At 63.2% G+C, this 57,671-nt stretch carries 47 protein-coding genes (1 of these 47 running past the window's edge); 20 read left to right on the top strand and 27 right to left on the bottom strand.

Annotated elements, in window-relative coordinates:
* On the bottom strand, positions 1-48 hold the 5' end (the start) of the coding sequence (locus OJ996_RS21520) for a PH domain-containing protein (RefSeq protein ID WP_264515752.1). It extends 477 nt beyond the left edge of the window; 48 of the gene's 525 nt are visible here — the first part of the coding sequence; the start codon lies at positions 46-48; its stop codon lies beyond the left edge, outside the window.
* A 91-nt stretch (positions 49-139) separates the two neighbouring features.
* Between OJ996_RS21520 and OJ996_RS21515 the strand changes: the two genes are divergently transcribed.
* Positions 140-643: a DUF4240 domain-containing protein gene (locus OJ996_RS21515; RefSeq protein WP_264515751.1), complete on the top strand. Its 504-nt coding sequence runs from the start codon at positions 140-142 to the stop codon at positions 641-643.
* Between the two features lie 163 nt (positions 644-806).
* Here the strand turns inward: OJ996_RS21515 and OJ996_RS21510 are convergent, their stop codons facing one another.
* The 3 genes from OJ996_RS21510 to OJ996_RS21500 form a co-directional block, all read right to left on the bottom strand.
* Positions 807-1,889 (bottom strand): alpha/beta fold hydrolase, encoded by a 1,083-nt coding sequence (locus OJ996_RS21510; protein ID WP_264515750.1) that lies wholly within the window; start codon positions 1,887-1,889, stop codon positions 807-809.
* Between the two features lie 4 nt (positions 1,890-1,893).
* Positions 1,894-2,388 (bottom strand): peptide-methionine (R)-S-oxide reductase MsrB, encoded by a 495-nt coding sequence (gene msrB, locus OJ996_RS21505; RefSeq protein ID WP_345783801.1) that lies wholly within the window; start codon positions 2,386-2,388, stop codon positions 1,894-1,896.
* Positions 2,389-2,522: 134 nt separating this feature from the next.
* Positions 2,523-2,687: a hypothetical protein gene (locus OJ996_RS21500; RefSeq protein WP_264515748.1), complete on the bottom strand. Its 165-nt coding sequence runs from the start codon at positions 2,685-2,687 to the stop codon at positions 2,523-2,525.
* Between the two features lie 219 nt (positions 2,688-2,906).
* Here OJ996_RS21500 and OJ996_RS21495 point away from each other — a divergent pair, with 219 nt between their 5' ends.
* Entirely contained in the window at positions 2,907-3,257 is a 351-nt protein-coding gene (locus tag OJ996_RS21495; RefSeq protein ID WP_264515747.1) for a nucleotide pyrophosphohydrolase, read from the top strand.
* A 71-nt stretch (positions 3,258-3,328) separates the two neighbouring features.
* Positions 3,329-3,814, top strand: coding sequence for a BamJ family beta-barrel-assembly machinery protein (bamJ, locus tag OJ996_RS21490; RefSeq protein WP_264515746.1), 486 nt, complete (start codon positions 3,329-3,331; stop codon positions 3,812-3,814).
* 436 nt (positions 3,815-4,250) lie between these two features.
* Here bamJ and OJ996_RS21485 read toward each other — a convergent pair whose 3' ends face one another.
* A complete protein-coding gene (locus OJ996_RS21485; protein ID WP_264515745.1) occupies positions 4,251-7,961 on the bottom strand; it encodes a phosphoribosylformylglycinamidine synthase in 3,711 nt (1,236 codons plus the stop codon).
* A gap of 81 nt (positions 7,962-8,042) precedes the next feature.
* Between OJ996_RS21485 and OJ996_RS21480 the strand changes: the two genes are divergently transcribed.
* The 8 genes from OJ996_RS21480 to OJ996_RS21445 all read left to right on the top strand — a co-directional run bounded on the left by OJ996_RS21480 (position 8,043) and on the right by OJ996_RS21445 (position 13,242).
* The gene (locus OJ996_RS21480; RefSeq protein WP_264515744.1) at positions 8,043-8,765 is read left to right on the top strand and encodes a hypothetical protein; all 723 of its coding nucleotides are present in this window, start codon (positions 8,043-8,045) and stop codon (positions 8,763-8,765) included.
* Positions 8,766-8,769: 4 nt separating this feature from the next.
* Positions 8,770-9,216: a hypothetical protein gene (locus OJ996_RS21475; RefSeq protein ID WP_264515743.1), complete on the top strand. Its 447-nt coding sequence runs from the start codon at positions 8,770-8,772 to the stop codon at positions 9,214-9,216.
* Between the two features lie 377 nt (positions 9,217-9,593).
* Positions 9,594-10,268, top strand: coding sequence for an RNA polymerase sigma factor (locus OJ996_RS21470; protein WP_264515742.1), 675 nt, complete (start codon positions 9,594-9,596; stop codon positions 10,266-10,268).
* A complete protein-coding gene (locus OJ996_RS21465; protein WP_264515741.1) occupies positions 10,249-10,824 on the top strand; it encodes an anti-sigma factor family protein in 576 nt (191 codons plus the stop codon). Before OJ996_RS21470 ends, OJ996_RS21465 begins: the two co-directional genes overlap by 20 nt.
* Complete coding sequence (locus tag OJ996_RS21460) at positions 10,821-11,333, top strand: hypothetical protein (RefSeq protein WP_264515740.1); 513 nt, start codon at positions 10,821-10,823, stop codon at positions 11,331-11,333. Before OJ996_RS21465 ends, OJ996_RS21460 begins: the two co-directional genes overlap by 4 nt.
* Before the next feature lie 5 nt (positions 11,334-11,338).
* Positions 11,339-12,013 (top strand): DUF1573 domain-containing protein, encoded by a 675-nt coding sequence (locus OJ996_RS21455; protein WP_264515739.1) that lies wholly within the window; start codon positions 11,339-11,341, stop codon positions 12,011-12,013.
* Positions 12,014-12,085: 72 nt separating this feature from the next.
* Entirely contained in the window at positions 12,086-12,781 is a 696-nt protein-coding gene (locus tag OJ996_RS21450) for a DUF1573 domain-containing protein (RefSeq protein WP_264515738.1), read from the top strand.
* Positions 12,778-13,242: a rhodanese-like domain-containing protein gene (locus OJ996_RS21445; RefSeq protein WP_264515737.1), complete on the top strand. Its 465-nt coding sequence runs from the start codon at positions 12,778-12,780 to the stop codon at positions 13,240-13,242. The genes OJ996_RS21450 and OJ996_RS21445 overlap by 4 nt, the downstream gene beginning before the upstream one ends.
* On the opposite strand, the gene OJ996_RS21440 is transcribed toward OJ996_RS21445, so the two are convergent.
* A complete protein-coding gene (locus OJ996_RS21440; RefSeq protein WP_264515736.1) occupies positions 13,217-14,413 on the bottom strand; it encodes a hypothetical protein in 1,197 nt (398 codons plus the stop codon). The two genes, OJ996_RS21445 and OJ996_RS21440, sit on opposite strands and share 26 nt — an antisense overlap.
* Between OJ996_RS21440 and OJ996_RS21435 the strand changes: the two genes are divergently transcribed.
* Positions 14,412-14,684 (top strand): hypothetical protein, encoded by a 273-nt coding sequence (locus OJ996_RS21435; protein ID WP_264515735.1) that lies wholly within the window; start codon positions 14,412-14,414, stop codon positions 14,682-14,684. The two genes, OJ996_RS21440 and OJ996_RS21435, sit on opposite strands and share 2 nt — an antisense overlap.
* A 176-nt stretch (positions 14,685-14,860) precedes the next feature.
* Here OJ996_RS21435 and OJ996_RS21430 read toward each other — a convergent pair whose 3' ends face one another.
* The 6 genes from OJ996_RS21430 to OJ996_RS21405 form a co-directional block, all read right to left on the bottom strand.
* Positions 14,861-15,970, bottom strand: a complete 1,110-nt coding sequence (locus OJ996_RS21430) for a type IV pilus twitching motility protein PilT (protein ID WP_264515734.1) — start codon at positions 15,968-15,970, stop codon at positions 14,861-14,863.
* 13 nt (positions 15,971-15,983) lie between these two features.
* Positions 15,984-17,066: a type IV pilus twitching motility protein PilT gene (locus OJ996_RS21425; protein WP_264515733.1), complete on the bottom strand. Its 1,083-nt coding sequence runs from the start codon at positions 17,064-17,066 to the stop codon at positions 15,984-15,986.
* Between the two features lie 59 nt (positions 17,067-17,125).
* A complete protein-coding gene (locus tag OJ996_RS21420) occupies positions 17,126-17,497 on the bottom strand; it encodes a hypothetical protein (RefSeq protein WP_264515732.1) in 372 nt (123 codons plus the stop codon).
* Complete coding sequence (locus OJ996_RS21415) at positions 17,461-17,853, bottom strand: phage holin family protein (protein ID WP_264515731.1); 393 nt, start codon at positions 17,851-17,853, stop codon at positions 17,461-17,463. The genes OJ996_RS21420 and OJ996_RS21415 overlap by 37 nt, the downstream gene beginning before the upstream one ends.
* Before the next feature lie 66 nt (positions 17,854-17,919).
* The gene (locus OJ996_RS21410; protein WP_264515730.1) at positions 17,920-18,396 is read right to left on the bottom strand and encodes an ElaB/YgaM/YqjD family protein; all 477 of its coding nucleotides are present in this window, start codon (positions 18,394-18,396) and stop codon (positions 17,920-17,922) included.
* A 145-nt stretch (positions 18,397-18,541) separates the two neighbouring features.
* Positions 18,542-21,043 (bottom strand): AsmA-like C-terminal region-containing protein, encoded by a 2,502-nt coding sequence (locus OJ996_RS21405; RefSeq protein WP_264515729.1) that lies wholly within the window; start codon positions 21,041-21,043, stop codon positions 18,542-18,544.
* A 141-nt stretch (positions 21,044-21,184) separates the two neighbouring features.
* Between OJ996_RS21405 and OJ996_RS21400 the strand changes: the two genes are divergently transcribed.
* From OJ996_RS21400 to OJ996_RS21385, 4 genes are all read left to right on the top strand, one after another.
* A complete protein-coding gene (locus tag OJ996_RS21400; RefSeq protein WP_264515728.1) occupies positions 21,185-21,940 on the top strand; it encodes an MBL fold metallo-hydrolase in 756 nt (251 codons plus the stop codon).
* A gap of 4 nt (positions 21,941-21,944) precedes the next feature.
* Complete coding sequence (locus OJ996_RS21395) at positions 21,945-22,715, top strand: SMI1/KNR4 family protein (RefSeq protein ID WP_264515727.1); 771 nt, start codon at positions 21,945-21,947, stop codon at positions 22,713-22,715.
* A 90-nt stretch (positions 22,716-22,805) separates the two neighbouring features.
* Complete coding sequence (locus OJ996_RS21390; protein WP_264515726.1) at positions 22,806-23,564, top strand: hypothetical protein; 759 nt, start codon at positions 22,806-22,808, stop codon at positions 23,562-23,564.
* 66 nt (positions 23,565-23,630) lie between these two features.
* Positions 23,631-25,067: a sulfatase family protein gene (locus OJ996_RS21385; protein ID WP_264515725.1), complete on the top strand. Its 1,437-nt coding sequence runs from the start codon at positions 23,631-23,633 to the stop codon at positions 25,065-25,067.
* 43 nt (positions 25,068-25,110) lie between these two features.
* On the opposite strand, the gene OJ996_RS21380 is transcribed toward OJ996_RS21385, so the two are convergent.
* Together OJ996_RS21380 and OJ996_RS21375 are read right to left on the bottom strand one after the other, a co-directional pair.
* The gene (locus OJ996_RS21380) at positions 25,111-25,524 is read right to left on the bottom strand and encodes a zinc-ribbon domain containing protein (RefSeq protein ID WP_264515724.1); all 414 of its coding nucleotides are present in this window, start codon (positions 25,522-25,524) and stop codon (positions 25,111-25,113) included.
* A gap of 1 nt (position 25,525) precedes the next feature.
* Positions 25,526-26,695, bottom strand: a complete 1,170-nt coding sequence (locus OJ996_RS21375) for a serine hydrolase domain-containing protein (protein WP_264515723.1) — start codon at positions 26,693-26,695, stop codon at positions 25,526-25,528.
* A gap of 122 nt (positions 26,696-26,817) precedes the next feature.
* Here OJ996_RS21375 and OJ996_RS21370 point away from each other — a divergent pair, with 122 nt between their 5' ends.
* Positions 26,818-27,393: a 3-keto-disaccharide hydrolase gene (locus OJ996_RS21370; protein ID WP_264515722.1), complete on the top strand. Its 576-nt coding sequence runs from the start codon at positions 26,818-26,820 to the stop codon at positions 27,391-27,393.
* A gap of 60 nt (positions 27,394-27,453) precedes the next feature.
* Here OJ996_RS21370 and OJ996_RS21365 read toward each other — a convergent pair whose 3' ends face one another.
* The 7 genes from OJ996_RS21365 to OJ996_RS21335 all read right to left on the bottom strand — a co-directional run bounded on the left by OJ996_RS21365 (position 27,454) and on the right by OJ996_RS21335 (position 37,395).
* Positions 27,454-29,673: an FG-GAP repeat protein gene (locus OJ996_RS21365; RefSeq protein ID WP_264515721.1), complete on the bottom strand. Its 2,220-nt coding sequence runs from the start codon at positions 29,671-29,673 to the stop codon at positions 27,454-27,456.
* 231 nt (positions 29,674-29,904) lie between these two features.
* A complete protein-coding gene (gene tpiA, locus OJ996_RS21360; RefSeq protein WP_264515720.1) occupies positions 29,905-30,675 on the bottom strand; it encodes a triose-phosphate isomerase in 771 nt (256 codons plus the stop codon).
* 45 nt (positions 30,676-30,720) lie between these two features.
* Positions 30,721-31,917 (bottom strand): phosphoglycerate kinase, encoded by a 1,197-nt coding sequence (locus OJ996_RS21355; protein ID WP_264515719.1) that lies wholly within the window; start codon positions 31,915-31,917, stop codon positions 30,721-30,723.
* A gap of 31 nt (positions 31,918-31,948) precedes the next feature.
* Entirely contained in the window at positions 31,949-34,084 is a 2,136-nt protein-coding gene (locus OJ996_RS21350) for a SpoIIE family protein phosphatase (RefSeq protein ID WP_264515718.1), read from the bottom strand.
* A 66-nt stretch (positions 34,085-34,150) separates the two neighbouring features.
* Positions 34,151-34,666: a hypothetical protein gene (locus OJ996_RS21345; protein ID WP_264515717.1), complete on the bottom strand. Its 516-nt coding sequence runs from the start codon at positions 34,664-34,666 to the stop codon at positions 34,151-34,153.
* The gene (locus tag OJ996_RS21340; protein WP_264515716.1) at positions 34,630-34,773 is read right to left on the bottom strand and encodes a hypothetical protein; all 144 of its coding nucleotides are present in this window, start codon (positions 34,771-34,773) and stop codon (positions 34,630-34,632) included. The genes OJ996_RS21345 and OJ996_RS21340 overlap by 37 nt, the downstream gene beginning before the upstream one ends.
* Before the next feature lie 84 nt (positions 34,774-34,857).
* Complete coding sequence (locus tag OJ996_RS21335; RefSeq protein ID WP_264515715.1) at positions 34,858-37,395, bottom strand: DEAD/DEAH box helicase; 2,538 nt, start codon at positions 37,393-37,395, stop codon at positions 34,858-34,860.
* Between the two features lie 129 nt (positions 37,396-37,524).
* On the opposite strand from OJ996_RS21335, the gene OJ996_RS21330 reads away from it, so the two are divergent.
* Complete coding sequence (locus OJ996_RS21330) at positions 37,525-39,426, top strand: Ig-like domain-containing protein (RefSeq protein WP_264515714.1); 1,902 nt, start codon at positions 37,525-37,527, stop codon at positions 39,424-39,426.
* A gap of 199 nt (positions 39,427-39,625) precedes the next feature.
* Positions 39,626-41,185, top strand: coding sequence for an RNA polymerase sigma factor (locus OJ996_RS21325; protein WP_264515713.1), 1,560 nt, complete (start codon positions 39,626-39,628; stop codon positions 41,183-41,185).
* A gap of 69 nt (positions 41,186-41,254) precedes the next feature.
* On the opposite strand, the gene OJ996_RS21320 is transcribed toward OJ996_RS21325, so the two are convergent.
* Together OJ996_RS21320 and OJ996_RS21315 are read right to left on the bottom strand one after the other, a co-directional pair.
* Complete coding sequence (locus OJ996_RS21320) at positions 41,255-41,917, bottom strand: TFIIB-type zinc ribbon-containing protein (RefSeq protein WP_264515712.1); 663 nt, start codon at positions 41,915-41,917, stop codon at positions 41,255-41,257.
* Positions 41,918-42,078: 161 nt separating this feature from the next.
* The gene (locus OJ996_RS21315) at positions 42,079-46,680 is read right to left on the bottom strand and encodes a GDSL-type esterase/lipase family protein (protein ID WP_264515711.1); all 4,602 of its coding nucleotides are present in this window, start codon (positions 46,678-46,680) and stop codon (positions 42,079-42,081) included.
* Between the two features lie 313 nt (positions 46,681-46,993).
* Between OJ996_RS21315 and OJ996_RS21310 the strand changes: the two genes are divergently transcribed.
* Positions 46,994-48,112, top strand: a complete 1,119-nt coding sequence (locus OJ996_RS21310; RefSeq protein ID WP_264515710.1) for an acyltransferase family protein — start codon at positions 46,994-46,996, stop codon at positions 48,110-48,112.
* A gap of 43 nt (positions 48,113-48,155) precedes the next feature.
* Here OJ996_RS21310 and OJ996_RS21305 read toward each other — a convergent pair whose 3' ends face one another.
* From OJ996_RS21305 to OJ996_RS21290, 4 genes are all read right to left on the bottom strand, one after another.
* Positions 48,156-48,440: an Imm31 family immunity protein gene (locus OJ996_RS21305; protein WP_264515709.1), complete on the bottom strand. Its 285-nt coding sequence runs from the start codon at positions 48,438-48,440 to the stop codon at positions 48,156-48,158.
* Positions 48,441-48,466: 26 nt separating this feature from the next.
* On the bottom strand, positions 48,467-48,997 hold the full coding sequence (locus OJ996_RS21300; RefSeq protein ID WP_264515708.1) for a DUF4304 domain-containing protein: 531 nt from the start codon (positions 48,995-48,997) through the stop codon (positions 48,467-48,469).
* 150 nt (positions 48,998-49,147) lie between these two features.
* Positions 49,148-50,194, bottom strand: a complete 1,047-nt coding sequence (gene gap, locus OJ996_RS21295) for a type I glyceraldehyde-3-phosphate dehydrogenase (RefSeq protein WP_264515707.1) — start codon at positions 50,192-50,194, stop codon at positions 49,148-49,150.
* A gap of 284 nt (positions 50,195-50,478) precedes the next feature.
* On the bottom strand, positions 50,479-57,471 hold the full coding sequence (locus OJ996_RS21290) for a hypothetical protein (protein ID WP_264515706.1): 6,993 nt from the start codon (positions 57,469-57,471) through the stop codon (positions 50,479-50,481).
* Between the last annotated feature and the right edge of the window lie 200 nt (positions 57,472-57,671).

The raw sequence follows: 57,671 nt of genomic DNA, 5'->3' as shown, positions 1-57,671 counted from the left end.
ATTCAGCACCTGCGAGGGGCTGCCTTTCCAGAGAACTTCTTCGCTCACGTTTGCAGACTGAGGGATAAGCCCGGGGTTCAACAAGTGGAGAAATGGACAGGATTTGGAGCGCTTGCTTGAAAGAACAATCCCCGCGCCCATGTCTAGGCTCCCGATGACGATCACTCGCTTCTGGGAAATCATCGGGGACGTTCACGAGGCCTCCGGAGGAGATATGGATGTGAAGTGCGATCTCCTGCGCGAACGCTTGGAGACCCTCGACCCGGATGAGATGAAATCCTTCCGCCGTCATTTCGATGCCTGCGATGCGAAGGCCTACACCTGGGGTCTCTGGGGTGCCGCCTATGTCATCGACGGCGGCTGCTCGGATGACGGCTTCGACGACTTCCGCTCGACGCTGATCTCCCAAGGCCGCGCGGTCTTCGAGAGCGCCGTGAAGGACCCCGACAGCCTGGCCGAACAACCCTATCTCGACGGCGAGCCCTGCTACGAAGGCTTCGCCTATGCCGTCACCGATGCGGAAGAGCAGGTCGTCGGAGAGGCCGGAATTCGCTCCGATTTCCCTACGACCCCATCCGGAGACGATTGGGATGAAGAGGACCTGCCCCGGCTCTATCCGAAGCTCAGCCGCAGGTTTCCCTGATATCCCCCAGAGCGAGCCTCGTCCCGGGACCAGCTCCACCCGCCGCACGCAACTCCAGCCGTTGATCCGCTCCCAATATCATCTTAGGGACTCGGAGCTCGGCCTAGGGGATTGCATTGGGATCCCGACCGAAAATCTTCCTTACCAAGAGTCGTAGAGAATCTCACCTCACCGCGATCGGCTCGTCGGAAATCGTTCCCGGGAGACCTCGCAGATGCTTGTCCAGGAAGGTCCGGATGCGCCGGTTCAGCTCGGCATTCGCGAAGCCGTGCCCGGCCCCTTGCATCACGATCAGATGACTCTCCACCTTCGCCGATTCCAGCGCGGCATGGATCTTCTCCGCCTGATCCAGCGGCACCAGGTTATCCTCCGTGCCGTGAGCGGTCAGGAAGGGCGCATCGTCCTTCGTCACCCAGGTCACCGCGGAAGCCTGGCGCGCGTTCTCCTTCAACTCCGGGTCGCTCTTCTTACCGAGGAACTGCGAGATCATGTTCGCCCCTCTCAAGCGGGCCGCCGTGGTATCCTTCCCGAAGAAGGTAAGGAAATCCGTAGGCCCGAAGAAATTCACCACGCACTGCACCCGGCTGCTGACCTTGGCGAAGCCACCGAGGCTTCCCTCCAGCACCGGCTCGTCGTTGCCCGTGCCAAGCACCGAGACCAACTGCCCGCCCGCCGAAAGGCCCATCACGCCGATGCGCTCGGGATCGATGCCATACTTCTCCGCATTGCCGCGGAGGAAGCGGATCGCCGCCTTGCAATCGTGGATCTGTGCCGGCCACGCCGCTTCCTGGGTGAGCCGATAGTTGATCGTCGCGGCCACATAGTCGCCGGTGGATGCCAGCAAACGCACGAGATCACCGACATCTTCCTTCCGGCCCGAGAGCCAGCCGCCGCCGTGGATCAGGACCACCAGCGGACGCTTCGCGGCACCGGCCCGCTTGGGCACCACCAGATCCAACTTCTGCCGCGGATTGTTAGACCCGACGTAGTCGATATCCTTCAGGTGCGAGAGCTCGATTGCCTTGCCCGCTTCGCCGCCCGTCTGACCGGAAGCCGCCGCGAGGAATTCCTCGCGGGTAACGGCACCGTCGCCATTGCCATCGAAGCCCTTGAACTGCCCGCGGGCGATGTCCGGGACCTCGTTGATCGTGATCTTGCCGTCCTTGTTCGCGTCCAGCGCGGAGAAGGGATCGGCTTGGGCGAAGGCGGCGGGAGCCAGCAGCAGGAGGAGGGCGAGGGCGCGCATCGGCTTACTTCTTCTCCTCGGCTTTCGGCTCCTCCTTCTTGGCCTCTTCCTTCTTCTCCGCCTTGGCGGGGACGAACTTCAGCGCCACGCCGTTGATGCAGTAGCGCTGGTCGGTCGGGGTATTGAAACCCTCTCCCTTGAAAACGTGCCCGAGATGGCCGCCGCACTTCGCGCAGTTCACTTCCGTGCGGACCATGCCGCCGGAGAAGTCGTCGCGCGTGGTGACGTTCTTGGCCTTCGAGGGGTCGTAGAAGGAGGGCCAGCCGCAGTGGCTGTCGAACTTCTCCTTCGCGGTGAAAAGCTCCGCACCGCAGCCGGCGCAGTAGTAGGTGCCCTCACCCTGTTGGTTGAATTGCTTGTAGACCTCGCCGTTCGGCCGCTCGGTACCGGCTTGGCGGAGGATGCGGTATTGCTCCGGCGTGAGGATCTTCTTCCACTCCTCGTCGGACTTCTCGACCTTGCCGGTCGGTTGCTCGGGCGCTGTGCTGGCGGTTTCCATGACCTTGTCGTTCTTTTCCTCGGCCGTGCAGGCGCACAGGGTGAGCGCGGCGGCAAGCATGAGGGCGGATTTCATCGAAACAGATTTACGCACGGCAGCAAGAGGATGCAAGAGGGCGGGCTATTCCCGCCCGCTCAGGAGCTGCGCACCCATACGTCGCCACCCAGCGCGGGATTTCGCTTGAGTTCAAATCCCCAGGGAGTCGCCGGATTCACCGGACCGGCACCCTGCATGCGCCGTTTCACGAAACCGCCGACCAGATACCAGTAAACGCCGCGGCGGCGGTTCCAATCGGCCACAACCGGAGCTGAAGCGGGGATCCAATCCCCGACGTGGCATTTCAAAGGGTCTGTCTGAGCAGCAGGGGGTGTATTAGCATTCATCACATGTCATTTCGTCCAACTATGAGCACTACGCAAGCCACCCTCGCCGGTTTCACTTGATTTTCATATTCCCGCTGTTCGAAACACCCCTACCCCGCCCTTGGCCTCCTCCGCCCTTTCGTCCATAAAACGCGCATGTCCGACTCCATCTCCGAGCTCACCGGCCGCATCCGCGCCTTCGTCGCCGCACGGGAGTGGCAGCAGTATCACAACCCGAAGGACATGGCCGTGGCCATCGCCGCGGAGGCCGGGGAACTGCTCCAACATTTCGTCTGGCAGCAGCCGGATCAGGTCGAGCGCCGCGCCGCGGAGAAGCGCGACGAGATCGCCTCGGAGATCGCGGACGTGGGCATCCTGCTCTTCGAGATGGCGTATCTGCTCGGGATGAACCTGGGCGAGGTGATGGAGGCGAAGATCGCGCGCAACGAGCATCGCTACCCGCAGGACAAGGCCCGCGGGAACAATCTCAAATACAACGAGCTTTAGGCCCCTGGACCTCCCGGCTTGACCCGCGGCCACACAACGCCGATTCCTCAGGGGCGATCCAACGATCATCCATGAAATCCACCACTCTTTTCTTTGCGGCCCTCGCCGCCCTTTCGCTTGCCGCTTGCAACAAGCCGGCTCCCACGACCACGGAACCCGCTGCCCCCAAAGCGGACGCCCCGGCCGATGCCGCCGCTCCGGCAGCCGCTCCCACGGACGAAGAGAAGACCACGGCCAGCGGCCTGAAATACAAGGTCCTCAAGAGCGGCACCGGCACCGTCCACCCGAAAGCCACCGATACCGTGACCGTGCACTACCACGGCACCCTGCTGAACGGGAAGGTCTTCGACAGCTCCGTGCAGCGCGGCACCCCGGCCAGCTTCCCGCTGAACCAGGTGATCAAAGGTTGGACCGAAGGCGTGCAACTGATGAAGGTGGGTGACAAGTTCAAGTTCACCATCCCGGCGGAACTGGCCTACGGCGCGAACAGCCCGAGCCCCGACATCCCGCCGAACAGCCCGCTCGTCTTCGAGGTGGAGCTGCTCGGCATCCGCTAAGCTTCGATCTCCGGAAAAGAAAAACCCGCTGCGGCGTGAGAAGCGCTCCAGCGGGTAATTCTTTGGGGGTGTGTGCTCTGGGGATCGGGGGGATCTCGTTTTTCGGGGGGCTGCAAGCGGACCTACGGGGGATTGGCGTCGCTCACGCGGGAGATCATGGCCGATTTTGGGACACTTGCTATCACGCAGTCGCGCACAGGGATTCCACGTACGTCCTAACAGCCGTGGAAAACGGCCAAAGAAAAACCCGCTAGCAGCGTGGGGGACGCGGTCAGCGGGTGTTCCTTTTCGGGGGGTGTGTTAGTGTGTGTTGTCTTGAACAGCAGGCGGGCAGGCGGGGGGATCGGCGTCGCTTACGTGGGAGAGCATGTCCGTTTTTGGGACACTTGCTATCACGCAATCGCGCGCAGGGTTTTCACGTATGTCTCCCTACGCATCATGCGAACCACTTCACGCCGGCCGCGAAGATCGGCTGGCGCTTCTCGCCCGGGATGTTCTTGCCGACCAAGCTGCCGCTCCGCTCCGTGTGAGCCATCTTGCCGAAGACCCGGCCGCAGGGGCTGGTAATGCCTTCGATCGCAAAAAGCGAGCCGTTCGGATTGGTGTCGATCTCCATCGAGTAAACACCCTCGGTATCCACATACTGTGTGGCGATCTGGCCCTTTGCCGCCAACTCGGCGATCACGCCCGGGCTGGCGAGGAACTTGCCTTCGCCGTGCGAGACCGGAACGCTGTGCAGCTCGCCCGTTTCCATTCCTGCAAGCCACGGCGAAAGCGTGCTGGCAATGCGGGTAGTGACGTAACAGGAGACGTGGCGGCCGATGTCGTTGAAGGTGAGCGTGGGCGCCTCCGCCTGCGGATCGCGGATTTCGCCGTAGGGCACCAAGCCCGTCTTGATCAGCGCTTGGAAGCCATTGCAGACACCCAGCACCAGGCCGTCGCGGTTCTTGATCAGATCCATGATCGCATCCGCCACGCGCGGATTGCGGATCACCGTGGCAATGAACTTGGCCGAGCCGTCCGGCTCGTCGCCCGCGCTGAAACCACCTGGGAACATCAGGATCTGCGACTTGCGGATCTGAGCGGCGAAGGCTTCCAACGACTCTTCGATGTGGCGGGCTGTTAGATTGCGGAAGACTTGGATCTCCGACTCTCCTCCCGCTTCGTTGAAGGCCTTAGCGGAGTCGTATTCGCTGTTCGTGCCGGGAAAGGCCGGGATCAGAACCTTCGGCTTAGAGTGCTTCGTCGCCGCACCGCGGTGCATGGTGTTTGCGAAGGAAGCGGCCAAAGTCAGATGCGGCGTCTCGGCCACCTTGGTGTCTTCCTTGGTCGGATAGATTGGCTCCAAGGTGCCCAGCCATGCGGCCTGTAGCTCGGCGAGGTTGTGCGATTCCGCCGGGAACTCAAGCCGCGACGCGGCGATCGTCTCGCCGATCTTCTCCGCACCCAAGGCTTCCGGCAGCTCCGCCGTGTGCTCGATCAGGAAGCCGAAGTAACGCTCTGCATACGCATTCAGATCCGAAGAGATCTTCGCGCCGATGCCATTGCCGAAAGCGCTGGTGGCGACGCCGTGCATCAGGCCGCCGGCACCCAAGGCCTTCACGGAAACCAGCTTGCCCTCCGCATTCAGCTGGTGGAGCTGCTCCGCCACTTCCTTCAGGCGCTCGTAGTCGGGCAGGTTGTTGTCGTCGCGGGAAACTTCCACCAGCGAGAGCGTGTTGCCCGCCTGCTTGAACTCCGGCGAGAGCGCGCGGCTCGCGAGGCCCGGGGCCAGCGCAAAGGATACCAAGGTCGGCGGGACATCGAGATCATTGAAGGAGCCGGACATCGAGTCCTTGCCACCGATCGCAGCGAGGCGCAGGCCGTGCTGGGCATGATAGGCACCGAGCAGCGCGGCGAAGGGCAGACCCCAGCGCGCGGCATCGCCGCCGAGCTTCGGGAAATACTCCTGCAGCGTGAGACGGATATCGCTCAGGCGACCGCCCGCGGCCACCACCTTGCACACGGATTCCGTGACTGCATAGACTGCACCGTGGAAGGGCGACCAAGAGGAGATCTGTGGATTGAAGCCCCAGCTCATGTAGGTGCACACATCGGTATCACCTTCTAACAAAGGCAGCTTCGCCACCATCGCATCCGGCGGCGTGAGCTGGTGCTTGCCACCGAAGGGCCACAGCACCGTGCCCGCACCCACGGAGGAGTCGAAGCGTTCGCCCAGCCCTTTCTGCGAGCAGTAGTTCAGCTCGGACAGCAGCGCCGTCGCCGACTGCGGATTCACGATCGCGGATTGGAAGAGATCCTGGGGCGCGCCCACGCTCACCTTGGCAAGCTGCTGCACGCCGTTCGTATCGAGGAAGGCGCGGCTGAGATCCACGATCACCTTGCCGCGCCACTTCATCCGCAGGCGGCCGGTATCGGTGACATCCGCCACCTTCACGCACTCCAAGTTCTCCTTGTCGCACTCGGCGATGAAGTAGGCCGCATCCGCGGGATCGATGCACACGGCCATGCGCTCCTGCGATTCGGAGATCGCGAGCTCGGTGCCATCGAGACCTTCGTACTTCTTCGGCACGGCATCGAGGTCGATCTCCAGCGAGGGCGCGATCTCACCGATCGCCACCGAAACGCCGCCGGCCCCGAAGTCATTGCAGATCTTGATCTTCTTCGTCAGCTCCGGGTTACGGAAGAGGCGCTGGATCTTGCGCTCGGTCGGGGCATCGCCCTTCTGCACTTCCGCGGAGTTTTCCAGCGCGGTATCCGTGTGCTCCTTGGAGGAGCCCGTCGCTCCGCCCACGCCATCGCGACCGGTGCGGCCGCCGGTGAGAAGGATCACATCCCCCGCTGCCGGGGTACCGCGGAAAACCTGCGAACGCGGAGCCGCCGCGACCACCGCGCCGATCTCCATCCGCTTTGCCACATAGCCGGGGTGATAGACCTCCGAGACCTGACCGGTCGCAAGACCGATCTGGTTGCCATAGGAGGAGTAGCCGTGCGCCGCGATCTGGCAGATCTTCTTCTGCGGCAGCTTGCCCGGCAGTGTCTCGGCAAAGGGCGTGAGAGGATTACCCGCGCCAGTCACGCGCATGGCTTGGTAAACATAAGAGCGCCCGGAAAGCGGATCGCGGATGCAGCCGCCCAGGCAGGTCGCCGCGCCACCGAAGGGCTCGATCTCCGTCGGGTGGTTGTGCGTCTCGTTCTTGAACATCACCAGCCACTCCTCCTCCGGGCGGCCGCTGATGCTCACCGGCACCACGATCGACGCGGCATTCACTTCCTCGGAAACTTCCAGGTTATCCAGCTCGCCGCTGGCCTTCAGCTCGCGCATGCCGATCAGCGCGATGTCCATCAGCGTAACCGGCTTGTCCTCGCGGCCGAGTTTCTGGCGCGTGGCCAAGTAGCTTTCCCATGCCGCCTTCACCGGCTCCGCGCCAGGCTCGAAGTTCACCTCGTCGATCTTCGTGAGGAAGGTCGTGTGGCGGCAGTGGTCGGACCAGTAGGTGTCCAGCATCCGGATCTCCGTGATGCTCGGGTCGCGCTTCTCCTCGTCACGGAAATAGTTCTGGCAGAAGACCAGATCGGCATCGGACATCGCTAGGCCCAACTCCTTGCGCAGCGCGGCGAGATCGGCGGCGGGCTTGCCCGTGAAGCCTGCCAGCACTGCCACGTCCGCAGGCACACCGATCTTCGGCTGCAGGGTCTCCGGCAGGTCCATGCGGGCCTCGTGGGAATCCACCGCATTGATCACGTAGCCCTTCACCTTCGCCACCTCGTCGGCGGAAAGTCCGCCCTTCAGCACCATCACCTTGGCGGAGGAAACGAGCGGCCGCTCCTTCCCCGTCAGGATCTGCACACACTGCGCCGCGGAATCTGCCCGCTGGTCGAATTGCCCCGGCAGGTACTCCACTGCGAAGGCGTTTTCATCCCCGGCCAAAGCCAGGTCCGCCGAAGTGATATCCACCTGCGGCTCGGAAAGGATCAGGCCCACCGCCTGCGAGAATTCTTCCCCGGACAGCCCGTCGACGTCGTAGCGCTGGATCACCCGCACTCCCTTCAGTCCCTCCAGCCCCAGCGACTCCTTCAGATCGTGCAGGAGATGCCGGGCCTCGGCGTTGAATTCGGGCTTCTTTTCGACGAAAATGCGGTTCATGGGGCGGCGGAAAGCTGCGGAGGCGCTGGATGCTAGTCACCACCCCCGCGAGAGCAAGCCGCGTGTCCCCTGAATCCCGCCATGTCCCGACGGAAACCGTCCGGCCGCCGCAACCTTTTCATTTTGAAGCCCTCCCCACCGAACGCGTTCGTCCTTGGCGCCCTGCTCATTTACCCGGGCTTGGCTGTTCACACCGTCACTTCGATGACGACCGGAGACCTCCTGAAAATTGGCCTCTGGTGGCCGCTGATCCTCTCGGCCTGCCTTGTACCAGCAGCGATTTTCCCGGTCCTGATCCTCAGAGCGATCGTTACATCCCTCTCCCGTCGCGGGCGCTGGCCCCTTTGGCTTGGATCCAAAACCATTCTAGGTGTCGCCTCGGCAATCTCGCTCGCGCTTGCAGGCGCAGGTCTCTACTCGGCAACTCCCCGGCAACGCTACCTCAAGCTGGTCGGGAACGGCGACAACGACGGGGCTTCGGAAATCAAAGCCAGCGGCTTCAATTCCTTTCTCGCGACCCGCTGGCTCGTCACCTTCAAGATCGACCAGCAAGGCGCAGAAAGGATCCGGACCCGTTGGGAGCTTGAGGAAACCAAGCCATTCTCCCTGAAGGAAAGGATCGCGCGCGACCCGGTTTTTTCCTCATCCGGTTCGGCCTTGCTCGCCGAACCACCCGGTGCTCAAGGAGTGAAATGCTTCATCAAGAAAAGCGACAGCACCAAAACGAGCACCAAGACTTGGATCACCTTCGCAGTGAGAGATTCCGACGGGCAGGCTTGGTTTTTCAGGGGCTATCAAAATTGAAGCAATGAAGGGTCTACAAATCAGCCTCTGCGCCACTGCCATCATTCTCGGCTCGGCAATTGTCGCTCTCTCGATATCCGGCTCGATTCGCTACTTCGACAGCTTCAAGATCCCCTACGATCCCCGCGGACACGCCACCCTTTTGGTGCGCTTGCTGGCAGGTTCCGCAGTCAGCATTCCGGTCTCGGTGGTCATGCTGGTTCTGCTCCTTCGCGAAATGCAGATCCCCCGTTGGTTTGTTCTCATTGGGGCTCTGTCAGCGGTGTTCTCGTTCAATCTCCCGGTCGGAATCGGGCACGACTTCAGTCACGCGGTTTTCGAGGAATGTTCGAGCAAGTATGGGAGAGTCGTTTCTTTCTTGGGAACTCTCCAAGCCCTCCTTCTCCCTGTCGTCTATCTGCTCAGCCGGAGAACGGCCGCTGTTACTACCGAGACCAATTCACCCGCCTAACCCGGTACAAGAAAAACCCGCTATCGCCGTTGGGGGAACGAAGGCAGCGGGTTTTCCCTTTTGGGTCGTCCGCCTTCGGGGGGATGGGCGGGTCTGTTCGGGGGGAATTCCAAACCGTTTCGGCGGGGGGACCGGTCAGGCTTACGGGGGTCATCATGGCCGATTTTGCCCCGGCTCCAAGTACGCAATCGTGGAGGTAGCCGAAAGTTCCATTTCGGGGCGGAAACGAAAGATTTCAGCCCCCCGCAACGGGGTGGGCAGGCTTGAATGAAGTTGCCAGCATTCAAACAGGTGCTCATCTTCCGGCGCATCCGCCCGGTTTCCTTTACCGGCGGCGATTCTTCCTCCGTCCCCGCGCGCAAGGTTTTCCGAGTACGATGAATATTTTCCAGCGCCTCGCGTCGAATCCCGTGATGGGCCCAGCAGGGTCCGGCGGGGCGGCTTCCGGGATGCCGGAGGAGCCCGAAGCCGGCCCGGACGACGAGGCACTGGTCCTCCGCGCAAAAGCGGGCGACCTGAAAGCCTACGACGAACTGGTCACCCGTCACCGGGGAAGAATCTACGCTATGATCCGCAACATGGTCAAAAACGACACCGACGCCTGGGACCTCTCGCAAGAGGCCTTCATCAAGGCGTGGCAGGCCCTGCCTCGTTTCGAGGCCAAGGCCCGTTTTACCACCTGGCTCTACCGGATCGCCCACAACTGCGTCTACGACTTCACCCGCCGCCGCCGCCCCGAGGGTGGCGACGAAATCAACGACGAGCTTTTGAACCGCGACCGGATCGACCCCGCCGCGGTGGCCACCCCGGCCGAGTCCCGCAGCCCGGACGAAGCCCTGGCCGGAGACGAACTCCGCGCGAAAATCGAATCCGCCCTCTCCAAACTCTCCCCTGAACACCGCGAAGCCGTGATCTTGAAAGACGTCCAAGGTTTGGCGTATAAGGAGATCGCCGACGTGATGAGCTGCTCGATCGGCACGGTGATGAGCCGTCTTTTCTACGCCCGTCAGAAACTCCAATCCCTCCTGCAGGATGAATACGATGCCCGATGAAGAACTGCTGGCCCTCTGGGTGGAAGACGAGCTCGATAGCGCGTCGGCCGCCGGGGTCGAAGCGTGGGCCGCGACCCAGCCCGAGTGGTTGGCCCGCCGGGAGGACGCGCGCCAGTTGAAGGCCCTCTTCCGCCGTGCCAACATGCCGTCGGCCGAGGAGCCGCCCTATGCCGATTTCTTCAATTCCCGGATCTCCCGGGAAATCGCCCGCGAGGCGGCTGCAGCAGCCCCTGCCGCTCCCGCCCCTGCCCGCGAACGCAATTTCTTCCGCTGGCTGCTACCAGCTACCGCGGTAGCCGGCATGGCGCTCTGCTTCTGGGCTGGCACCCGATTGGTTCCTTCCGCCCCCGCTCCGGTGACGGTCGAAGCACCGCCGGTGCTCTATACCCCGGAGAAGGGTGTGAATGCCGAATACTTTGCGTCCAGCTCCGCGGATGCCGAGGTGATCGTCCTCGATGGCGTGGCCGCCATCCCGGATACCTTCGAGCTGCCGGAAACCGCTTCCACCGATCGAGGTCCGGCCGCCACGGCCGATATCGATATCGAGCCCCGATGAACCGCCGTCTGCTGCTCGCCCTGCTGATCCCGGCCTGCTTCGGCTTTGCCCGCAGTGCCGGGGAGGAGGCCGATCCCGAGAAGGAAGTCATCGGCTCGGTGAAAGTCACCGTCTACCTCGGCACCAATGGTGATGCTTCAGCGGTCGGCCCCCGGGCGAAAGAAGTTCCGGCCGAAATCGCCGCCCGCCTGAGCGGCGAACAGAAGCTCAAATTCTCAAAATACCTGGAGCTGGCCCGCGACCAGCGGATGCTCTACCGGATCTACCAGAACTGGTCCGAGCCCTTCGAGCCGAGCAACGAGGTGATGCTGCGCTTCGAGCCCCAGAGCAATCTGGACAAGGACACGATGCGCCTGGACCTGGAACTCTGGCTAAGCCGGAAGAAGATCCTCAAGACCGACGCCGCGATGACCTTCGGCAAGCCGCTGCTCGTGCTCGGTCCCGATTGGAAAGGTGGACGACTCATCCTGGCCGTGGAACTGTCCCCGGAGAAATCCGGCAAACCTTGAGATCCATGGGAAAATTCCTCGCTTTGCTCCTCGTCGCGGCCAGCCCGCTCGCGGCAGGTCCCCTCACCTTCGACAAAACCGCGAAGGAAGTGGATGTCCCCTTTGAAGCCACCTCCACCTTCGTGGACTTCAGCTTCAAGAACACCGGCAGCGAGACGGTCGTCATCGATCGCGCCCAGAGCGACTGCCCCTGCATCTCCAGCGCCATCAAGGGCGGACTGGTCATCGCCCCCGGCGGTGAAGGCACGATCCGCGCGACCATGGACACGAAGGCGCTTACCGGCGTGGTGGATAAGACCATTGGCGTCTGGCTGAAGGGCGACAGTCTCCAGCCCTCCCAGCTGCTGAAGATGAAGGCGAAGATTCCCGATCTCGTCACCGTCGAGCCCAAGGCCGTGATCTGGGAGATCGGCGACGCTCCGGAGCCGAAAAAGGTGACCGTGACCATGAATCCTGCCACGATGCCGATCCACGTGACTTCGCTGACCGGTGCGGACGGTTCCTTCAAACACGAGTGGAAGGAGATCGAAAAAGGCCGGAAATACGAGATCACGATCACCCCGGTTTCAACCGATGGCCATCGCAACGGCGTGTTGCATCTGGATACCGACTGCACCTACCAGCGCCACCGCTCGCACGGAATCTTCGCGGTGGTGAAGGGCAAGGTGAAGAAGCCCTGAGCGGGATTCCACGGTCACCCGCCCCTTTGCGGCACTTGCACAAGCGCCCATGCTGCGGCATTACTTGCGTCCATGCGCTCGATACTTCTCGCCGCCCTCGCTCTCTGTGCGCCCCTCGCCGCGGCGGAACTGAAGTTCGAAACCAAGCTGCGCGAGTTGAACATCACGGCCGACGAGGCCAAGGCGGTCACCGAGTTTCCCTTCAAGAACGAGTCCTCGGAGGATGTGGAGATCGTGGAATACACCTCCGGCTGCTCCTGCCTGAGCGCCTCCATCAGCCCTTCCGGCAAGCTGATCTACAAACCCGGCGAAAGCGGAATCATCCGCTCTGAGTTCGAGCTCAGCGCCTTGGCCGGCACGGTGGACAAGGCGGTGGCCATCCGGCTGAAGGGCGATCCGAAGGACGAGCCCTCCATCGTCCTCAATACCCGCATCCACATCCCGGTGCTGGTCGAGATGGAGCCCAAGACCCTCTTCTGGAATGTCGGGGAAGACGCCAAACCGAAGAGCGTGACCCTGACGATGAAGCACAGCGAGCCGATCAAGGTGGTCAAGATTTCCGGTGCCGACAGCCGCTTCACGCAGGAGCTGAAGACGATCGAGGAAGGCAAGAAATACGAGATCGTCGTGACTCCGGCCAAGACCGCCGAGGTGGCAATGGGAGTGATCCACATCGAGACCGACTGCAAGCTCCAGCGGCACCGCTCCCAGCGGGTCTTCATGGTGGTGCGCAAGGCCCCGGCAACCGCCACCGCCGCCAAACCATGAAAGTCGTCACGGAGCTGGCATTGGTGGTGATCCTCGCTTCCGCAGGCGCGCTCGCCACGTGGAAGATCGCCGGACCGCCGGATCGGGCCATCGCCTGCGATCCTGCCAAAATGAGCGAGGAGGAGATTTGCCTCGCCACCGTGACAGCCGAATGGCCGGACGCCCTCTGGATCGACGCCCGCTCCGAGGAAGCATGGAAAAAGGACGGGCTTCCCGGCTCCATCCACATCACCACCATGGGTCAGGTCAGCTTCGACGAACAGCTCGCCGCCGTCTTCGACAAGCTAGCGGGCGCCCAACGCGCGGTGGTGTATTGCGACGGGCTGAACTGCAATCTCAGCAAGGAAGTGGTCCGGCAGATCAAGGTCTACGGGCTGCCACTGGAGGCGAAGGCCCTCTACGGCGGCGTGGAAGCGCTCAAGGCCGCGGGAATGATCAAGGCCCCCACCCCAGCGAGTTGATGTCGATCAACTCGAGGTAGGGCTTCTCCGGATCCTCCCTGAGATTCCACTGGATGGTCACCGTGGCGCGGATCCTCACGCCCCAGCGCAGGGAGGAAGCGGGATCCTCCACCATCTTCTTGAAGCGGGAGCCGGTGGAGACATAAGCCCGCGAGGTCTCCTTGCCGATCGAGCTCGGAAGCAAGCGCAGCGTGAACTTGCGATCGGGATTCGGAATCCCTGCTTCATGACAGCCGGGTACCGGCTCGATCACGGCATGGAAGGTTCCCGGGTCGAGGGCATTCGGTTCCCGGGTGAAGGAGTGCAGGCGGCCGCCCGCGAGATCGAGGAATGCCGGCAGGAAAACCTTCGGCGCCTGGGTGCCACGCTGCCGCACCAGCATCGAGAAATCCACGCTCTTCCGGTTCGGGATGAAGAAGGTGACCCGGTAGGGGTAGTCGGTCACCTGCTCGTCCGGATGATGCTGGGGCAGCTCCGTGGAGATCCGCTCTACCTCCCAGAGAGGACCGTTCATCAGCGGCATCGCTTCCAGTTCAGAGATGCTAGCCGCCTCCGGCTCCACCATGCCATAGCGCGTTCGCGCATCCTTCGCGCGCAGGAAAGCCTCAAGCAGCTCGTTCGCGATCATCGCCGGGGACAAGCCGTCGTCCGCCGGAGCGGAAGGCGCAGGGGCGGGAGCAGGTGCTTGCACGGCCTCCGGGCTCGCAGGCATTTCGGCGGGCTGGACCGGAGCAGGTGCGGGTGCTGGTGGCGGGGTGTCCGCCTGAGCTGGAGATACCGGAGCCATGACGATCTCCGGCGTAGGCGGTGGCGGGACCACCAGGGGCGCAGTGGCCTCCTTCAGACGTTTGCCGGGACCGCTCGGCAGATAGAAATACAAGAGCAGGTAGCTGACCGTGGTGGCTGCCGCGCAAAAGACCGCGGGGACCAAGGCCTGCATCAAGCGCGTGGAACCGCGGCGACGCACCGTCTGGATCGGCTCCAGCCGCTTCATGTGCTCGTCGTTCGTGCTGTGGCGAGCTTGAATCGGACCGGCTACGGCACGCTCCTTCATCAGCCGGGGCTCGGGCCGGATCTTGCTGCCGTCCGCAGCGGCTGTTTCCTCCCCCGCTTCCTCCAAGGGTGGTTCCGGCGTCTTGGCGACGGGAACCGGCACCGGGTAATCCGGCATGGCAGGAGCCTTTTCTTCCTCCACCACCGGAGCGTGTGGCGGCGGTAGCGGCAGCTCGGGACCAGGGGAAACCGTGGCCGCCTCGGGCTCGGCCGGAACCCCGGCGGAGGGCAAGGGCGGGGTGACGGCGGCTGGTGCGGAGGCTTCGAAGGGCGACGGGCCCTCGTCAGGAACCGGCGCGGTGATGCTCATCCGGCAGCTCGGGCACGGCCCCTTCACCCCCGCGAATTTCGCCGGCACCGTGAGCCGGATGTTGCAGTGCGGGCAGTGAAAAGTGAGCGTATCCGTCGCCATCAACCAGGGGGTGGGAGTTTGAACACGGGGAAGCTACCGGATCGATCCGGAGGCGTCAACGGTGCGGCGGGACAAGCCATGTCTTCCCACCACCACGAAAAAGGCCGCCGGAATCTCCCGGCGGCCTTCCTTACAAATCCTTGAGGCAGACGATCAATGCTCCATCGGGCTCTCGCCGGAAGCATCGCCCAGATGCGACGAGCGGTCCGGCAGGAACTTCTTGAAGCGCGTCTTGTCGATCGCCTTCATGTAGGCTTCTTCCGGAGAGATCTTGCCGGCTTGGAGCTGGTTCCAGATCGACTCGTCCATGAACTGCATGCCCTCGCCCTTACCGCCCGTAATGACGTCGTAGAGCTTCTGGGTGGCGCCTTCACGGATAATGGCCGAGACGGCAGGCGTCGCGAACATGATCTCGTGCACGGCCACGCGGCCCGGCTTGTCGCTGCGCTTGCAGAGAAGCTGGGCGAGCACGCCGCGGAGCGAGGCCGCGAGCATGGTGCGCACCTGCGACTGCTGGTCGGCGGGGAACACGTCGATGATACGGTCGACCGTCTTACGGGCGTTGTTGGTGTGCAGGGTACCGAACACCAGCAGGCCGGTTTCCGCCGCCGTCAGGGCGAGCGAGATGGTTTCAAGGTCGCGCATCTCACCCACCAGCACGATATCCGCGTCTTCACGCAGGGCGGCGCGCAGGCCATCGGAGAAGGAAGGCGTCTGGATCGGCACCTCGCGCTGGGTGATGATCGAGCGCTTGTTGCGGTGCACGAACTCGATCGGCTCCTCGATCGTGATGATGTGCCGGTTGTAGTTCGTATTGATGTAGTCGAGGAGCGCCGCCAGCGTGGTGGACTTGCCCGAACCGGTCGGACCGGTGACCAGCACCAGACCGGAGCGGATGTGCCCGAACTGCTTCACGACCTCCGGCACGCCCAGGGATTCCAAGGACATGATCTCGGTCGGGATCAAGCGGAATACCGCGCCGAGGCCGTGGTTTTGCTTGAGGTAGTTGCAGCGGAAGCGCGACTCCTCGTCCATCGAGTAGGCGAAGTCGAGATCACCGCCTTCAAGGTATTTCTCGAAAGCTTTCGGATCACAGATCTCCGCGAGCATCGCCTTGAAGCTCTCCCCTTGCAGGACAGGCTGGTCGGGGATGGCTACCACGGAGCCGTGCTTGCGGATCTTCGGCGGCTGACCTTCCGAAAGGTGGAGGTCCGACCCCTTGTTCGCGACGAGGTACTGGAAATAAGCGTCGATGACGGCCATGGGATCGAAAGGGTCAGGAAGTGAAGAAATTGCGCATCTGGTTCTTATCCTCGCTGCGGAAGAGCGCTTCTTCCTGCGTGATCAAACCCTTGATGTAGAGGCGGCGCAGCGACTCATCCATGGTGATCATGCCGACGTTCTTACCGGTCTGCATGATGCCGGGCAGCATGAAGGTCTTGCCATCGCGGATGGTGGCCGAGACAGCGGCGGTATTCACCAGAAGCTCCAGCGCCATCACCCGGCCCTGCCCGTCCGCACGCGGTACGAGCTGCTGGGACAAGACACCGCGCAGCGATTCGGAGACCATGATGCGGATCTGCTCGCGCTGATCGACCGGGAACACGTCGAGCACGCGGTCCAGGGTTCGCGGGGCATTGCCGGTGTGGAGGGTGCCGAGCACCAAGTGACCGGTTTCCGCGGCGGTGAGCGCCAGCGAGATGGTCTCAAGGTCGCGCATTTCACCGACCATGATCACGTCCGGGTCTTCCCGCAGGGCGCCGCGCAGGGCCTTCGCGAAGGACTCGGTGTGCGTGTGGACCTCGCGCTGGTTGACCTGGCAGCCCTTCGATTCGAAGACATACTCGATGGGGTCTTCCAGCGTGAGGATGTGGTCCTCACGGTCCGCATTGATGAAATCGACGAGCGCGGCCAGCGTGGTGGACTTGCCGGAACCCACGGCTCCCGTCACCAGGATCAGCCCGTTGTGATAACGGGTCAGCGGGGTCAAGTGCTCCACCGGAAGATTGATCTCTTCCATCGAGCGGATCACCCCGGTGATGATCCGGAAAACCATGTCGTAGCCGAGACGCTGCTTCACCACCGAGGCGCGATAGCGGCCGTCGCCATTTGAATAAGCGAAGTCAACGTCGCCATTCTCCTGAAGACGGGTCCATTCGCGTTCACTAAGAAAGGAGCGGGCGAGCCGTTCCGTATCCTCGGCCGTGAGCGGAGGATGATCGTTCCAGATGGGCGAAAGTTGGCCATGACGACGCCATGCCGGGGGATAAGCCGTCGGCAAATGGATGTCGGAACATTCATACTCGCGGCCGAGTCTGAGATATTCGTCAACGTGGTCGAGTACGCGGTGCTCGGACATGTGGGCGTGCTTTAGAGCGGGAAGATTTCGGGTTGGGAAGTGCGAATTGCGACTTTGTCTCAGGGGTGTTTATCCTGTGAGTACCTAGGCTGTGCGAAGCGTGACTGAAACTCGCGCAAGGCCCATGACTGTAGGGCCGGACGGGCCAAAGTGAACAAGCCGCCGAGCAAAACCGTCCACAGGCTTTTCTTCACCACCTCCTCGGTTTTCGCCGGGCGAAGCCGGCGCCTCTTCAGCACCATGCTGGTCAGGAATCCAGCCCCGAGCGAGCCACCCAGCCAAGCCAGCGGCTTGGACAGGACGGACTCCTTCACGCGGGACTTCACATCGAGCCGGCGGCGCAGGTGCGCGATGTCCCGCGCCACCTCCCCGCGGGAGCGGGCGATCCGGGAGATCAGCGCTTCGAGATCTCGTTCTTGTGAAGAAGCCATTCGCGGTCTTTTAGAAGTTCAGCCTTGGAATGCGGGAATGCCGGCGGGGCCGGACGGCGCAGAATCAGGACTGCCACCACGGCAAGCAGCACGTGGAAGCCGGCAGCACCGAGGGCGACGAAATACCACGAGCCGGTGCCGGAAGCAATCCAGCCGATCAAGCCCGCCACCGCGACCAGCCACGCCACCAGCAGGCAGCAGATGGCGAAGACGATCAGCGCGACCTTGATCGCGGCAAGCTTTCCGGCCTCCTTGGCCTCCAAGGACAACAACTCCACCCGCGCGGAAACGAATTCCACCGCGGATTCCCGCCAGGACGAGTGCTCGGGCATTTCCGGTTCAGGGCCTTGGGTCATGGTATCAAATGCCCGTGAACGCGGCCGCGCGGACTGCGTTTCACGGGCGATTCGGGGTAGCCGCTCTTAGCGGCGGGCAAGCAGGCCGATCACGAATCCGAGGCCCAAAGCGCCGACCACGCAACGCGTAGGATGCTGGCGGATGTAGTCCTCGGTGGTGATGTGAATCTCCTTCGCCTTCTCGCGGGTTTCACGCCACTGCTCGTCGGCGGCGCTGCGGAACTGCTTGGCGCGATCGCCCGCCACTTCCTTGAGGTGGGAAGCCTTTTCGGTCGCAGCGCTCTTGAAGGCCTGGGCCTTCTCGCTCGCCACTTCCTTCAGATGGGAGGCCTTTTCGGTGGCCACTTCCTTGAAGTGCTGCACGGATTCCACCGCGCGCTCCTTCAGGGCCCGGGCCTGCTCGCTGGCTTGGCCGGCCACATCCTTGACCTTCTCTCCCGCGGCGGTGCGGAGGTCATTGGCGGCTTGGCCGACGGACGGACCATTGGAGAAACCGGCTTCGGGATCGAGGGAACCGGCGTTGCTGGCGAAAGTGTCGGACATGACTTGGAATGGTTGGAAATGAAGGACGGAGCCACTTGTCGCTCCTGCTCAAAATGCTCGCACGGATCGATTGGCCGCGCAAGGAGGGATGTGCCGCTACAGAATCCTGAAACCATTCGTGTTCCGGAAAGGCCGGGGCTCTTTCCTAGCGCCGGTTCACCGGGCCGCGTGCCGGTCTCGCCTTCGGCGCTTCCAGCAGCTTCTCCTCCGCCTCTTCCGGCGGCGAGGTGAACATCACATTGTCCCACTTCGGCTCCTTCAGGGGGCCGGTACCGCGGAACTGGAAAAGCCCGTAGAAGGGCTTGAGCGGCAGCGTGATGACACCCAGCAATCCGCGCGCGTTCATGCGGATGGTCATGTCCATCGTCTTGCGGTTGAGGTTCGCGGTGCCATCGCCGGTGAAAACCAGCGAGGAGGTATCCGTGTAGAAATCGCGGGTGCTCAGCACGCCTTCGGTCACCTTGAAACTACAAAAGGCCTCGGTTGCCTGCTGGAAACCCGTCTTGCGATCGAGCACCGCACTGAGCAGCGGCGAGAGCGGCCCGAAGATCGGCACGGAGAAGAGTTCACCCTCTTCCAAGGCGATGTGTCCTTCGCCGTTCAGGCCCGCGGCGTCCCGGCCCTTGTGATCGAAGTCCATGCGGCCGGTCACATAGCCCTTCGCGGCCTTTTCAAAGCCGCAGGCCTTCGAGAGCTCCGGCAGGCTCAGGCGGGTCCAGTCGATGTCACCCTTCACCTGCTTGCCGCGATCGTCCGGGATGATGTCGAACTGCCCGCGCATCTTGCCATCGAAGAGATCGAAGGAGAGATCCCGCACCTCGGTGCGGTCCGGCTTCACGCGCACCACGGTATCCAGCCCGTTGAGCAGCAGATCCGTACCCGCGAAGCGATAGGAGACCAAGCCGGGTGTCACCCCCTTGATCCGGAAGTCCGTCTTCGGAATGCCGCTGAAGAGCCCGATGGTGCCCGCGGCACTCAGCTCCGGAGTACGATGGAAGCCGTACTCCTCCAGATGATCCGCCACGGACGGCAGGAACATCCGCAGCACCGGGGCAGGCCAGAAGCTCCCTCTGATCCCTTCCAGCGTCAGAGTCGAGGGCACGCGATTGTAGCGCACCCGGTCCACCTTCGCCTCCCCCGTCATGGGACCGCCGTGGGCCTTGCGCAGGGAGTAGTCCGAGTAATCGAACTCCACCGTGCCCTCGGTGAAATCCAAGAACTCGTGGTCGAGCTTCATCTTCACCTTGGCCCGGTTGAAGGGCGTGCCGCGATAGGCCATGTGAGTGGCACTCGCTTCACCCCATGCCGACCAGTCGTGGGGATTCCCGCGACCGAAGCGACCCTCGACCCGAGCGGCCACCTTGGTCTGTTTGCTCTCGCTGAAATCGTGGAGAACTTTACCCAGCGGCACGCTGTCGAAGAAGCTGCGCCACACCGTCGGCTTCAGATCGGTGGAGGCCTCGTAGCGCACCTGATCGGCCTGCACCAGGACCCGCGCCTTCATCGAGCCGTCCGGCCGAGTCGCTTCCAGATTGTCGAGGAAGAGGTTCTTGCCATCCCACGAGACATCGCTCTCCAAGCGGCTGGCCGTGTGCTTGGCGAAGCGGACGTTATCCGCCTTCAGATGGCCCATGATGTGGAAGCTCGGCTTCGCGTCTTCCGGCCATTCCAGCTTGCCGCGGGCGGTCAGCTCCGGCCGGGACTCGAAGCTCACGTCGCGCAGCAGGCCTTCCGCATCCAGCTCTTGCAGGATCGGCGGCAGATCGAGATTCGAGCGCATCTCGAAGCGGCCGCTGCGGGTCGCCAGATCGAACTCCATGCGACCTTTCAGGTCGCCGCCACCGTCCTTGATCGTCAGGGATTCCAGCACCAGGAGACGACCGCGCATCTCGCCGCGGGCCTCGATGCTGTTGATCGAAAGGTTGCCATGGTTCATCGCCCCGCTGGTCAGGTGCAGGTCCGCACGCACCGTCTTCGGGTCATCCAGATCGCCCTCCACGCGCATGCGGATGACTGGCGGCTTGCCCTCCTCAAAGGCCCAGGGCTCAAGCAGCTCGATAACCCGCGAAAGCAGGCGCCGCCGGTAAAGCTGCGCCTCCAGATCCTCCGGCTTTTCCGTGAGCCGCTTCTTGTAGCCGAGCACCAGGGCCTCGAACTCCAGCGCGACACCGCTCACCTCACCGCGGGCGTTCTTCACCTCCAAGCGACGCCCGCCGGGCATGAGCACACGGCCGCTGGCGTTCTTCACCTCCAGCACCTTGGACTTCGGATCGTCCGGGTCCACGGGTAGGGTCAGCGAGCCACCGCGGAGGTCGAGCCGTTCCACGCGCACATCGCCGCGGGCCAACTTGGTGCGATCCACATCCACCACCACCTCGTGCGCCTTCGCGATCACGCGCTCGCGGCTGGCATCCGCGTAGACGATCACCTCGTCCGCTTCGATCCCCTGCAGCGGCCAATAGCGCAGGCGGCCGATATCCGCGTGCAAGCCCTGCGCGGCCAAGCCGTTCTCGATCTGGGCCCGCCAGGTCTCCGGCAGGCCGGTCTGATTCGCCCACCACAGGCCGCCCCCCGCCGCCAGCAGCGCCGCAAACACCAGCAGCGCCAACAGCGTGCGGAGCTTGTGGATGATACGGAGGTGCCGCACGGGGGGAACTTGGAACCCCAAACCCTAAATTCCAAGATTCAAAAAATGCACCCGCGTGGGGCTCGGGCCGCAGCCTTGGGCATTTCTTGGAAATTATAGTTTGGGATTTGGATTTTCGCCGCAGCGCGGCAGTGTCGGCCCGTGCGGTTCATCGTCCTAGGCAGCGGCAGCGGAGGGAATGCGGCGGTCGTGGAGGCCGGCGGCATCCGGCTGCTCGTGGATGCAGGACTCTCGGCCAAGCAACTCGTGACTCGCATGATGGCCAGCGGGATCAATCCGGCGACGCTGAATGCGGTGTTGCTGACCCACGAACACGGCGATCACATCAAGGGCCTGCGCGTGATGATGAAGCAACTCGCGGTACCGATCTATGCCACGCCCGCCACCTCGATGGTGGTGCGCGACGGCGGGGTCGGCGGGTCGTGGAAGATCTTCGAGTCCGGCGCGGGCTTCCGCATGAACGGGCTGGAGATCCAGTCCTTCGCCGTGCCGCACGATGCGGTGGAGCCGGTAGGCTTCACGTTCCGTCATGAGGACAAGTCCTTCGGCCTGCTGAGCGATACCGGGCACGTGACCAAGCTGATCCTCGATCGCCTGCGCGGGGTGAACGCGCTCTTCGTGGAGGCGAACTACGATGACGAGCTGTTAGAGGCCGACATGAAGCGCCCTTGGTCGACCAAGCAGCGCATCTCTTCCCGCCACGGTCATCTTTCGAATGCCCAGACCGCGGCACTGGTGGCGGAACTGATTCCGGCCGGACTGCGCCGCGTGGTGCTCGGCCATCTCAGCCGCGATTGCAACTGCCCGGTGAAAGCGGCAGCCGCCGTGCGCGCCGCCTTTATGGAGGTGGAAGTGTGTTGCGCCGGTCAGGATAACACCTGCGGCTGGTGGGAGTGAATTCATGCGATACCCCCTCGAGCATCTTGAAGACAGCGGTCCCGATCTCGATGAGGAGGACCTGAAGGCTCTCGAAGAACAGCTCAAGCTCAAGCTGCCACCCTCCCTGCGGGGATTACTGCTGGAGGTCAACGGCGGCGACTTCGAAGGACTCGCGAGCTTCAAAACCGGGAACAAGTCACCGGACGTGCGGGCCTTCTGCCGGATCGAAGAGGACCACGACGACGACATTCTCCATCTCTGCGAGTTAGTCGAATACTTCGACTTCCGCAAGCATCTACCGCTGGCGAGCACTTGGGGCGGCGACTTCTGGGTGATCGGTGTGAAGGATCACGCGATCTACTACTGGGATCACGAAGGCGGTCCCTTGCGGAAGATCTGCGATTCGCTGGACGAGTTTCTGGCGGGGATCGAGGTCGAACCGGCCGAGTCGGAGTTTGTGATCAAGTGCAAGACCGCGTCGCTCACCGAGATGAAGGCATGGCACGGCTTCGAAGAACATCGCGGGAAGATCTGCCAAGAGGCCGCGAAGCACGACAATCTCGTGCTGGTAAAGGGATGCCTGGAGGACGGCCTGCCGCCCGGCATGGTGATGCGCTGCGCGGCCATGAACGGCAGTTGGTCCGTGCTCGATCACCTGATCTCGCAAGGATGGGACATCAACAAGCTTGAGCCGGATGGTAGGACGATCCGGGATTGGACCGACTACAACCCCGCGCGTGCGGTGGAAGTGGAGAAGCGCGGTGGCCTTCGTTCAAAGGACTTGCCAGCCTAGACGGCTCTGCTCCTCCGAACAGCTTGCGGGCGAACACCACGCGCGATTGGAGCTTTTCCACGAACCCATAACTGGCTAACAAGGCGCTTCATGTCGCCCAACGGAGCCTCTTTGTGGAAGCGTCCGCGTTATCAAGCCGGGGGAGGATCCTCCTTCCTGTGCTTCGTCGTGTACGGAAATGTCGATCTCTCCACCACCCTGCCTGCGGCGAAGTACCGCGTGCAGGGGATGTCGGAGGAACTGGAGATCATCCAATATGATTCCCCGGAGTATGCCGCCGAGGTGGAATCCTTCCGCAAGGGCCAGGCATGGGAAGATCTGAAGATCCGCGACTCAGCCTTCGCCGCAAACATCGCTGCGCAGACCTCCTGCACCGTGCTGCGCGGCGAGCTGGGTGATCAGAGGGAACTCTACTATCTCCGGGACGCCGTGGGCATCGCGAGTTGGATGGTCGATCAGGGTGGCATCTGCGTTTACGATCCCCAGATGTTCCGCTGGTGGACGCCGGAGGAATGGTGGCGCAAGGCCTTCGAGCCGGTGGAGCCCGCGCTGCGCAGCCAGTGCGTGATCCTGACTTCTCCGGAGGGCGAGGGCAGCGAGTGGGTGCATACCCGCGGCATGCGGAAATTCGGCCGGCCGGACATCAGCATCCGCGGCGTGAAACCGGAGTGGAGGAGCGCGGCGATCGGGCTCTGCGACCGCTTCATCGAGTTCCAAGCGCTTGGCGGCCTTGTCGGGGAAGGCCTGGAGGTGAACTCTCCCGGCTTTCCCGAGGGCTTCACCTGCTGCGGAGGCGGGAAACTTGAGGACCCGGAGTTCGGCAACGCCCTCATCGAGATCCGCCAATAGGCCGAAAGGTCCTACCCAAACGGGTTTTTATGATGGTTTCATGGCGGATTTCCGTATTCTTGCGCCATGAAATCCATCGGCCTGCTGGCTCTTCTTCCTTTCGCCCTGATTGCCGCGGAAAGGCCGAACATCGTCCTGATCTATGCCGATGACCTAGGCTACGGTGACATCTCCTGCAACGGTGCCAGCGCCGTGCAGACGCCGGGCATCGACCGCTTGGCGAAGGAAGGAATCAATTTCAGCGCGGGCTACGCCACCTCGGCCACCTGCACGCCCTCGCGCTTTTCCATGCTCACGGGGAAGTATGCCTGGCGCCAACAGGGCACCGGCATCTTGCCGGGAGATGCGGCACTGATCATCGATCCAGCCCAACCAACGCTGCAAGGCATGCTGCAGAAAGCGGGCTACCGCACCGGGGTGGTGGGCAAGTGGCACCTGGGCCTCGGCGGCAAGGAGGGCGTGAACTGGAATCAGCCGATCAAACCCTCGCCGAATGAGGTCGGCTTCGACTTCTCCCACATCATGGCCGCCACGGGCGACCGCGTGCCCTGCGTGTATGTGGAGGATGGCAAGGTGGTGAATCTGGATCCCGCCGACCCGATCGAGGTTTCCTACAAGCAGCCCTTCCCCGGTCTGCCCACCGGCACCACGGACCGCTCCACGCTGAAGCTCGACTGGAGCCACGGCCACAACATGGCGATCGTGAACGGCATCGGCCGCATCGGCTTCATGAAGGGCGGCAGCAAGGCGCTGTGGAAGGACGAGGACATGGCGGACCACTTCACCGCGCAGGCGCTGCGCTTCATCCGCGAATCGAAGGAGCAGCCTTTCTTCCTCTACTTCGCGCTGCACGATATCCACGTGCCACGGGTCCCCCACCCTCGCTTCGTCGGCAAGACGAGCATGGGCTCGCGCGGCGATGCCATCGTGCAGGCGGACTGGCAGGTCGGCGAAGTGCTGCGCCTGCTCGATGAACTCAAGCTGGCGGAGAACACGATCGTGGTCTTCTCCAGCGACAACGGCCCGGTGATCGACGACGGCTACAAGGACGAAGCCGAGGCGAAGCTGGGCGGCCACAAACCGGCGGGCCCCTGGCGCGGGGGAAAGTATAGTATGCATGAAGGCGGCACCCGCGTGCCCTTCCTGCTGCGCTGGCCGGCCCGTGTAAGGCCCGGGAAGCAGAGCCCCGCGATGGTGAGCCAGATCGACTTTGCTACGAGCTTCGCCGTACTTACCGGGCAGGATTCGAAGTTCCCCGATAGCGAGAACATGCTTCGTGCCCTCACCGGCGATTCGGACAAAGGTCGCGACCACATCATCGAGCACGCCGGCCAACTCGCCATTCGCTCGGGCGACTGGAAATTCGTTCCCGGCAAGAACAAGCAACCCGGCCAGCTCTACGATCTCTCGAAGGATCCCGGCGAGAGCAAGAACCTCGCTCCGGAGAATGCGAAGAAGATCGCGGAGCTCAAGAGCCTGCTGGAGAAGGTGAGAGCCAGATAGCGCACCCTTACTCGTTCAAAAGGGAGCACATCACCCTAGTCACTCACTTCCCCCGCTTCTTCCGCTCCAAGCCTTCGAGATGCACCCGGCGCGCTTCGTCCCTGCAGCGCTTCTCCTTCTGCCTGCAACTGCGGCAACGCACCGCAGTCTGCTCCACCTCGCCGCGCGCCACTTCATACCACCACTTCTGTTGGCGACCGGTCCAGACCTCGACCTTCCCGCAATCCTTACAGGTGAATTCGTAGTCCAGATAGAAGCAGCCGTGGAAGGTGGACTGGAGGAAGGACCCGAAAACGCTGCGCGAATGCAGCTTCTCACGGTTGATCGGCGCGAGACCAAGCTCTCTGGCTCGCTTTGATACCTTCCGCGCTTCTTCCTCCTTTGGATCTGGCTGCTCCTTCTTACGCTTTCCATCCCCCTTCGGACGCAGCCGATTCCGTTGACGCCGCTGTTTCATCTCAGAGTCCGGCCGCGGCGTCTTGGAAGGCCTTCCGAACCTCGGACCCATCGGAGTTCGGGAAGTTCGCGCGCTGCACCAGCATCACATAGGCGCGGCCCTTCACCGGATCGATCCACGCCTGCGTGCCGTAGGCTCCGCCATGACCGAAGGTGCCCGGGGAAACGGCAGCGGTGACGCCCTGCGGCTCCCGCACCACGCACCAACCGAGACCCCAGCCATTGCCCGGGGTGAAGCCGGTTTTCAAATCGCCGCTCTGGACCGTCGTCATCTGCTTCACCGCTGTCTCGGAGAGGTAGCGCTTTCCGTCGAGCTCACCGCCATTGAGGATCATGCGGGCGAACTTAGCATAGTCCTCCGCCGTGGAGAAGAGCCCGCCGTTTGCACGCGGATAGCGTTCCTTGCTGGTGATCGGCTTGTTGCCGAGGAACATCAGCCCGGCCTTCTCCAACTCGCCCGCATCCGTCCGCTTGTAAGAGGTGGCGATCCGCGAGGCCTGCTTCTCATCGGGGTAAAAGGTCGTGTCCTTCATGCCCAGCGGGCCGAAGAGATGCTTCTCCAGGAACTCCGGGAAGGACTCGCCGGACACCACCTCCACCACACGCGCCGCGGTGTTGATGCTGGTCTGGCAATATTGCCATTGGCTACCGGGCTCGAACATCACGGGCTTCGCCACGATCAAGGGCATGAGCGCTTCCAAGCTGGCGATATCGCCGGATTCCTCCGGGGACACCTCGCTGAGGCCGGAGCTGTGGGTCAGGCACTGCTTGATCGTAACCGTCACCGGCTTGCCGTCCTTGTCCTTGAGATCCTTGAAGGCGGGAATGTATTTCGAGACCGGGTCGTCCACGGAGAGCTTCCCGGCATCCTGCATCATCATCACCGCCGTGCCGGTGACGGGCTTCGTCATGGAGGCGATCCAGAACATCGCATCCTTCGCCATCGGGGTCTTCTTCTCCAGATCGGAGAACCCGTTGGTAGAGGAGAAGATCACCCCCTCCTTGCCCGCAACCAAGGTCACGGACCCGGCGATCTCCTTGTCCGCGATCGCTTTGTCCATCGCTGCCACCGCCAGCGTGGCGGACTTCGCCCTGGCATCTTGCGCGGCAAGCGGGAGGACCGAAAAACCGGACAACGCGGAGACAAAGACAAGCCGGGAAAAGGGTTTCATCGATCCCACCCTAGGAAGCCCCTGCGACCGGGCACAAGGGGCAAAGATGACAAGTTTTTCCCCGCCCGTCTATAACCCGATCTTTCAAGAAAGAGTTTCATGACCTAGGCGTAGTCCCCTCAATGAAAGCTCACTTGTTGCTCGCATCCCTGCTGTTCCCGACCATCGCCATCGCCGCACCGGAGAAAGTCTTCAACGGGACCGGACTCGAAGGCTGGAAAGTCCAGGGCGCCGACTACTGGACCGTGGCCGAGGGTGTGCTGAAGGGCGAGAGCGATGACAAGAAGCAGAACTCCGTGCTGTGGTCGGAGAAGAGCTTCAAGGACTTCACGGTCGAGCTCGACTTCAAGTTCTCCGGCGACGTGGACTCCGGCATCTTCCTACGCCACGAGAACGAGCAGATCCAGATCGGCACCTCCCGTTCGCTCAAGCGCGACCTGACCGCCTCGCCCTACATCGGCTCGAAGCGCGGCTACCCGCAGGAAGCCGCCGGGGTGAAGGAACTCCTGAAGGCGGACGACTGGAACCACATGAAGATCGTGGCGAAGGGCAAGACCTACACCGTCTCCCTGAATGGCGAGCAGGTCATCGAATACGTCTCCGACACCGCCAAGGAATCCGGCCCGATCGGCCTGCAGATCCACCCCGGCGTGAAGATGAAGATCGAGTTCAAGAACCTCACCGTGGACTCGCTGTAATCTGGAATGGGCCTGCGCCATGCCCCTGAAGGCACAGCGCAGGCCACCCCCCTTGTTTTCTCACGGGCTCTCCACCCGGTAGAATCGCTTGGTCCCCGGGGTCGGGGCTCCGGCGTTCCAAGTCAGACTGGCATTCGCCGCGCCGACCTGTGCCGCGCCTTGATTGGACCAGGTGCTGAGGTTGGTGCTGGTCCGCAGCTGATAGTTGCCCGCGGCCACGGGCGTGAAGCTCACCACGCCTTGCGGGCTGAAGGTGATCGGACCCAGCGTGGCCGGTGCCAGGGTGCCGCTCAGGTTCACGATGCTGAGCGAAGAGTTCCCCGTGGAGGGATTGGTCGAGAACGCGAGGTGCCCCGGCGAGAGGAAGACCGGGCTGTTCACCTTCACGATGTTCGAGACGTTATCGATCGAGAACTTCCCACCGGACACGGCACCGAAGTTGTTAGGCCCGCCGAGATTCCGCTCGAAGAGGTAGACCGAGCCGGCGTTGTTCGTGCCGGCTACATCATCGCCGGATGCCCGCACCGCGAGCACATCCCCGAGAAGCTCGACGAAGGCTCCGAAGCCGTCCCCAGCCGCCGCATCCGCCGCCGTGATCCGTCCGGGAAGGAAGCCCCATGCACCAGTGCCGCCTTGATTGCGGGAAAGGCGGTAAACCGCTCCCGCATCCGCTTGGGACGCGGAGAGATCCACGCTATCCGCACCGACCGCGATGATATCGCCCGAGATCGACACGGAGCGCCCGAAGAGGTCTCCGAACAGGCCGTCCGCCGCATAGCGCCTGCCATTGGGCAGCAGTCCCCATTGGTTCGTGCCGCCTTGGTTCCGGCCATAGAGGTAGATTGCACCCTGAAACTGGACGATCGGCGAACTGGAGCTCGCTTGATAGTTCTCCGCGGAGGAACCCACCACCAAAAGGTCGCCTTCCAAGTCGAAGGTATGCCCGTAGGTGAAGCCGCTGGCGAAGCCGAGGCTCTCAACCCGCACGTTGGGCACCTGGCCCCAGTTATCGATGCCACCGCGGTCCTTCTCGAAGAGGTAGATCGACTTCATCGCGGTATCGTAGGAGCCCGCATCGGGAATGGCATTCGCTGCAAGCGTGGTCCCGTTGCACACCATCACGGTTCCGAGACGGTCGGCCAGTTTCCCGTTCGGCAAGAGCGGATCGGTGATCGTGAACTGCTTGATCAAACCCCAACTGTTGTCCCCGCCGACGTTCCGGCCGAAGACGAAGATGGCTCCCTGATTATCATTCGTGCCGCCCGAGGAAGTAGGAGCGTCATAGGTGATATCCGAGACTATGATCGTGTTGAGATCGGGCATCAGCACCTTCGTGCCAAAAGCGCCGCCGTTGCTCGCGGTGGAGACGAGGAAGTTCTTGCGGCTGAAGATTTCCCAAGTCCCCGCGTTTTTCTCGTAGAGATACACCCGGCTCAAGCTGGGTGATCCCACTGCCATGAAGTTGCCGACGATCGCAATGGAGTCGCCGAAGCTGCCGTTCGACAAGGTCGGCGGTAGCAAGGTCTGCGAGAAGGTGGCGATGATCGGATCAATGGTGATCGGATACTCGAAGCCCTGGTGATCCACGCGCCACGAGATCGTCGATCGATCCTCGTTCCATGCCAGCGCGGTGGGAATGTCGCGCCCCTTCGCATCGAAGGCGAAGAGCTGCTCGTAGCGCAGCGTCGGCACACCGGCGTCGTTGCTGAAGACCAAGTGATTGCTTCCCGCTTGCTCGCCCTTCAGCGAGGAGTCTACGGCGAACTCGATGATTAACGGCTCATCCTGCGAGGAGATCGCTGTGGCGAGTGTCATGCCATGTTCAACGCCCTTGGTGGAATTGACGAACCACTCCTCCTGATGAGGCCCGTGCTGATAGGCCACCCTGCCATTCTCGGCAGTGAGCATCGACTGACCTGCCTGCGGCTTGGCCAAGCTGAACGACCATGCGGGAGCGAGGGCATGATCGCCGGAAGGTGTGATGGTGATGCCATCCTGATGGCACTTCACATCCATCTGATAGGCGAAGTTCTCCGCGGCGAAGGCCTGGCCGCCTTGCTCTTCGCGGAACCCGTAGGCGGGCCCATCGGGCTGGCTTTCCGTCAAGATTCCTTCACCTCGAGCCTTTGTTTGATGGGGAATCGTGGAATCGTGGACACGCGGAGAATCACCGGAGGATCTCTGCGGGTGGGAGTGGAGACGCTGCTTCACCGGGATGAATGCCGCGAGGGAAGCCCCGAGGCAAAGGGTGATGGCGAGCAGACGGGACCTCGAAGTCATAAGGGTACAGGAGATGTTGGAGCTTGGCGACAGGAGCTCCCCGCGGATCGGGGGAGGCCGGGCGGAACAATCCGCTCGACACAAGTTCGACGCACCGGCCCGGTGCTTCTTGGTACTTTCCCGGATTTCCTTCCTCCCGCTCACCCGCGGATCCCGGATGACAAGCACAACAAATGAAAAGGGGCGCGAGATGCGCCCCTTTCCAAGAATCAATCTGGCTTATCGCAGCGCTTAGGCCGGAGCACCCTTCTCGATGATATCGAGGAAGCTCTGCGGCTCCAGCGAGGCACCACCGATCAGTGCGCCGTCGATGTCCGGGCAGGCCATAAGTTCGGCCGCGTTGCTGGGCTTCACCGAGCCACCGTACTGGATCCGGATCTTCGCCGCGCTGTCCGCGCCGAACTGCTCCGCCACCAGCGAACGGACGAAAGCGTGTGCCTCCTGAGCCTGCGCTGCCGAGGCGGTCACGCCGGTGCCGATCGCCCAGACCGGCTCGTAAGCGATCACCGTATCGAGCAGGTCGCGCTCGGAGAGACCCTGCAGACCGGCGCTGACCTGGGTGCGCAGCACCTTCTCCAGCTTGCCGGCCTCGCGCTCCTCGAGCGTTTCGCCGATGCAGAAGATCGGCTTCATGTTCAACTCGCGGGCCTTGCGGACCTTCGCGTTGATCACTTCATCCGTCTCACCGTAGATCGCGCGGCGCTCGCTGTGACCGAGGATCACGTAGTGCACGAAGAATTCCTTCAGCATCATCGCGCTGATCTCACCGGTGTAGGCACCGGAATCGAACTGCGAGCAATTCTGGGCGGCGAGCGCGATGCTCGAGACATTCCCCAGGATCTCCGCCGCCTTCGACAGCGAAACGAAGGGAGGCGCGATCACGATATCGCAGGGGAAAGTGCGGTTCTGAACCTTGGAAAGGAAACTACGGGCGAAGTCCTCCGTTTCGGAGGGCCCCTTGTTCATCTTCCAGTTGGCGGCAAAGATGGGCTTGCGGAACATGGCAAATCAGTTGGGTGCGGGATCAACAGCGGGAATCGGGCCAAGTCAAGCTTCGGAGAGCGCCGCCACACCGGGAAGCACCTTTCCTTCAAGCAATTCCAGCGACGCGCCGCCGCCGGTGGAGATGAAGGTCATCTCATCGTCCAGACCGTATTTGTTCACAGCGGTGACGGAATCGCCACCGCCCACGATGGTCACGGCATCGCTCTTGGCCATGGCCTCGGCGATCGCCTTGGTGCCCTTGCCGAAGCTGTCGATCTCGAACACGCCCATCGGGCCGTTCCAGATGATCGTTTTGGCCTTGGCCACTTCCTTCACGAATTCATCGATGGCGATATCGCCGATGTCGATGCCTTCCCAGCCGTCCGGCGTTTCGCCGCCCTGCTCGTAGGCACCGGTGCCCTTGGTCTCGGCACCTTCCTTGAATTCCTGGGTGATGCGGGTATCGGCGGGCAGCAGGAAGCCCACGCCCTTGTCCTTCGCGGTCGCCAGCAGGTCGAGCGCGAGGTCCAGCTTGTCGGCTTCCACGCGGCTGTTGCCGGTCTTGTAGCCCTGAGCCTTGCGGAAGGTATTGGCCATCGCGCCGCCGATCAGGAAGGCATCCGCCTTCTCCATCAGCTTGGAGATCACTTGGATCTTATCGGAAACCTTGGAGCCGCCCATGATCACGAGGAAGGGGCGCTCGGGATTCTGCAGCTTGCCGTCGAGATACTCGAGCTCGCGCTCCATCAGGAAGCCCATGGCGCTCTTCGGGATGAAGTGGGTCACGCCTTCCGTGGAAGCGTGGGCGCGGTGCGCGGTGCCGAAGGCGTCGTTCACGTAGATCTCGGCGGAGCCGGCGAGAGCCTTCGCGTAATCGGACTCGTTCGCTTCTTCCGCGGGGTAGAAGCGGGTGTTCTCCAGCAGCAGCACCTGGCCGGGCTGCAGTGCGGCGCGCAGGGCGGCGGTCTCCTCGCCGATGCTGTCCGGAGCAAGCTTCACGTCCTGGCCGAGGATCTCACCGAGGCGGACCGCAGCGGGAGCCAGCGAGAACTTCGCTTCCGGGCCACCCTTCGGGCGACCGAGGTGGGAGGCCAGCACCAGCTTGGCACCACCAGCCAGCAAATGCTTGATGGAAGGCACCGCTGCCTGGATGCGGGTATCGTCGGTGATCGCGCCGTCTTCGAGCGGGACGTTGAAGTCCACACGCATGAGGACTTCTTTACCATTCACATCGAGGTCGCGGATCGAAAGCTTGGCCATGGGGCGGGGTTGCCGCAGGACGCCTTGCAAGTCAAGCACCGCGTGGGACCGATCCTGCCAGCATCCCCGGACCCGTCACCGGTTCCGACACTGCCCCGGGGCTCACCTCCACCGCCACCACGCACACGTCGTCGTCGTGGTGACGCCGCTTCTGGAAGGCCGCCACCTCGCAAATCACCTTGGCCGGCATGGCGGCCAGCGGGCCGTCGAGGGCCTCGTCGAAGGTCGCGACCAGCCGTTGGATGCCGAAATCCTTCCCGGAGGGATTCTCCGCCTCCACCACCCCGTCCGTGTAGAGCAGGAAGACATCCCCCGCCCGGATCGAGGAATTCGCCGTCTGGTAGGCCGTGGCGGGCATCAGGCCCAGCGCAGGCTGCCGCTGCGCGCCGCTCCACAGTAGTTGGGGCGGATTGCCGGTGCTGCGCCGCGCCCGCAGGGGGGCAGGGTGCCCTGCCACCGCCCAGCTCGCCTTCGCCTCCTTGGTATCCAGCACCAGGAAGAAGGCGGTCACAAACAGGGTCTGGTGGCTGCGCTCGATCACCTCGAAGAGCTCGCGGTTCAGGATCCCGAGGAACGCCCCCGGATCGTGAGCGGAGGCCACGTGATTCCGCACCAGCGCCCGCAGGATCGCCGTGACCAGCGCCGAGCGGGCCCCGTGCCCCATCACATCCGCGATCAGCACGCCGGTGCGGTGCTCATCCAGCTCCAGCAGATCGAAGAAATCCCCGCCCACTGTCGAGGCCGGCTGGTAGAAGTGCGCGAAGCCCAGCCGCAGCGGGTCCTTCGCCAGATGCGCGGGCGTCTCCGGGAAACTCGTCGGCATGAGCGCGGTCTGGAACTCGCGCGCCATCTCCAGTTCCTCCCGGATCAGGGAGGTCTTGGCATCCACCTCCGCCTCCAGCTCCCGGTGATAGCGCATCACCCGGTCGGTCATCGCGCCGAAGTCCTCCGCCAGTTCCTGCACCTCGTCGCCCGTTTGGATCGAGCGGATCCGGTGCAGATCCTCTTCCGCCGTCTTCCGCAGCGCGAAGGCCTCCGTCTCGGACATGCCGACATCGGTGCGCAGATGGGCGGTGGCGGCCACCGAGCGGGCCGCCTGCCCCAGCGCCGAGATCGGCTTGAGGATCTTCCGGTTCACCAAGGCGTAGCCGCCCAGCAAACACACCCCGGTGGCCAGTCCCGCGGCCAGACCGATCAGGACAACCTGCCGCCGCAGAGGGGCGACCACCTCGTCCTTCGGTGAAGAAAAGAGCACGTAGCCATCCGGCTCCGAGCGCCGCCGGTCCGATCCCCGCGATTCGATCGAGGCGAACCCACTCATCCGCTCCTCCGGGCTGTTCCCCGGATGATTCAGGGTCCAGCCATTCCGGGCCGCGCGGATGACCAGCATCGCATCAGGGTCCAGCGTGGTCCCCTGCGCCTCATAGCCGGTCGCACCGGAGCGGGCCAGCACCCGGCTGTCCGGCAGCAGGATCTCCAGTTGCCCGCCGCTGTCGTCGCGTGAGGTCCGGAGTTGCGAGAACAGCGGGGTGACATCCAGCACCAGCTTCGCCACCCCCTTCAGCTCGCCCTTGCGGTGAATCGGCAGCACCAGATCCAGCGAGAATACCCCGGCGCTCTCGTCGAAGTGCAGCGAGTCCGTCCACATCCCGCTTTCCGGCAGGGTGCGACCCACGCTCCACCACGCCTCGTCCGATTGATCGTAGTCGCTGGCCTTTTGCGAAGCCGCCACCAAACGCCCGGTGGTATCCGCCACCAGCACCTCCGCCACCGTTTTGTGCGAGGTCGCGAATCGCAGCAGGCTGTTGGTTCCCGGGTTCCCCAGAATCTCGCGCAGCACCGGGTCATCCTCCGACATCTCCTTCCACCTCGCCTCGGTGGCCTTCATGTCCGGTTCAGCCCCGGTCACCAGCCCGGAGAGATAATCGAGCAGGGCCGGATCCGCCGCCACCCAGCTCCAGAAATTGCCCGCCTGGAACTCCACCGAGCGCTCCAGCGACCGTGCGGTCGCCCGCGCCTCCGCCTCGTGCAAGCGCCCCTTGGTGGCCAGCAAATGCCGGAACCCGAAGGTTTCCAGAACCACCAGCCCTACCAGAAACGGAATCAGGGCTGCGATCGCCAGTGCCAGGGCGAACTTTCCGCGCAGTCCCATATTGCTCAATTTCACCACTCGCACACTAAGGCCTCTAAGCGGCGATTTGCCAGCAGCTTTTCGGTCACGGGGAACACCCGCTCAGAGGCCTAGTCCGGAAGCCCAAGTGTCCCACCGCTCGGTCAGTCCATGCTTAGATAAGACCTCTCCGAAACGACTCCGGTCAAACTCCGGGAGGGAGACCAGATACACCAACCTTGCCCGATCCTTGGGTCGCCCCAGTTTCAAAGCAATCGCAGCCAAATGCTCCGGGGTCATCACCCGGATCACATGGGTATCGAATTGAATCACCAAGGCTTCGGTCACAGCCTCAGTTTCTAGCCCGGGAGTTGCGGAGAGAAACTGGACCGGAAAGCCGTTGATCAGAATACCTTCTTCGTCGAAGTCTCGAAAGCCCATCTGGGACAAGCGCTCGAAAAGCGGGGACAGCGAGACCAAGAGTGACCCGGGGGATGCCTCTAAGAAAACGAAGACATCGATATCCCGCGTGGCCAAGGGCTCCCCATGAAAGCCTGCGGCAGTTGCACCTCCGATGGCATACGCGCTAAGGGAGCCTTGCTTCAGTAATTCTTCGAGGACATCGCAGACTGCTTCCATGCCTTCTTGATCACTTCGAGCTTCCGGGTTTCCAAGATCACCTGCCCCAGCAGGGCCACCTTCTCCCCTACCGGCATTTTCCGCTGCTTCTCGCGCCAGCGCGGCATGCCTCGTTCTGGAAAGGTCTGGGATGGGTCGGCCACACCGGACCCTAGCATTCGTTCAAGCGTGTGGAAATATGAAACCATCATTCACGCGATCGTCTCCATCCCCTCCAACACCAGCACCGGCCTTTCCTCCGCGTCACTCCGGTCCAGATCCACCGTCAGCTTTAGCATCCAGTCGTTGTGCTCGTCCGGGTCCACCAGAATCTGCTCGACCTTCCAGCGCCGCGGCTCTTCGTCGTCGATCCGCGAGTGCTTGGCCGCCCGCGCTTCCGGGTCCAGACGGATCCTGAGGTGCTCCGCGAAGTAGGCATCCAACAAGCCCTCCACCCGCCCCGCATTCCACGCGGTCCCATCGCCGTCCGCCGGTTCCACCTGGGCCAGCACCGCCGCGGTATTCTCCTCGGCGAACGCCTTGACCAAGGTGAACACCGCATTCCGCAGCGCCCGCGTGAAGGCCGGGCGATTCCGCGTGAAGGCGACATGCTTCCGCTGCTCCGGCGGCTTCTCCTCCTCCGGGACATAGTCGGGATTCTTCAGTTTCTCCCACTCGTCGAGCAGGCTCGAATCCACCCCGCGCAGGATCTCGAAAAAGTATTCCTCCGCCTCGACCAGTTCCTCGGTCTTCGCCATCGGCGGCACGGTCTGCGAGAGCACCTTGTAGACCTCCGAGAGATGCCGTAGCAGCACCGCTTCGCTCTTCTCCAGCCCGTAGGTTTTCACATAGTCCTCGAAGGACTGCCAGTGCTCGAACATCTCCCGGGCAATCGACTTCGGCCGCACCGCCGCCTCCTTCATCCACGGCCGCTCGGCCACGAAGGCGTTGTAGGTGTCGTAAATGAAATCCTTCCCGGGCTTCGGCCACTCGACCTCTTCGAGCCGGGCCATCCGCTCTTCATACTCCACGCCCTCGTTCTTCAACTGGCCGATCAACTCGCCCTTCAGCAAGTCCACCTGCCGCCGCAGGATCACTTCCGGATTCTCCAGGATCGCCTCGACGAGCGAGATCACGTTCAGCGCATAGTCCGGCGATTCCCGGTCGAGCTGCGGCACTGCATCAAGCAGATACAGCCCGAGCGCTTGGTTCATCGAGAAATCCTCTTGCAGCTCCACGTTCAGCGCGACCTTCACCGGGCCCTTGCGCTCGGCCGGCGGGATGATCCGCAGGATGTTTCCCTCCACCAACCCGCGGAAGATCTGAAAGGCCCGCTTCTTGTGCGCCTTCTTCTTCGCCGCCGTCTCGTGGCTGTTCCGGATGATCTTCCGCAGGGCGTCGCAGCCGTCCTCATGCTCGCGGCTTAGCACGTTCAGCAGCATCGAGTGCCGCACCTGAAAGCTCGATACCAGCTTCTCCGGCGGTGCATCGATCAGCCGTCGGTAAGCCTTCTCGTCCCAGTTCACGAAGCCCTTCTCCGGCGGCTTTCGTTTCACGAAGCTTTTCTTGCCCGAAGAGGACGCCTTCTTCTCCAGCCGCAGGTTCTCGATCACGTGCTCCGGTGCCTGGCAGACCACGTAGCCGATGTGGTCGAAGCCCCTCCGCCCGGCACGCCCGCAGATCTGCTTGAAGTCCCGCACCGCCAGCGTCTTCGTACTACTTCCGTCGTACTTGAATAGCTGCGTGAAGAGCACCGTGCGGATCGGCACGTTCACCCCCACCCCCAGCGTGTCCGTCCCGCAGATCACCTTCAGCAGGCCGCGTTGCGCCAGCTTCTCGACCAGGATCCGGTACTTCGGCAGCAGGCCGGCGTGATGAATGCCGATCCCGTGCCGCAACAGCTTCGAGACCTCCTTCCCGTAGGGGCTGCGGAAATTCGCATCGTGCAACACCTCGGCGATCCGCTGCTTCTCTTCTTTCGTGCAGAAGTTCGAGCTCGTCAGGTTCTGCGCCGTCTGCGCGCAGGCCAGCTGGGTGAAGTGCACCAAATACACCGGCGCCTTGTTCTGCTCCACCAGCTCCCCGACTTTCTCCTCCAGCGGCGTCTCGCTGTAGTCGAACTCCAGCGGCACCGGACGCTGCTCGGATTTCACCAGCGTCGTCGGCGCACCCGTCAGCTTGGTCAGCGTCTCCTCAAAGAAAGCCGTTTCCCCCAGCGTGGCGGACATCAGCAGGAACCTCGCCTGCGGCAGGGTCAGCAGCGGCACCTGCCAAGCGAAGCCGCGAGACGCATCCGAGTAGTAGTGGAACTCGTCCATGATCACGTCATCCACCTCCGCCTGCGCACCCTCGCGCAGCGCCAGATTCGCCAGGATCTCCGCCGTGCAGCAGATCACCGGCGCGCCGGGATTCACGGTCGCATCGCCCGTGATCATGCCCACCTTCTCCGGCCCGAAGACATGGCACAGCGAGAGGAACTTCTCGTTCGCCAGCGCCTTGATCGGCACCGTGTAGTAGGACTTCCGGTTCTGGCAGATCGCCTTGAAATGCATCGCCAGTGCCACCAGCGACTTCCCCGATCCCGTCGGCGTGTTCAGGATCACGTTGTTTCCCGCGAAAAGCTCCAGGATCGCCTGCTCCTGATGGTCGTAGGGCTCCACCTCCGTCTCGATCAGGTAGTCCAGGAAGACGCTCAGCACCTCGTCATTCGAGGTCGGATTCGAGAGCTTGGCAGGATCGAGCAAAATCATCGGGCCCGCGGACCATGGCGGCGGATTTCCCCGATGGGAAGCCGCAGCCGTCCCATGCTCCGCAAAAACACGCAGATTCGACACACGCGCTGCATTGCCCGGGTGGCCCGTTTGATGCTTTGGTCGCGCGTGATTCTCAGGTTCTTCGCGCTTGCCGCCGTTTCTCTCGGACTCCTCGCCCCGGTTTCATGGGCGGATGAGGTGATCCGCATCATGGCGGCGAACACCTCGAGCGGAAACTTGCAGTCCTATGACCCCGGCCACGGCAACCGCATCTTCCAAGGTCTCGATCCGGACATCGCGCTCGTTCAAGAGATGAACGTGACCTTGAACGGGTCCAAGAACAGCGCCGCCACTTACCGCCAATGGGTGAACGAGAACTTCGGCACCAGCTTCCATTACCACGTGGAAACCGGCAAGAGCATCCCGAACGGCATCGTCAGCCGCTACCCCTTCCTCGCCACCGGTGTCTGGGAAGACACCCAGATGCCCGACCGCGAGTACGTCTGGGCCCGCATCGATATCCCGGGCGACATGAACCTGCTCGCAATTAGCGTGCACCTCAGCTCCGGCGGCGGCTCCAGCACGCGGAACACTCAGGCAGGCAATCTCCGCACTCTCATCCAAGCGAACAAGCTGGCCACTGACCACGTGGTGCTTGGCGGCGATTTCAATACCGACAGCCGCAGCGAGGCATGCCTGAGCACGCTCTCGCCCGTTGTTGTGACCTCGTCTCCTTGGCCCGTCGATCAGGCCGGCTTGGGCGGCACCAATGCCAGCCGGGCCAAGCCTTACGATTGGGTCGCGCCGGGAGCATCGCTCGCTGCCCTTTCCACCCCGCTCGTCATCGGGTCGAACAGCTTCGCGAACGGCCTTGTCTTCGACAGCCGCGTCTACACCCCGCTCACCGCGGTTGCTCCCGTCATGGCTGGCGATAGCGGCGCCACCGGCATGCAGCACATGGCGGTGATGCGCGCCTTCCTGATCCCGACCAATGACCCGCCGTTGATCGCACAGGGAGATTCGGTCTCTGTCACGCTCTCCAAGAACAACACCCCCATGGCCTTTAGCCGTAGCCTCAGCGCGACCGACCCGGAAAACAACACCCTTACCTGGTCAATCCTCACCCAAGCTGCAAACGGCACCGCAGGCATCGCCGCCCCTGCCAGCGGTGGCAGCGTGAACCTGAGCTATCAGCCGGCACTGAACTACACCGGCAGCGACTCCTTCGTCGTGCGCGTCTCGGACGGCCAAGGGGGCACTGACACAATCACCGTCAATCTCACCATCCAGGAACCGCCGAATACCGCACCCGTCATCCTCGAGGGCTCCTCCGTGGCGGTCACGCTCTCGAAGAACAATGCGCCCACCGCCTTCAGCCGCAGCCTCTCCGCCACGGATGCGAATGGTGATGCGCTCTCTTGGGCCATCCTCACCCAGGCCAGCCATGGCACCGCAGGCATCACCACCCCTGCCAGCGGCGGCAGCGTGAACCTCAGCTATCAGCCCGCGCTCAACTACACCGGTAGCGACGCCTTCACCGTCACCGTCTCGGATGGCCGGGGCGGCAGCGATTCCATCCTCGTGAATCTCACGATCGAAGCGGTCTCCGCGCTCGACACCTGGACCCACGCCGCCTTCCAACCGCTCGACCCGGAAGAAGAAGCCACCGTCTGGGGTGAAGCCGCTGACCCGGATCAGGATGGCTACACCAACCTCGAAGAATTCGCCCACGGCCTCGACCCGAAGGTCGCCGATGCGGCTCCGAATCTCCTCGCCTTCGCCTCGCTCGAAACGGATCACGCCATCCTCACCTTCAAGATGCGCATGGACGGAGCCTCTCCCGCGCTCGACTACGCCATCAGTTCCGCTGGCGATCCATCCGCGGCTTGGTCACCGGCAGTCTACACCCTCCTGAGCGACACCGATCTGGGCAACGGCTTCACCGAACGCCGCATCCGTCTGGATACATCTCCAAGTCTCTCCCGCCTCTTCTACCGCCTCGTCTACACGCGCGCTACCACTCCGTAAACGCGGCCATGCCGCCTTGGAGTGCGCGCTGCCTGCTGCCGTGAAGCTGCGAAGGTAGCCCCGGGTATTCCCGCGGGAGCGTTTCGAGCTACCTCGGCGCTACGAAGATAGGCTGCCCTCGGTAAGCCCCCGGGAAAAAATCTCCATTTTCCCGTCCGCTTTTCTGGCCGGTCCCGAATAGTTCAAGAAGACCACGACCATGAACGATCAGGATCTCATCCGTGAATTCGCCGCCACTCGCTCCGAGCAGGCATTCCGGCGGCTGGTGGATCGCCACTGCGATCTCGTCTTCAGCGTCGCCGGCCGCGTGACCCGGGATCCGGATCTCGCCCGCGATGTCTCCCAGCAGGTCTTCAGCAAGCTCGCCGCGAAGCCCGCCTCCGTCCCGGCCAATGTGCCGCTCGCCGCATGGCTTCACCGCACCTGCCGCTCCCTCGCCATTGATCTGGTCCGCAGCGAGGAAGCCCGCCGCAAGCGCGAATCCGCCCATTCCCACCCTTTCGAGATGAACTCCGAACCCACGCCCGATTGGTCCCGCTTGGAGCCGGTCATCGATTCACTCATCGACGAACTGCCGGAGATGGAGCGCCGCGCCGTCCTCCTCCGCTTCTACGAAAAGCGCTCCCACGGTGCCATCGGTGCCGCCCTCGGCCTGAGCGAGGAGGCCGCCCGCAAGCGCATCGACCGCGCGCTCGAACGACTCCGCTCGCTTCTGTCGAAGCGCGGCATCGCCACCACCTCTGCCGCGCTCGCCACCATTCTCCCCGCCCACGCCACGGCACCCGCCCCCGCGGGCTTCGCTGCCAGCCTTTCATCCACCGCCCTTTCCACTGCCGCCACCACCGCGGTCTCAAGCACCAGCATCATCGCCATCATCATGAGCCACAAAGCCATCGTCGCCGGAGCCTCGCTCCTTCTTCTCGCCGGAGTCACCGCCATCGCCGTTCCCCGCATGCGGGATGGAAGCGATAGCACCCCGTCCGCAACATCCTCCACCACCGGCAGCGCCCCCTTCTCGGGCAGCGCCCTGCCCTCCGCCGCCTCCACCGGCAAGCAGCGCAGCAACGAAACCCAGGCACGCCTCACCGCGAAGTACGGCGATGCCCGTACCAAGCTCTCCGCCCACCTCCACGGTGAAATGATTGCCCTTCTCGAGGACGCCATCTCGGTCATGGAGATCGCTCACAGCATGAAGCTCGGCGAACAGTTCGGGGACGACCCGGCCGAATCGCTGGGAGAACTCGGCGAGAAGCTCAACCTCACCGAGGAGCAGAAGAAAACCCTCGGCCAGCTCGAGAACGACTCCTTCAAGCGCGATGGCGAGGAAGCACGCTCGCTGATCTCCCTGCTGAAGAAGGAGCCCGCCTCGCTGATGGAATACCTGCTCGCCTCGGATGCCGTGAAGCGTGGCGAAATGACTCCCGCCGCCTTCGCGGAGCTCGAGAAAACCCTCAACATCCCCGAGGATGATCTCTCCATGGCCATTGGCGACACCGATTCCATGGAGTCGGATTCACTGGACGACGAAGCTTTCGTGGAAGCCTTCCTCGCCATCCTCGATGAAGAGCAGAAGCGGATCTTCCAGGATGGACTCGCCGCCCGCACCAAGGAGGAAAAGACCGAGGCCGAGCAGGAGTTCTCCACCCTCGAAGAGATCGAGAAGCAAGTCGCCTCCGGCCGCAAGATGATCGGCGGGGCCAAGCAACTGATGGAAGGGATCACCGACGGGGGTATCCTCGATCAGCTCCAAGACAAGTAAGCTCCATAGCCACAGCCATGACACGGCGAGGTCTCCCGGCGGGAGGCCTCGTCTGCGTTCGGAGACCGGCTAATCGAGGAACATCGACATCAGGCCTCCGACAATGCCCACGATATCCACCGCCGCGCTTCCGGAGCCGTCGAAGGACCGCGGCTCCCGGTCGAAAACGTATGGCTGCCGCCCCTCCACGCTCACAAAGGATGGCCCCGGCTTCCGGATCTGCTCCAGCTCCCCTTGCATCCGCTTCACCCGCGCCGCCTCGTGCGCCTGATAGATCAGCTTGCCCCCGGCACGCCACCATTCGGTCAAGCGGCGCAGCTCGCTCCCCTCCAGCCACACGCCGTGGGTGCCGCAGCGGTCGAGGATCACCCCGCTCTTCCCGCCGAAGTGCAGGTGGCTCATCCGCTCGGCGCACATCGGACACTTGAGGTACACGATCTCATGCTGGTGGCCGAAGTCCTCCGCGATCTGGTTGAGCTGCACCGGATCGAGCCACACCAGCGGATTGGTCTGCGCATCCAGCAGCGCCTCCAGTTCGCCCGGATTGAAGAACATCCCGAAGCAGGTCGTGCAGCGCTCGATCCGCATCTTCGGCTCGGTGTCGAACTCGATCACATCCAGCGCCGTCGAACAATGCGGACAGGGCAACGAGGCATCCGTGCCCAAGTCACGGAAATGGATCTGGCGCAGGTTCACCTCCTGCCGCACCCCGCAAAAGGGGCAAAAGCTCATCGAACCTTCCAGTCGTCCGCCACAACTCGTACACTTCACGCGCAAGCTTCTGCCCGTTTCCTCAGATAGGGTCAATTCCAGCGGACCACCGGTTTTGGAGTCGCCCACGAAAAAGCCCGCGCAGGAGATCTCCCGCGCGGGCTGGCAAGCTTCTGTCCAGCTCAAGGCTGCGGCAGCGGCACCGCACGATAGAAGGCCTTCGGCTCCGGTGCCTCATCATCCAGATAGGGCATCTCACCGTTGGAGGGTGCCTGCATCTCGTCCAGCGTCTCCCAGCCGCCCAGCGTGGTACTACGCTGGATCTCGTAGATCCGGCCCGGATCGCCGTAGAAGCTAAGCGACACGTCACCGGCCTCCGTCACGTGGATCTCGTTCGGGGAAAGGACCAGTCCGGTCACGATCAGCGTGCCGCCGGGGCTGGTGGTGGCCACCATGCCCGGACCGGTCACGATCACATCGTAGGTGCCGGAGCTGCTGCCGCTGATGTTGCTCAGATCCAGCCACGGATTGGTCGCGCCCTCGATCGCCACGCCATTGTGACGCCACTGGTAGGTGAAGGGGCCGGGACCGGCGACACTCACCGTGAAGGTCACATCCTCGCCCGCATCCGCGATCCGGGTGCCCGGCTCGCCATGGAATTGCGCGGCCAGCGAGCCCGGCGCGGCCGGAGCGCTCGCGCGCACCAGCACGTACAGGCGCTTGGTGGTGTAGCTGTTCGCATTCGCCGCGAAGGTCCAATCGATCGCATTGTTGATCGGCGTGTTGTTGCCGATGCCCATCTCGCTGTTGCCCGTGAGGTTCGAGCCCCAGTTGTTGAAGCCCATGATCGTGTGCCCCGCACCATGGTTGTGGATCTGCATCGAGCCGTGACCGCCATTCGTCATCCGATCGCCGAAGTCGAAGAGCGTGCTGCTGGCACCCGGGATACCGGTGTCGTTTCCGGCCTCGTAGTTACCGCCCCAGAACTCGATATTGCCGGTGGCGATATCGGTCCCGTTGGTCACGCCGGCCACGTTCGAAGCCACGTTCATGTGCGTCACGATCTGCTGGATCGGCACCGGGTTCGTGGTCAGGGTGGGCACCCCGATCTGGCTCGGCAGACGAGTGTGGGCATCGAAGGAGGCGTAGGCCCAGTTGCCGTTCAGCTCCATCAGGTAGGCCACGCGATCGAAGGACGAATCGCCGAAGCGGCGCTCGTCCAGGTCGTAGTTCACCCCGTTGTTGTTGTAGTTCGGCACCGCACCGGGCAGCCCCAGGCTGAGCATGTGACGGTAGCCGGAGATCTCCGGCACGTTCGCGAAGACCGCCGGCGCCGTGTAGCCGTTGAAGTTCGCGGTGCGTGCCGTGGTATTCGCCGCCGGGCTACGATCCCGCACGCCGCTCACATTCACCGTGTAGGCCGCACCCGCGGTCTGGGCGCTAGTCCGCACGATCAGATCCGTACTGCCCTGCATCTCCACCCCGAGCACGCTCAGGCCGGGGATATCCACCACGGCGGCGCTTGCGGAATTCTCCGCGATCGGCTCGCTGAAAGTCAGCCGGACGGCATCGAGGTCGATCGAGGGCCTCACCGCGGTGATCGCGGGAGCCGCCAGGTCGGAGTTCCCCGGCAGCACGTAGACCTGCAGCAGGCGCTTCAGGTTCCAGGTCGCCGCATTGTTCGCGAAGGTCCAGTCCGTATCCGGTGCCGGTCCGTTGCCGATGCCGATGCAGAGCGGGTTGTTCGTGTTGGCCGAACCCCAGCGATTGAGCGCGAACAAGGTCTGGCTCGCGCCGTAGTTGTGCACTTGCATCGAGCCGTGGCCCTGGCCCGTGCCCGCTCCGCCGTCGCCGAAGTCGAAGACTGCAGGACTGGCATTCGGAATGGCCAGCGGGTTCGACTGGTTGTAGTTGCTCGGGAAGAACTCGATATTCCCGGTCGCGATGTTCGTGCCCGTGACCACTCCCGGAGCATTCGAGAACACGTTCATGTTCGTCACCTGCTGCTGGAACATCCAGCCGGTCGGAACGCCGATGCGCGCGCCATTCGTGGTGAAGGCATCCATGGAGGTCCACACGTAGGTGGGCGCCGGATCGCCGGTCTTGTTGAGCTCCATGTAGTAGGCCACGCGGGTGAAGGGCCCCAGCGCGGTGCCGAAGTTCTTCTGGTAGGTAAAGGCACCGGTGCCGCTCTGCATGTTCCCGCTCGCCGGGACATCCACGGAATAAGCCAGCTGATAGCCCTCGGCCTCGGGCACCTTCGCGATCAGGTCCGGGCTGGTGGTCGTGCCGGGCAGCACCAGCACGTGCAGGGTCCGCTTGCTGTAGTTCCCCGCATTGGCAGCAAAGGTCCAGTCCACGCCACCGTCGACGGGAGCCGTATTGTTGCCGATGCCGAGATCCAGCACGCTGCCATCCGCACCGAAATGGTTCAGCGCGAAGATGGTCTGGTTCGCCCCCGCATCGTGGTTGTGCACCTGCATCGAGCCGTAGGTCCCCGTGGTGCGGGTATCACCCGTGTCGTAGGTCCCGGCATTGGCATTCGGGATCGCGATGCCATTCGCCTGCGTGTAACTGTGCGGCCAGAACTCGATGTTACCGCCCGTGGCCGTCGTCCCCGTGACGATGCCGGGAGCATTCGAGAGCACTTCGAGGTTGGTGACATTCTGCTGATAGACCGCACCGCTGGCAGTGGTGGGGATACCGATGTGATGGCGACCGCCGGTGAAGGCATCCATTGAGGTCCACACGTAGCGGGTAGGCTGCCCCTGCTGCTGGAGTTCCAGATAGTAGGCCACCTTCGTGAAGTTGCCGGGCGCGGAGCGGTCGTCGAACTTATAGGGATTCCTCGCGACGAAGTTCCCCACGGTCGGCAGATCCGCGGAGAGCACCAGTTGATAGCCCGCGGAAGCAGCACCGACATTCGCGATGACCTCCGCCGGACGCGTCTCGGTGGAGACGGCGATACTTGCGCCGGCCGCGATCGGATTCGCATTTGCCGAGCTATCGCGCACCTCACCCACGGAGAGCGTGAGCGATACGGCCTGCGGATGTGTGCTGGTCTGCAAGGTCACGGAGCGGCGATCCGCGGACAGCGTGGCGGAAAGAACGCTTACCCCGTTGTCCAAGCTGAAGTCCGAGGCGCTCACCGACGCGGTGGCCAGCGGCTCCGAAAAATTCACTACCACCTGCGAGCGACTGGCCGCGGCCATCGCGGAAACAAGGGTCGGCGCGGTGTGATCCCCGGTGGTGCGGACCAGCACCTGCAGCGTCTTGACGTTATAAGCCCCCGCATTATTGTGGAAGGTCCAGTCCCGGCCGTCGTTGACGGGTGAAGGGTCGTTGCCGATTCCCAGATCCGCGATCCGGGCGACCTGACCCGTGCCACCCCAGTGGTTGAAGGCGAAGACGGTCTGCGCGGCACCCGTGTTGTGCACCTGCATCGAGCCGTAATCACCCGCAGAAGGCTGATCGCCGAAGTCGAAATGCGTGGCGCTCGCGCCCGTCACGTTGGCGGAATTCCCCTTCTCGTAGTTGCTTGGCCAGAACTCGATGTTCCCGCTCAAGCTATTCCCCGTTGCTAATCCCGCCACGTTCGAGCGCACCGTGAGATTCGTCACCGGCTGCTGGAAGAAAGCACCGCTGCCGAAGGTCGGCACCGCGATTTTGCCCGCGTCCTGCGTGAAGGCATCCATCGAGGTCCACACGTACTGCAGCTCGCCGTTGTCGGCCTGCAGCTCGAGGTAGTAGGCCACCCGATCGAAGGGTCCCACCGAGGCCCGGTTATCCACCTGATAGTTCGGCTGGGCCTGCCGGTAGTAGGCATTGCTCGGGATATCCAGCGAGTAAGCCAGCGCGTACTGCTCGGACTCCGCGATGTGGTTCTGATAGCCGCGCGGGATCGGCGGCACGAAGGTCATGATGCTGTTCGGCGCGATCGCGTTCGGAGTCGGCGTCTGGCGGTCCACGATGTTGTTCACCGTGACCGTATAGACCGTGTTCTCCGTCTGCGCTGAGGTCACGAGCGTGACCTTGCGCTTGGTTGCATCCAGTGTGGCGGATGAGATCGTGAGCCCGCCATCGATCGCGAAGTTCGCCAGGTTCGCCGCGGAGTCGGCCACGGGCTTGCTGAAGGTGACCGTGGCCTCCGTGCGCGACATACTACCGCGAATGCGCGAGATCGCCGGCGCGCTGAAGTCCCCCTCCGGCGTGGACAGCGCTTGGATCGCACCCAGCCACGCATTCGCCATCTTGTCGGAGCCCGTCTGGTTCGGGTGCAGGCCGTCCGGCATGTCGGAGAGCGGCACCGCCGCACGCATGTCCAGGAAAGTCACCTTGCGCCCCGCGGCGATGTGCGCGTTCACCCGCGCCTGCACGAAGGCGTTGAACTGGTTCTGGATGTTCGTATCCACCGCGCCGCTGCGCTGCATGATGTTGGTCACCACGATGTTCGCGTGCGGTCTCAGCGTGGCCATCTTCAGGATCAGCGCATCCCAGCGGTTGATCGCATTCGCCGTGTCGAAGTTCTGGCCGAAGTCGTTCGTCCCGATGTGCAGCAGGATGAAATCCGGATCCTCGATCGCGGAGAACCAACCCGACACGTTCGAGTCGAGCTGGTCGATCCGCCAGCCGCTGTGGCCCTCATGCTCGCGATCGGTTAGAGTGCCGGGATTGGCCGTGTAGGTGCCCACATAGTCCACGTCGTATCCCGCGTTCGTCAGGATCGTCCGCAGCGTGGTGCGGTAGTTGCTACTGGGAGATCCCTCCGTGATCGAATCCCCCATGGGCAGGATTCGTATCGGGGCTGCGGAGAGTACGGAACACGACAAGATCGCGACAGGCGCGAGGAGGCTTCGCCAGGGGGTATCCATTGGGTTTTATGAGAATTGGGTAGTAGTGGATCCTAGCCACCCCCCTCCAAAAGCAATCCCCCATTGCGCCCCCTAGGAATAAACCTAGTCCGCTGCGCACCAACCCTTTGAACCTCAGTCTCCAAATGTCGAAGGTGGGACCCCGATCTCCAAATCGTACATTCCCCACCCTCTCCCTAACACCAAGCTTGCAATCCCCGGGCGTCCCGCGACCCTCCGGGGCGTGATGGCAGATTCCCGCGCAACCGCCCCGCGCCTGCGTTCGCTCGATGCCCTGCGCGGCTTCGACATGCTCTGGATCATCGGGCTCTCCGAGTTTTTCATCCAGCTCGCCGAGATCACCAAGATCGGCTGGCTCCAGACTTGGGCCGTCCAGATGGATCACGTCGCCTGGGAAGGCATCCGCATCCACGACCTGATCTTCCCGCTCTTCATGTTCGCCTCGGGGATCTCGATCCCCTACGCGCTCAAGCCCAAGCTGGAGGCCGGAGTCTCGCGTGCAAGCCTGCTGCGCACCGTCATCCGCCGCGTCATCATTCTCATCGTCCTCGGCATTCTCTACAATGGCGGGTTGAAACTCGTCGGCTACTCCGAGCAACGCTTCGCCAGCGTCCTCGGCCAGATCGGCATCGCCTACGGTGTTGCCGCCACCGTCTTCCTCTTCACCCGCTCATGGAAGGGCCGGACCGCATGGTGCCTCGGTATCCTCATCGCCATCGCCGTTCTGCAACTCCTCGTCCCGGTTCCCGGTCACGGTGCCGGCGTGCTCACCCCTGCGGGCAGCATCAATGCGTGGTTCGACCAACGCTTCCTCCCGGGCCGTCCCCACGAATGGGCGCCTTACGATCCTGAAGGAGTGCTCTCCGTCATCTCCGCCTGCGCCCTCACCCTCGGCGGCCTGCTTGTCGGCGATTACGTCCGCTCCTGGGAGAAGCCCTCCCTCACCGCCGCCAGTCGCATCCTCATTGCGGGCACCGCCGTCTTCTTCCTCGGCTGGATCGCCTGGCACCTCGGCTACCCGCCCATCAAGAAGATCTGGACCAGTTCCTTCAATCTCCTCGCCGGCGGCATCTGCACCTGGCTCTTCGTCGTCTTCTACCTCCTCGTCGATTTCCGCCCGCAGCCGAATTGGAGCTTCTTCCTCCAGGTCGTCGGCATGAACTCCATCACCATCTACCTGCTGGAGCGCGTCGTCCCCTTCGCGGACATCTCCGGGTTCTTCCTCGGCGGCCTCGCCTCCAAGTCCGGCCACTGGGGTCCCCTCCTCATCACCACCGGCATCCTCCTTATCGAGTGGCTGGTGCTCTACTTCCTGTGGAAGAAGAAGACCTTCTTAAAGGTTTGAATCCGGTGGCCCTTCGGACTCCCGATGACATCGGGCGGATTTCTCAATCGAGCAACTGCCCGTCTTCCGAAACTCGGACCGCCGCGCCGTCGTAGAACTCTTCCCGCGTCCGGATCCGTCCGGTGCTGACGAGATCATCCTCGTCTGCACCCCACGTGGCCCCCCGCGAATAGATGAGAATTGCATAGCTCCAGCGCTCGCCGTCTTGTGAAGAACCCAAGACCGCCCCGAGTTCACCGGCAACTTCCTCAAGTCCGGCCCGACCGGCCTTCACCCGGACTTCCTCGTAGAATGCAAAGGGCGAAGATCTCATTCCGATTTCAGACATCGGGCAAGGCATCAAAGGTTAGCGTCCTAACAGCTTCTCGGGTCGGCTAGACCTCGTCTCTCCAACTGGGCCGCTCGCGTGTTGTAAGGCTTCTCGAGCAATGGCACTCCATATTCAAGGATCGATCGCCTGATGTCCTCCACGACAGCCTCTGCATTGCTGCCATCACGATCGACCCACCAGATGTCCTTCCTCAATCTATCTTGCTCCCGCATCTCAGGATTCCGGATGGCAATTTGGTCGGCGATATTATCCAAGCCATACCGGACCTGACATCGGCTTTCGTCTGGAATCAGAAGACCGTCATCCACGGTTTTGACCGGATGCGAGCCCGGAAAATCCAAATAGAAAATCCCGAGCCGTGCGGTGAGTGACGAGGGAGGGAAACCGGTGACCTCGGAGAAATAGTTCCCGACCGCCTTTGTATGAAAAACCCAGATCGCATCGTCCAAGTAACGCCATGCAACGCGGCCCTTGAATTTGCTGAAGCCGATCTCCCGAAGTGTTGGAACTACCACACGCTTCAGGATCTTATTGATGTCGCCTGATGTGATCATGGACGGGACAGGAAAGCGGCCCCCCCCCATCGTCCGGATAATCGCGGCCCGATCAAGCGAACTCCCCTCGCCCCGCAGCTTCATCCAAAACAAAAACACCCCGCCTCTCTCAAGGCGGGGTGCTTCTGAAAAACTAGCGAGTCCGGGAAATCAGATTCCCTTCTTCACCACGTCGAACAGCAGGTCGATCACGCGGTTGGAGTAACCCCACTCGTTGTCGTACCAAGCGACCAGCTTGAAGAAGGTCGGGTTCAGCTCGATGGACGAACCGGCATCGAAGATCGACGAGTGTGCGTCGTGGATGAAGTCGGTCGAAACCACTTCGTCTTCGGTGTAGGCCAGGATGCCCTTGAGGTAGGTCTCGGAGGCATTCTTCAGCGCGGTCTTGATCTCGCCGAGCGAGGTCGCCTTGGTCGTCTTCACCGTCAGGTCGACCACCGACACGGTCGGGGTCGGCACGCGGAAGGACATGCCGGTCAGCTTGCCCTTCACTTCCGGGCAAACCAGCGCGACCGCCTTGGCGGCACCCGTGGTGGACGGGATGATGTTGATCGCGGCGCTGCGGCCACCCTTCCAATCCTTCTTCGAAGGACCGTCCACCGTCTTCTGCGTCGCGGTGTAGGAGTGGATGGTGGTCATGAGGCCTTCCTCGATGCCGAATCCTTCCTTGAGGAGGACGTGCACGATCGGGGCAAGGCAGTTCGTGGTGCAGCTCGCGTTGGAGATGATGTGGTGGTTGGCGGGATCGTAAAGCTCGTCGTTGACGCCCTGCACGAAGGTGCCGTCTTCACCCTGCGCCGGAGCGGAGATGATGACCTTCTTGGCACCGGCCACGATGTGACCCTTGGCCTTCTCGGCGGCGGTGAAGAGACCGGTGGACTCGATCACCACTTCCACGCCGAGTTCCTTCCAGGGAAGGCCGTCCGGAGTGCGGGCGCTCACTACCTTGATCTCGTGGCCGTTCACCACCAGCACGTCGTCCTCTTCCAGTTCCGGCTTGGACTTCTTGGAAGTCACGGTGCCGTTGAACTTGCCCTGCGTGGAGTCGTACTTCAGCAGGTAGGCCAGGTTGTCGGCGGGCACGATGTCACCCACGGCGACAACGTTGAAGGTGGTCCCGAGATGGCCCTGCTCGACGAGGGCGCGGAAGACGAGGCGCCCGATGCGCCCGAACCCGTTGATGGCAATGGTGGTCATGGTAGTAGCTCGTGGTGGCCGCACTCTGCGGCCGGACTGGATCCCGGCGGGAGAGCCGCCGGGGGCGGGATTGTGCATGCGCTCCCCTGTGCGTCAATGCCCCCGTGGGTCAGGAAATCGACACAATTCCGGACGCAGCAGCCCCCGTGCCGCAGTCGGATTTCAGGGGTTCTCCCCCCACACCTCCGGCCTGCAGCATCCATGATTGAACCTAGCCGCGGGAATTCACCCGCGCAAGCGACCCTCCTTGGCGCGCCGCCTACGGGCCATTCCGCGCCAGAGCCTCAGCCGTCCCATTCGATTCTCACGAAACCCCGCCCCACCGGACAGGGCACGCGCGCCTCGACCGTTTCGACCATCACGCCGTCGATTTCCGCCGTGCCGGTGACACTTTCCACCACTCCTTCCGCCGCTTGCCAAGACTTCATGTCCCCGCTCACCGCGATCCGATAAGCCCCGGCGGGAAGGCCTTGCCGCCTGGTGAAGGTGAGGTGCAGGCCGCCCTCGTTTACTCCCAGCACCTTCACGGGCGAGCCCGCTTGGGGTGCCGTGGCGGAGGTCCCGAAGAAATACTCCAGCGCATCCGCCAGACCGTCCCCGTCGGAGTCGAGCGTCGTACCAGCCACCGTCGCGTCCGCCTCACCCGCCGCTACCGGCGGCGTATATGGTGCCAGCGCCCAGCGCAGGAACAGGATCTTCCCGTTCTCGCCCAGGATCGCGAAGCCGTCTGTCCCCCAGCGCACCATCTGCTTGTGGGCACCGGGATAGTTCAGACCTCCGATCGGGAAGGTCTCCTTTTCCTCGCCCGTCTCGGTCGAGTAGGCATACAGGAAGATGTTGTTTGTGAGGTAGCAACTCTGGTGCGCCGCATCCACCCAAGGAATTCCCCAGTTCCCGTTGGGCAGGCTGAATTTCACGCTCAGGCTGGTCGTGTCGATCAGGCGCCCCGAGGAGGTGAAGAGCAGATTGCCGGACGCCCGATAGTCGGTGAAGGGCGCGAACAGGGTGTTCGCAACCATCGTCTGCGTCACTCCGTTCGCATCCACGGTCATCCGGTAGAGCTCCGCGCCGGTGTTGCGGCCGTTGAAGCCGTAAAAAACATTCGGATCCGGGCTCGCCTCGATCCGGTTGCCAGTCCACGGCCGCGGCGTCACGTTCGGACGTTTGACCGCCCCGTCGTAGACCGCCACCCCGGCTTGCGTCCATGTGGTCGGCGGATCGTTCCGCGCCACCATCAGAGCGGTTCCGTCGCCCTCCAGCACCAGCATGTCCTCCGCCCGGTAAGCCGGATCATCACCCAGCGGGATCAGGAGATCCGCCGTGCGGGATACCAGATCGATCCGCTGCACCGCGGGCTGGTCGAGCAGCGCCGCGTAGAGGTAGCGCCCGTTGCGCGAGATCGCCAGTGCCGTCGGGTTGCCCGTGAAGCTCACTCTGGCCATCACCAGCCCGGTCAGCGGGTCGATGGCGCTGACCGCACCCTGCGCACCCGGCTTGCCGCTGGATGCCACGCTCGCCCAGATCCAGTTCCGCGTCGGGTCGTCGATGATGTCTTTCGCGGTGAAGCGTGTGATCCATCCCGCGTTCGGCCCCATCGTGTAGCGCGCATGGTTGATCGCCTCGGCCTTGTTGTTCGCCAGTTGGACCTCCACCGCCGGCGAGGTGACCCCGGCATTGCAACTTAGCACCCCTGCCGTCTCCGGATTCCCGGCGACCCGATAGACCGCGCTCGCACCGGCTGCCAGCGGGCCGCCCTTGATCGTCACCCTCAGACCTTCCACGGTGTGGGTCGCCCCCGGAGCATCGATCGTCCCCAAGGTCTGGTTCACGGACAGGTTCACGCCGGTCACCGTGCTCGTCACCGCACTCTGGCCCACATTCGTGATCGTCACCGTGTAGAAGGCGGGAACCCCCACGTGCACCACCGGCGGCGCTTGGACGCTCACCGCCAGATCGCTTGGCACCGCGGACGGCGTCAACTGGCTGCTGCGGACGAGGATCAATTCGCCGTTCGAGCGGAAGGCCATCCGATCACCACCGCAGCGGAGGAAATCCCGCGCCCAACCCAGCCCTTCCGGCAGCGGGGTCTCCAGCACTTTCACCATCGAGTTCGAATCGTAGGCGGAGATCCTCCGCGCGCTGTCGGCACGGCTCCCCCAATCGAACTCGTGCTCGACGAAGAAGACCCGGCCGATACCGGTCTCGGGCAGGGCCGTTCCCGAGGCATTGAATTCACCTTTCCAAGTGATCGTCGCCCCGTCGATCCGCCGTCCGGTATCCATCACCACATAGTCGCCGTCCGAACGCAGGCCGCCCCAGAACTCCCGGATCGCCCGCATCTGGCCTTCTTCCACCACCACCCCGGTGGCGCTCACCCGCAGGCGGTAGAAGTCCGCCCCGGTCGAGTCCGTGTTGATGCCGAAGAAGATGCCCGGATCGGCCGAACTCGCGATCTCGTTGACCGAGCCTTCCCAGGACGTGATCTCCTGCAGCCGTTTCACCGCGTCGTCATACACGGCCAACGCCGCGAAACGGGAAGCCAAGGTCCGGTTCTGCATCGCCACCACCACGCTCCGCCCATCGCCCTGCAACACCTCAATCTCTCCCGCGAAGCGATCGGGCCCCAGCTCGATCAGGATATCCAGGGTCCGCGTTTGCAGGTCGATCCGCCGGATCGCGGTCATGTCGAGCAGACCGGCATAGAGCCAGCGCCCGTCCGCGGAGATCGCCAGGGTCCCGGGCGCATTGCTCATCGGGATGCGATGCTTGATCGTGCCGTTCGCGGGATCGATCGCCACCACCGAACGCGCCAGTCCCGGCGGTCCTCCCGGTGAGACGCTGCACCAGATCAGATCTTGCACCGGGTCCTTCACCATCCCGGACAAGGCAAGCTGCAGGCGGTTGACCGCATCCAAGCCCCGGTTGTAGCTCACCGGCACCACCGCGGTGTCCGAGTTGTTGCCGGCCCGCGGATCGTCGGATGTCGCCTCCAGATAGGCAAAGCACTGCGCCGTTCCCGGCTGGTTCATCCTCGTAACGATCTCGATCCGGACGTCCTCATCCGGAGCCAGGTCCCCGAGATAAAAGCTATACCAATTCCCGTCCCGGACGAAGGGCGCGCCATCCACCGATTCGACCACTTGGCCTTCGGTGACGAACACGCTCGCGAAGCACTCGGTCGCGGGGTTCGGACCCTCGTTGAGAATATCGACACGGTACCGGATCGGCTCACCGACCATCGCTTCGCCGGAAGTCACGCTCACCTGCACGCCGAGATCCGCCGGATCGCCGGACGGGATCAGGTGCGGGTCGCTCAGGAGCACCACCGTTTGATCCACGCTGAAGGCGATCCCGTTGTTCCCCCAGCGGATCATCCGCCGCGGCAACCCGTAGCCCTTGGGAAGCCGCCGCGAAAACTCGGACATCATCGTGTCCGTGCTGTAGCTGGTCAGCACGTCGTAGTTCCAGCCCGCGTCGCCGCTAGACTCCAGGAAGAAGGCGCGGTCGCGCTGCGGGTCCGGCACCATCGGCCCGTTCGTGCCGAAGTTGCCGAGCCCCTTCATCGCCAGCCCGTCCACCACTCCGCCATCCGTGGCGAAAACCTTGTCGCCCGCCGATTCCAGCCGGATCGCGAAGTTATAGGAGAACATGTAGCTCCGGCTCGCCACGGTCCTCACCCCCTCTGCATCCACCTTCAAGTGGCTGAAGCCGAAGCCGGTGCTGGCATTGTCATAGCCATAGAAAATCGAAGCGTCCGGTGAGTCTTCCAGCACCGAGGAATTGAAGCTGTGCTCGATCCGCGGCCGGACGACCCCGTCGTCATAAACCGCGACCCCCTTGATGCCCGGCCTGAGCAGCGGATCATAGCGCGAGATCACGATCGAGCGGCCGTCGCCGTCCAGGATTTCGAAGTCGCCGCCGAACATCCGCTGTCCGTCGGCCGTGCCTCCGAAGACGTGACGTAGATCCTTGCGATGGAGATCTAGCCGCACGCGCTGCATCAGCGGCAGATCGAGAAGCACGGCATGGAGATAGGTCCCGTTCTCGGAAACCTTCAGCATCCCCGGCGTCGCCCACAGGGGAATGGGCTGGCTGATGTGCCCGGTCGTAGGGTCCAGCGATACGATGCTGTTCGCCAGACCCGCTCCGGCCTCGGCACCGAGCGCCAGCCACAGCAAACCCCGCGTCGGATCTTCAACGATGTCGTTGATGGCGAGACGCAGCTCGTTGAAGGCTCCCGGAGCGTTGTCGAATTCCACGCTCACCGCCGCCACCGCGGGCTCGAAATCCGGATCCACGACCGAGGAACTGGCCGCCGCGCTGGCGGCAATCAACCCGGCACCCCCGGCGCGTGCCTTGATCTTGAAGCTCCTGCTCCCGCCCTGCGGCAAGACGCCCGGATGGAAGGAAATCCGCTTGCCCGACTGCGTGTAAGGAATCGCCGGGGAATCGACCCGCTCGATCGTCTGGTCGCCGCCGAGATCCACCGTCACCAGCGTATCCGGTGCCTGCGCCGTGCCTTCGTTCGAGACCACCACTTCATACTCGACCGGATCCCCCGTCGCCGCAGCGCCAGTGCTCGATTCGATCCTGACTTCCAGATCCGCCGGGTTCCCGGCTCCGGTCAGGCGCGGGATCTGGAACAAGGTGATCCCCTTCTCGCTGCGGAATGCGAGGCCGCTCTCGCCCCACCGCACCAGACCCTTCGGATTCGTATGGCTGGCCGGTAGGTTGACCTGCGCGATCTCGTGCGCGGTGGCGGGATCGAAGGCTTTCAGGGTCCGGTAGCCCGCCGCCTCCCAGGCGAGGAAGTAGACCCGCTTCCTCTGCAAGTCCGGACACACCGGGCCGAATGCCGGGAAATTGATTTCCCGTTTCATTGCCAGCCCGTTGGCCATCCGCCCGTGGTTGTCGAAAACAAAGTCGCCCGCGGCCACCACCTCGCCCACTTCTTCGTGGAAGATCCCTTCCATCACCGGCCCTTCGGTCACGCCGTCCGGTCCTAGGAAGATCTTCCGGAAGCCGTACTCGGTGCTCAGTCCGTTGAAGCAGAAGAAGACCCCCGGATCGCTGGATGCCTCCAGAAAGTTGCCGATGTTGTTGTGCTGGATCTTCTGCGGCAGCAGGACCCCGTTCTCCAAGGCCCAGACACCGCTCAGGGTCAGGGAAATCAGGCGATTCGGATTCCCCGGCACTGTTGCCATATCCAAGGCCTGCGCACCGAAACTCCTCACCACGGTGAAGGTCGCCAGATCGATCTGCGAAACCATCCCGTCCGACGTATGCGCGACGTAGAGGAACTCGCCACCGCTCGTGATCGCCAGTTTCCCGCAGTTCGCTCCGATGTTGACGGTCGCCGTGACCGCCCCGGTCTTCGGATCGATCGCCAGCACCTTGTTCGCATGCTCGCCGCCGTCCCAGCTGAAGGCCGCATAGATCTTGCCGCGGGTCGGGTCCACGGCCAGGTCGGAGGCCTTCATCGCCAAGGTGCGGGCCACGCTCAGTGCGATCTCCGTGGAAGCCGTTCCCCGCGTAGCGCGCAGAGCTACCGGGGCGAGCGCTGCCTCCGGCAGCGTCACCTGGCCGGTCCAGCTTCCTTGGCTGAGCGTCACCGTTGCCGGGCTCACAGCGTGGGTGCTCCCGTCCGCATTCACGGCTACCAGGTTAGCCGCACCTTCCACGCCTTCCAGCACCAGCCCGCTGCCATCCGCCGCACGCAGCGTCACAGGAAACGGGGTTCCTTGCTCGACAGCCCCTGCCAGGGGGTCGAATCGCAGCTTGGAGAGATCGTTCTCCAGCACCCGGATCGTCGTGCTCCCGTTCTGGTAGCCCGTGGCTCTTGCCGTCACGACGTGGCTCCGGTCGCTTTCGGCAAAGACGTCATCGCCAGAGTTGAGCGTGAACGTCGCGGTCGTCTCGCCCGGTAGCAATTCGATCGGGCCCGGTCCGTAAAGGCTATGGCCGGAAACCTCCAGGTTCACCCGTGTTCTAAGGTGAGGATGGCTCGCGCCCATGAACAAGGTTCCGGTCACACTGCCGCCCTCGCGCACCGTGGCGGGAAGCTCGACCCGCAAGCTCATCTCGTCGTTGTCCACCGCCGTGGTGCTGGTGCTGGCGCTTCCGCCGGCAAAAGTCGCATTCAGGCCGACCTCCACGTCACCGTCGAAGAGCGTGTCGTTCGAGGCCGAGAGCGGAAACGTCATCTCGATCGTTCCTGCCGGGACCTCGATCGTCGCCGGAAACTCAAGTTGTCCGGCCGGATCTGCGGCCAGTTGCACAGGCACCACCGCATCCGTGTGACGATTGAAAACCACTCGCCCCTCACCGGCTGGGCCGCCTTCCCGCAACTCGGCCGGGAGCTCCAAGCTCACCGCGAGCGGAGTCACGTCACCGACCCGCACCGGAGCGGCCGCCACCTCGCGACCCGCCCATCCGGCTCTCACCGTGGTTTGACGATGGGGATTCAGGACCCCGTCATTCGGAGCAGAAACCGTGAACTCCACGAACTTCGCCTTTTTCGGGAAGGTGACGCTCGCCGGGAAATCCAGCACGCCGGAGGGATCGCCCGACAGCTGCAGCGTCATGGTCTCCTTGGTGACCACCCCGCGCGTCGCGCGCACCTTCAGCGGCGCGGCTCCTTCCGTCACCACGGCGGGAATCTGCAGCTCCACCCGCGGATCGAAGATTCCGGTCACCTTGACATCGTCGATCGCCAGTCCGGCCCACGGCGCGGACATCCGTCCGAACCACGAGAAGCGGATCATGAACGGCACCTTCCCGTATCCTCCCAGCGAGGCCGCCGCCGCATCCAGCGAAAGGGTGAAATCCTGCGGGCCGTTCGGCAGACCCACGAAGGACTGCACCACCACCCACCGTTTGCCATCCACGCTCACCGAGACCGCATCGAAATCCCGCCCGGATTTGGTGTAGATCCCTTCCGGCACCGGACGCCCGAGATTGCCGTCCCCAATGCTCTTGGCCTTGAAACTCAGCACCACATCGCGGTGATCAAGCAGCGGCAGACGCAGGGTCGCCTCGGTCACCGAGTGCTTCGCATCGTTTTTTGCATCGTGCAGCACCAGCTGGCGCGTCCCTTGGATCGGCTCGAAATCCGCGCTCAAAATGGCCTGCCCCTGCACCGTCCGGCTGACCTTCCAGTCCTTGGGCAAAAAACCGGTGTCGAAGTTACTTGTATGCAACACGTCCGCGGAGACCTGCGCGATGCCTAGCAAGCTCCAAGCGCCCAGCCAGCAGCCTGCGGATTTCCAGCGGTTCATGGCCGTCTTCTCAGGGCGGGAGGAGGTTTTGCGCAAGCGCATTCCTCTACCATCTCCCCCTTCCGGACGCCTAAGAAGCCGTCTGAAAAATCATCTCCGTCCGGATTTTGATCTGTACTAGCCGGGTGAGGTATTGGAGAAGCTCGCGATGCGCGAGTATCCCTGTAGCCTCACCGATTCCGAATGGGAGATTCTTCGGC

This window comes from Luteolibacter rhizosphaerae (genome assembly GCF_025950095.1).
Taxonomy (GTDB): domain Bacteria; phylum Verrucomicrobiota; class Verrucomicrobiia; order Verrucomicrobiales; family Akkermansiaceae; genus Haloferula; species Haloferula rhizosphaerae.
This window is presented reverse-complemented; position numbering and strand designations above follow the sequence as displayed.

What these genes read in the sequence shown, in the direction of transcription:
- OJ996_RS21310 (WP_264515710.1), top strand. Translation starts at nt 46,994, where the DNA reads ATGGCAGATTCCCGCGCAACCGCCCCGCGCCTGCGTTCGCTCGATGCC.
- msrB (WP_345783801.1), bottom strand. Translation starts at nt 2,388, where the DNA reads ATGGAAACCGCCAGCACAGCGCCCGAGCAACCGACCGGCAAGGTCGAG.
- OJ996_RS21415 (WP_264515731.1), bottom strand. Translation starts at nt 17,853, where the DNA reads ATGACCCAAGGCCCTGAACCGGAAATGCCCGAGCACTCGTCCTGGCGG.
- OJ996_RS21475 (WP_264515743.1), top strand. Translation starts at nt 8,770, where the DNA reads ATGAAGGGTCTACAAATCAGCCTCTGCGCCACTGCCATCATTCTCGGC.
- OJ996_RS21300 (WP_264515708.1), bottom strand. Translation starts at nt 48,997, where the DNA reads ATGATCACATCAGGCGACATCAATAAGATCCTGAAGCGTGTGGTAGTT.
- OJ996_RS21440 (WP_264515736.1), bottom strand. Translation starts at nt 14,413, where the DNA reads ATGCCGGATTACCCGGTGCCGGTTCCCGTCGCCAAGACGCCGGAACCA.
- OJ996_RS21420 (WP_264515732.1), bottom strand. Translation starts at nt 17,497, where the DNA reads ATGGCTTCTTCACAAGAACGAGATCTCGAAGCGCTGATCTCCCGGATC.
- OJ996_RS21355 (WP_264515719.1), bottom strand. Translation starts at nt 31,917, where the DNA reads ATGGCCAAGCTTTCGATCCGCGACCTCGATGTGAATGGTAAAGAAGTC.
- OJ996_RS21390 (WP_264515726.1), top strand. Translation starts at nt 22,806, where the DNA reads ATGTCGCCCAACGGAGCCTCTTTGTGGAAGCGTCCGCGTTATCAAGCC.
- bamJ (WP_264515746.1), top strand. Translation starts at nt 3,329, where the DNA reads ATGAAATCCACCACTCTTTTCTTTGCGGCCCTCGCCGCCCTTTCGCTT.
- OJ996_RS21425 (WP_264515733.1), bottom strand. Translation starts at nt 17,066, where the DNA reads ATGTCCGAGCACCGCGTACTCGACCACGTTGACGAATATCTCAGACTC.
- OJ996_RS21385 (WP_264515725.1), top strand. Translation starts at nt 23,631, where the DNA reads ATGAAATCCATCGGCCTGCTGGCTCTTCTTCCTTTCGCCCTGATTGCC.
- OJ996_RS21315 (WP_264515711.1), bottom strand. Translation starts at nt 46,680, where the DNA reads ATGGGGGATTCGATCACGGAGGGATCTCCCAGTAGCAACTACCGCACC.
- OJ996_RS21380 (WP_264515724.1), bottom strand. Translation starts at nt 25,524, where the DNA reads ATGAAACAGCGGCGTCAACGGAATCGGCTGCGTCCGAAGGGGGATGGA.
- OJ996_RS21365 (WP_264515721.1), bottom strand. Translation starts at nt 29,673, where the DNA reads ATGACTTCGAGGTCCCGTCTGCTCGCCATCACCCTTTGCCTCGGGGCT.
- OJ996_RS21495 (WP_264515747.1), top strand. Translation starts at nt 2,907, where the DNA reads ATGTCCGACTCCATCTCCGAGCTCACCGGCCGCATCCGCGCCTTCGTC.
- OJ996_RS21340 (WP_264515716.1), bottom strand. Translation starts at nt 34,773, where the DNA reads ATGCCGCGCTGGCGCGAGAAGCAGCGGAAAATGCCGGTAGGGGAGAAG.
- OJ996_RS21465 (WP_264515741.1), top strand. Translation starts at nt 10,249, where the DNA reads ATGAATACGATGCCCGATGAAGAACTGCTGGCCCTCTGGGTGGAAGAC.
- OJ996_RS21430 (WP_264515734.1), bottom strand. Translation starts at nt 15,970, where the DNA reads ATGGCCGTCATCGACGCTTATTTCCAGTACCTCGTCGCGAACAAGGGG.
- OJ996_RS21370 (WP_264515722.1), top strand. Translation starts at nt 26,818, where the DNA reads ATGAAAGCTCACTTGTTGCTCGCATCCCTGCTGTTCCCGACCATCGCC.
- OJ996_RS21345 (WP_264515717.1), bottom strand. Translation starts at nt 34,666, where the DNA reads ATGGAAGCAGTCTGCGATGTCCTCGAAGAATTACTGAAGCAAGGCTCC.
- OJ996_RS21320 (WP_264515712.1), bottom strand. Translation starts at nt 41,917, where the DNA reads ATGAGCTTTTGCCCCTTTTGCGGGGTGCGGCAGGAGGTGAACCTGCGC.
- OJ996_RS21480 (WP_264515744.1), top strand. Translation starts at nt 8,043, where the DNA reads ATGTCCCGACGGAAACCGTCCGGCCGCCGCAACCTTTTCATTTTGAAG.
- OJ996_RS21335 (WP_264515715.1), bottom strand. Translation starts at nt 37,395, where the DNA reads ATGATTTTGCTCGATCCTGCCAAGCTCTCGAATCCGACCTCGAATGAC.
- OJ996_RS21445 (WP_264515737.1), top strand. Translation starts at nt 12,778, where the DNA reads ATGAAAGTCGTCACGGAGCTGGCATTGGTGGTGATCCTCGCTTCCGCA.
- tpiA (WP_264515720.1), bottom strand. Translation starts at nt 30,675, where the DNA reads ATGTTCCGCAAGCCCATCTTTGCCGCCAACTGGAAGATGAACAAGGGG.
- OJ996_RS21325 (WP_264515713.1), top strand. Translation starts at nt 39,626, where the DNA reads ATGAACGATCAGGATCTCATCCGTGAATTCGCCGCCACTCGCTCCGAG.
- gap (WP_264515707.1), bottom strand. Translation starts at nt 50,194, where the DNA reads ATGACCACCATTGCCATCAACGGGTTCGGGCGCATCGGGCGCCTCGTC.
- OJ996_RS21510 (WP_264515750.1), bottom strand. Translation starts at nt 1,889, where the DNA reads ATGCGCGCCCTCGCCCTCCTCCTGCTGCTGGCTCCCGCCGCCTTCGCC.
- OJ996_RS21470 (WP_264515742.1), top strand. Translation starts at nt 9,594, where the DNA reads ATGAATATTTTCCAGCGCCTCGCGTCGAATCCCGTGATGGGCCCAGCA.
- OJ996_RS21435 (WP_264515735.1), top strand. Translation starts at nt 14,412, where the DNA reads ATGGCAGGAGCCTTTTCTTCCTCCACCACCGGAGCGTGTGGCGGCGGT.
- OJ996_RS21515 (WP_264515751.1), top strand. Translation starts at nt 140, where the DNA reads ATGTCTAGGCTCCCGATGACGATCACTCGCTTCTGGGAAATCATCGGG.
- OJ996_RS21375 (WP_264515723.1), bottom strand. Translation starts at nt 26,695, where the DNA reads ATGAAACCCTTTTCCCGGCTTGTCTTTGTCTCCGCGTTGTCCGGTTTT.
- OJ996_RS21460 (WP_264515740.1), top strand. Translation starts at nt 10,821, where the DNA reads ATGAACCGCCGTCTGCTGCTCGCCCTGCTGATCCCGGCCTGCTTCGGC.
- OJ996_RS21305 (WP_264515709.1), bottom strand. Translation starts at nt 48,440, where the DNA reads ATGTCTGAAATCGGAATGAGATCTTCGCCCTTTGCATTCTACGAGGAA.
- OJ996_RS21290 (WP_264515706.1), bottom strand. Translation starts at nt 57,471, where the DNA reads ATGAACCGCTGGAAATCCGCAGGCTGCTGGCTGGGCGCTTGGAGCTTG.
- OJ996_RS21485 (WP_264515745.1), bottom strand. Translation starts at nt 7,961, where the DNA reads ATGAACCGCATTTTCGTCGAAAAGAAGCCCGAATTCAACGCCGAGGCC.
- OJ996_RS21455 (WP_264515739.1), top strand. Translation starts at nt 11,339, where the DNA reads ATGGGAAAATTCCTCGCTTTGCTCCTCGTCGCGGCCAGCCCGCTCGCG.
- OJ996_RS21395 (WP_264515727.1), top strand. Translation starts at nt 21,945, where the DNA reads ATGCGATACCCCCTCGAGCATCTTGAAGACAGCGGTCCCGATCTCGAT.
- OJ996_RS21450 (WP_264515738.1), top strand. Translation starts at nt 12,086, where the DNA reads ATGCGCTCGATACTTCTCGCCGCCCTCGCTCTCTGTGCGCCCCTCGCC.
- OJ996_RS21410 (WP_264515730.1), bottom strand. Translation starts at nt 18,396, where the DNA reads ATGTCCGACACTTTCGCCAGCAACGCCGGTTCCCTCGATCCCGAAGCC.